The 57671-nt window shown below is 32.0% G+C and carries 63 protein-coding genes and 3 pseudogenes; 57 read left to right on the forward strand and 9 right to left on the reverse strand.

What is annotated here, in order from left to right; all coding sequences use genetic code 11:
- The 12 genes and pseudogenes from B7R65_RS21415 to B7R65_RS18165 form a co-directional block, all read left to right on the forward strand.
- Positions 1 to 193, forward strand: a pseudogene (locus B7R65_RS21415) (DoxX family protein); the annotation flags it as partial.
- A 204-nt stretch (positions 194 to 397) separates the two neighbouring features.
- Complete coding sequence (locus tag B7R65_RS18115) at positions 398 to 682, forward strand: hypothetical protein (protein ID WP_088044251.1); 285 nt, start codon at positions 398 to 400, stop codon at positions 680 to 682.
- A 611-nt stretch (positions 683 to 1293) separates the two neighbouring features.
- Positions 1294 to 1617, forward strand: coding sequence for a hypothetical protein (locus B7R65_RS18120; protein ID WP_088044252.1), 324 nt, complete (start codon positions 1294 to 1296; stop codon positions 1615 to 1617).
- A 150-nt stretch (positions 1618 to 1767) separates the two neighbouring features.
- Positions 1768 to 2174: pseudogene (locus B7R65_RS18125) on the forward strand (NUDIX hydrolase).
- Between the two features lie 561 nt (positions 2175 to 2735).
- Positions 2736 to 3239: a hypothetical protein gene (locus B7R65_RS18130; RefSeq protein ID WP_088044253.1), complete on the forward strand. Its 504-nt coding sequence runs from the start codon at positions 2736 to 2738 to the stop codon at positions 3237 to 3239.
- A gap of 116 nt (positions 3240 to 3355) precedes the next feature.
- Positions 3356 to 3925 (forward strand): beta-class carbonic anhydrase, encoded by a 570-nt coding sequence (locus B7R65_RS18135; RefSeq protein WP_088044254.1) that lies wholly within the window; start codon positions 3356 to 3358, stop codon positions 3923 to 3925.
- Between the two features lie 53 nt (positions 3926 to 3978).
- Positions 3979 to 4347, forward strand: coding sequence for a hypothetical protein (locus B7R65_RS18140; protein WP_179194920.1), 369 nt, complete (start codon positions 3979 to 3981; stop codon positions 4345 to 4347).
- Between the two features lie 203 nt (positions 4348 to 4550).
- The gene (locus B7R65_RS18145) at positions 4551 to 5042 is read left to right on the forward strand and encodes a YhfM domain-containing protein (RefSeq protein ID WP_088044255.1); all 492 of its coding nucleotides are present in this window, start codon (positions 4551 to 4553) and stop codon (positions 5040 to 5042) included.
- 543 nt (positions 5043 to 5585) lie between these two features.
- Positions 5586 to 5966, forward strand: coding sequence for a hypothetical protein (locus tag B7R65_RS18150; RefSeq protein WP_088044256.1), 381 nt, complete (start codon positions 5586 to 5588; stop codon positions 5964 to 5966).
- Between the two features lie 225 nt (positions 5967 to 6191).
- Complete coding sequence (locus tag B7R65_RS18155) at positions 6192 to 6686, forward strand: hypothetical protein (protein ID WP_088044257.1); 495 nt, start codon at positions 6192 to 6194, stop codon at positions 6684 to 6686.
- Between the two features lie 46 nt (positions 6687 to 6732).
- Positions 6733 to 7608, forward strand: a complete 876-nt coding sequence (locus B7R65_RS18160; RefSeq protein ID WP_218780450.1) for an ABC transporter permease subunit — start codon at positions 6733 to 6735, stop codon at positions 7606 to 7608.
- Positions 7605 to 8597 carry a peptide ABC transporter permease gene (locus B7R65_RS18165; protein ID WP_088044259.1) on the forward strand — a complete coding sequence of 331 codons (993 nt, stop codon included), beginning with the start codon at positions 7605 to 7607 and terminating at the stop codon, positions 8595 to 8597. The genes B7R65_RS18160 and B7R65_RS18165 overlap by 4 nt, the downstream gene beginning before the upstream one ends.
- A 237-nt stretch (positions 8598 to 8834) precedes the next feature.
- On the opposite strand, the gene B7R65_RS22060 is transcribed toward B7R65_RS18165, so the two are convergent.
- Together B7R65_RS22060 and B7R65_RS22065 are read right to left on the reverse strand one after the other, a co-directional pair.
- A complete protein-coding gene (locus B7R65_RS22060; RefSeq protein WP_483861142.1) occupies positions 8835 to 9782 on the reverse strand; it encodes a methyl-accepting chemotaxis protein in 948 nt (315 codons plus the stop codon).
- A pseudogene (locus B7R65_RS22065) lies at positions 9777 to 10577 on the reverse strand (MCP four helix bundle domain-containing protein); the annotation flags it as partial. The gene B7R65_RS22060 and the pseudogene B7R65_RS22065, both read right to left, overlap by 6 nt.
- A gap of 369 nt (positions 10578 to 10946) precedes the next feature.
- Between B7R65_RS22065 and B7R65_RS18175 the strand changes: the two are divergent.
- The 7 genes from B7R65_RS18175 to B7R65_RS18205 all read left to right on the forward strand — a co-directional run bounded on the left by B7R65_RS18175 (position 10947) and on the right by B7R65_RS18205 (position 15529).
- Complete coding sequence (locus B7R65_RS18175; protein ID WP_088044261.1) at positions 10947 to 11108, forward strand: DUF3953 domain-containing protein; 162 nt, start codon at positions 10947 to 10949, stop codon at positions 11106 to 11108.
- A 404-nt stretch (positions 11109 to 11512) separates the two neighbouring features.
- A complete protein-coding gene (locus B7R65_RS18180) occupies positions 11513 to 12253 on the forward strand; it encodes a hypothetical protein (RefSeq protein ID WP_088044262.1) in 741 nt (246 codons plus the stop codon).
- Positions 12254 to 12607: 354 nt separating this feature from the next.
- Positions 12608 to 13063: a cell wall hydrolase gene (locus tag B7R65_RS18185; protein WP_088044263.1), complete on the forward strand. Its 456-nt coding sequence runs from the start codon at positions 12608 to 12610 to the stop codon at positions 13061 to 13063.
- 326 nt (positions 13064 to 13389) lie between these two features.
- Complete coding sequence (locus B7R65_RS18190; RefSeq protein ID WP_088044264.1) at positions 13390 to 13791, forward strand: DUF4279 domain-containing protein; 402 nt, start codon at positions 13390 to 13392, stop codon at positions 13789 to 13791.
- Between the two features lie 124 nt (positions 13792 to 13915).
- Positions 13916 to 14344 (forward strand): hypothetical protein, encoded by a 429-nt coding sequence (locus tag B7R65_RS18195; RefSeq protein ID WP_088044265.1) that lies wholly within the window; start codon positions 13916 to 13918, stop codon positions 14342 to 14344.
- A gap of 63 nt (positions 14345 to 14407) precedes the next feature.
- Positions 14408 to 14746, forward strand: coding sequence for a hypothetical protein (locus tag B7R65_RS18200; RefSeq protein WP_088044266.1), 339 nt, complete (start codon positions 14408 to 14410; stop codon positions 14744 to 14746).
- A 189-nt stretch (positions 14747 to 14935) separates the two neighbouring features.
- Entirely contained in the window at positions 14936 to 15529 is a 594-nt protein-coding gene (locus B7R65_RS18205) for a YrrS family protein (protein ID WP_179194922.1), read from the forward strand.
- A gap of 623 nt (positions 15530 to 16152) precedes the next feature.
- Here B7R65_RS18205 and B7R65_RS21850 read toward each other — a convergent pair.
- Complete coding sequence (locus B7R65_RS21850) at positions 16153 to 16485, reverse strand: WGxxGxxG family protein (protein ID WP_088044268.1); 333 nt, start codon at positions 16483 to 16485, stop codon at positions 16153 to 16155.
- Between the two features lie 199 nt (positions 16486 to 16684).
- Between B7R65_RS21850 and B7R65_RS18215 the strand changes: the two genes are divergently transcribed.
- From B7R65_RS18215 to B7R65_RS18310, 21 genes are all read left to right on the forward strand, one after another.
- Positions 16685 to 17197 (forward strand): DUF3231 family protein, encoded by a 513-nt coding sequence (locus B7R65_RS18215; protein ID WP_088044323.1) that lies wholly within the window; start codon positions 16685 to 16687, stop codon positions 17195 to 17197.
- 101 nt (positions 17198 to 17298) lie between these two features.
- Positions 17299 to 18153, forward strand: coding sequence for a manganese catalase family protein (locus B7R65_RS18220; RefSeq protein WP_088044269.1), 855 nt, complete (start codon positions 17299 to 17301; stop codon positions 18151 to 18153).
- 274 nt (positions 18154 to 18427) lie between these two features.
- The gene (locus B7R65_RS18225; protein ID WP_142288278.1) at positions 18428 to 18637 is read left to right on the forward strand and encodes a hypothetical protein; all 210 of its coding nucleotides are present in this window, start codon (positions 18428 to 18430) and stop codon (positions 18635 to 18637) included.
- A gap of 398 nt (positions 18638 to 19035) precedes the next feature.
- Positions 19036 to 20265, forward strand: a complete 1230-nt coding sequence (locus B7R65_RS18230) for an MFS transporter (protein WP_088044271.1) — start codon at positions 19036 to 19038, stop codon at positions 20263 to 20265.
- Between the two features lie 273 nt (positions 20266 to 20538).
- Positions 20539 to 21003, forward strand: a complete 465-nt coding sequence (locus tag B7R65_RS18235) for an NUDIX hydrolase (protein ID WP_088044272.1) — start codon at positions 20539 to 20541, stop codon at positions 21001 to 21003.
- Positions 21004 to 21255: 252 nt separating this feature from the next.
- Entirely contained in the window at positions 21256 to 22227 is a 972-nt protein-coding gene (locus B7R65_RS18240) for a phosphotransferase enzyme family protein (protein ID WP_088044273.1), read from the forward strand.
- 337 nt (positions 22228 to 22564) lie between these two features.
- Positions 22565 to 23611, forward strand: a complete 1047-nt coding sequence (locus B7R65_RS18245; RefSeq protein WP_088044274.1) for a serine hydrolase domain-containing protein — start codon at positions 22565 to 22567, stop codon at positions 23609 to 23611.
- Between the two features lie 64 nt (positions 23612 to 23675).
- Positions 23676 to 24203 carry a MepB family protein gene (locus tag B7R65_RS18250; RefSeq protein ID WP_088044275.1) on the forward strand — a complete coding sequence of 176 codons (528 nt, stop codon included), beginning with the start codon at positions 23676 to 23678 and terminating at the stop codon, positions 24201 to 24203.
- 42 nt (positions 24204 to 24245) lie between these two features.
- Complete coding sequence (locus tag B7R65_RS18255) at positions 24246 to 24764, forward strand: GerAB/ArcD/ProY family transporter (RefSeq protein ID WP_088044276.1); 519 nt, start codon at positions 24246 to 24248, stop codon at positions 24762 to 24764.
- 287 nt (positions 24765 to 25051) lie between these two features.
- A complete protein-coding gene (locus B7R65_RS18260; protein ID WP_088044277.1) occupies positions 25052 to 25630 on the forward strand; it encodes a hypothetical protein in 579 nt (192 codons plus the stop codon).
- Positions 25631 to 25835: 205 nt separating this feature from the next.
- Positions 25836 to 26237: a hypothetical protein gene (locus B7R65_RS18265; protein WP_088044278.1), complete on the forward strand. Its 402-nt coding sequence runs from the start codon at positions 25836 to 25838 to the stop codon at positions 26235 to 26237.
- 172 nt (positions 26238 to 26409) lie between these two features.
- Complete coding sequence (locus B7R65_RS18270; RefSeq protein ID WP_088044279.1) at positions 26410 to 26661, forward strand: hypothetical protein; 252 nt, start codon at positions 26410 to 26412, stop codon at positions 26659 to 26661.
- Positions 26662 to 26742: 81 nt separating this feature from the next.
- On the forward strand, positions 26743 to 26913 hold the full coding sequence (locus B7R65_RS21425; RefSeq protein WP_179194923.1) for a hypothetical protein: 171 nt from the start codon (positions 26743 to 26745) through the stop codon (positions 26911 to 26913).
- Positions 26914 to 27524: 611 nt separating this feature from the next.
- The gene (locus tag B7R65_RS18275) at positions 27525 to 27914 is read left to right on the forward strand and encodes a hypothetical protein (protein ID WP_088044280.1); all 390 of its coding nucleotides are present in this window, start codon (positions 27525 to 27527) and stop codon (positions 27912 to 27914) included.
- A gap of 293 nt (positions 27915 to 28207) precedes the next feature.
- Positions 28208 to 29362, forward strand: a complete 1155-nt coding sequence (locus B7R65_RS18280; protein ID WP_088044281.1) for a HesA/MoeB/ThiF family protein — start codon at positions 28208 to 28210, stop codon at positions 29360 to 29362.
- A gap of 13 nt (positions 29363 to 29375) precedes the next feature.
- Positions 29376 to 30605 (forward strand): hypothetical protein, encoded by a 1230-nt coding sequence (locus B7R65_RS18285; RefSeq protein ID WP_088044282.1) that lies wholly within the window; start codon positions 29376 to 29378, stop codon positions 30603 to 30605.
- A gap of 428 nt (positions 30606 to 31033) precedes the next feature.
- Complete coding sequence (locus tag B7R65_RS18290; protein WP_088044283.1) at positions 31034 to 32062, forward strand: right-handed parallel beta-helix repeat-containing protein; 1029 nt, start codon at positions 31034 to 31036, stop codon at positions 32060 to 32062.
- A 490-nt stretch (positions 32063 to 32552) separates the two neighbouring features.
- Complete coding sequence (locus tag B7R65_RS21560; RefSeq protein WP_088044284.1) at positions 32553 to 32951, forward strand: hypothetical protein; 399 nt, start codon at positions 32553 to 32555, stop codon at positions 32949 to 32951.
- 154 nt (positions 32952 to 33105) lie between these two features.
- Positions 33106 to 33663 carry a hypothetical protein gene (locus B7R65_RS18300; RefSeq protein ID WP_088044285.1) on the forward strand — a complete coding sequence of 186 codons (558 nt, stop codon included), beginning with the start codon at positions 33106 to 33108 and terminating at the stop codon, positions 33661 to 33663.
- A 150-nt stretch (positions 33664 to 33813) separates the two neighbouring features.
- Complete coding sequence (locus tag B7R65_RS18305; RefSeq protein WP_088044286.1) at positions 33814 to 34242, forward strand: hypothetical protein; 429 nt, start codon at positions 33814 to 33816, stop codon at positions 34240 to 34242.
- 168 nt (positions 34243 to 34410) lie between these two features.
- Entirely contained in the window at positions 34411 to 34854 is a 444-nt protein-coding gene (locus B7R65_RS18310) for a DoxX family protein (RefSeq protein ID WP_088044287.1), read from the forward strand.
- Positions 34855 to 34996: 142 nt separating this feature from the next.
- On the opposite strand, the gene B7R65_RS18315 is transcribed toward B7R65_RS18310, so the two are convergent.
- Complete coding sequence (locus B7R65_RS18315) at positions 34997 to 35284, reverse strand: hypothetical protein (protein ID WP_088044324.1); 288 nt, start codon at positions 35282 to 35284, stop codon at positions 34997 to 34999.
- Positions 35285 to 35592: 308 nt separating this feature from the next.
- Between B7R65_RS18315 and B7R65_RS18320 the strand changes: the two genes are divergently transcribed.
- Positions 35593 to 35982: a cupredoxin domain-containing protein gene (locus B7R65_RS18320; RefSeq protein WP_088044288.1), complete on the forward strand. Its 390-nt coding sequence runs from the start codon at positions 35593 to 35595 to the stop codon at positions 35980 to 35982.
- Between the two features lie 60 nt (positions 35983 to 36042).
- On the opposite strand, the gene B7R65_RS18325 is transcribed toward B7R65_RS18320, so the two are convergent.
- Positions 36043 to 38274 (reverse strand): alpha-galactosidase, encoded by a 2232-nt coding sequence (locus B7R65_RS18325; protein ID WP_088044289.1) that lies wholly within the window; start codon positions 38272 to 38274, stop codon positions 36043 to 36045.
- 459 nt (positions 38275 to 38733) lie between these two features.
- On the opposite strand from B7R65_RS18325, the gene galU reads away from it, so the two are divergent.
- The 10 genes from galU to B7R65_RS18375 all read left to right on the forward strand — a co-directional run bounded on the left by galU (position 38734) and on the right by B7R65_RS18375 (position 49001).
- Positions 38734 to 39627: a UTP--glucose-1-phosphate uridylyltransferase GalU gene (gene galU, locus B7R65_RS18330; RefSeq protein WP_088044290.1), complete on the forward strand. Its 894-nt coding sequence runs from the start codon at positions 38734 to 38736 to the stop codon at positions 39625 to 39627.
- Positions 39628 to 40107: 480 nt separating this feature from the next.
- Positions 40108 to 41793, forward strand: a complete 1686-nt coding sequence (locus B7R65_RS18335; protein ID WP_373419596.1) for a DUF6044 family protein — start codon at positions 40108 to 40110, stop codon at positions 41791 to 41793.
- A 24-nt stretch (positions 41794 to 41817) separates the two neighbouring features.
- Positions 41818 to 42813: a glycosyltransferase family 2 protein gene (locus B7R65_RS18340; protein WP_088044291.1), complete on the forward strand. Its 996-nt coding sequence runs from the start codon at positions 41818 to 41820 to the stop codon at positions 42811 to 42813.
- 2 nt (positions 42814 to 42815) lie between these two features.
- The gene (locus B7R65_RS18345; RefSeq protein ID WP_088044292.1) at positions 42816 to 43247 is read left to right on the forward strand and encodes a GtrA family protein; all 432 of its coding nucleotides are present in this window, start codon (positions 42816 to 42818) and stop codon (positions 43245 to 43247) included.
- A 4-nt stretch (positions 43248 to 43251) separates the two neighbouring features.
- A complete protein-coding gene (galE, locus tag B7R65_RS18350) occupies positions 43252 to 44271 on the forward strand; it encodes a UDP-glucose 4-epimerase GalE (protein WP_088044326.1) in 1020 nt (339 codons plus the stop codon).
- Positions 44272 to 44509: 238 nt separating this feature from the next.
- On the forward strand, positions 44510 to 45271 hold the full coding sequence (locus B7R65_RS18355) for a metallophosphoesterase (RefSeq protein ID WP_088044293.1): 762 nt from the start codon (positions 44510 to 44512) through the stop codon (positions 45269 to 45271).
- Between the two features lie 323 nt (positions 45272 to 45594).
- Entirely contained in the window at positions 45595 to 46128 is a 534-nt protein-coding gene (locus tag B7R65_RS18360; protein WP_088044294.1) for a hypothetical protein, read from the forward strand.
- 6 nt (positions 46129 to 46134) lie between these two features.
- Positions 46135 to 46518 carry a DUF5412 family protein gene (locus B7R65_RS18365; protein WP_088044295.1) on the forward strand — a complete coding sequence of 128 codons (384 nt, stop codon included), beginning with the start codon at positions 46135 to 46137 and terminating at the stop codon, positions 46516 to 46518.
- A gap of 356 nt (positions 46519 to 46874) precedes the next feature.
- Positions 46875 to 48242 carry an alkaline phosphatase gene (locus B7R65_RS18370; protein ID WP_373419597.1) on the forward strand — a complete coding sequence of 456 codons (1368 nt, stop codon included), beginning with the start codon at positions 46875 to 46877 and terminating at the stop codon, positions 48240 to 48242.
- 93 nt (positions 48243 to 48335) lie between these two features.
- Positions 48336 to 49001 (forward strand): DUF4352 domain-containing protein, encoded by a 666-nt coding sequence (locus tag B7R65_RS18375; protein ID WP_256941408.1) that lies wholly within the window; start codon positions 48336 to 48338, stop codon positions 48999 to 49001.
- A gap of 92 nt (positions 49002 to 49093) precedes the next feature.
- Here B7R65_RS18375 and B7R65_RS18380 read toward each other — a convergent pair whose 3' ends face one another.
- Positions 49094 to 49459 carry a winged helix-turn-helix transcriptional regulator gene (locus B7R65_RS18380; protein WP_088044297.1) on the reverse strand — a complete coding sequence of 122 codons (366 nt, stop codon included), beginning with the start codon at positions 49457 to 49459 and terminating at the stop codon, positions 49094 to 49096.
- Between the two features lie 452 nt (positions 49460 to 49911).
- On the opposite strand from B7R65_RS18380, the gene B7R65_RS18385 reads away from it, so the two are divergent.
- From B7R65_RS18385 to B7R65_RS18395, 3 genes are all read left to right on the forward strand, one after another.
- Positions 49912 to 51126 carry an MFS transporter gene (locus tag B7R65_RS18385; protein ID WP_088044298.1) on the forward strand — a complete coding sequence of 405 codons (1215 nt, stop codon included), beginning with the start codon at positions 49912 to 49914 and terminating at the stop codon, positions 51124 to 51126.
- A 278-nt stretch (positions 51127 to 51404) separates the two neighbouring features.
- Complete coding sequence (locus tag B7R65_RS18390) at positions 51405 to 52247, forward strand: aldo/keto reductase (RefSeq protein ID WP_088044299.1); 843 nt, start codon at positions 51405 to 51407, stop codon at positions 52245 to 52247.
- Positions 52248 to 52674: 427 nt separating this feature from the next.
- Positions 52675 to 53553 carry a TVP38/TMEM64 family protein gene (locus B7R65_RS18395; RefSeq protein WP_256941405.1) on the forward strand — a complete coding sequence of 293 codons (879 nt, stop codon included), beginning with the start codon at positions 52675 to 52677 and terminating at the stop codon, positions 53551 to 53553.
- 118 nt (positions 53554 to 53671) lie between these two features.
- Here B7R65_RS18395 and B7R65_RS18400 read toward each other — a convergent pair whose 3' ends face one another.
- Together B7R65_RS18400 and B7R65_RS18405 are read right to left on the reverse strand one after the other, a co-directional pair.
- Positions 53672 to 53983, reverse strand: a complete 312-nt coding sequence (locus tag B7R65_RS18400; RefSeq protein WP_088044300.1) for a magnetosome magnetite crystal formation protein family — start codon at positions 53981 to 53983, stop codon at positions 53672 to 53674.
- A 149-nt stretch (positions 53984 to 54132) separates the two neighbouring features.
- Positions 54133 to 54777: a TVP38/TMEM64 family protein gene (locus tag B7R65_RS18405; RefSeq protein ID WP_088044301.1), complete on the reverse strand. Its 645-nt coding sequence runs from the start codon at positions 54775 to 54777 to the stop codon at positions 54133 to 54135.
- A 177-nt stretch (positions 54778 to 54954) separates the two neighbouring features.
- Between B7R65_RS18405 and B7R65_RS18410 the strand changes: the two genes are divergently transcribed.
- The 3 genes from B7R65_RS18410 to B7R65_RS18420 all read left to right on the forward strand — a co-directional run bounded on the left by B7R65_RS18410 (position 54955) and on the right by B7R65_RS18420 (position 56662).
- Complete coding sequence (locus tag B7R65_RS18410) at positions 54955 to 55341, forward strand: DoxX family protein (protein WP_088044302.1); 387 nt, start codon at positions 54955 to 54957, stop codon at positions 55339 to 55341.
- Between the two features lie 106 nt (positions 55342 to 55447).
- A complete protein-coding gene (locus B7R65_RS18415) occupies positions 55448 to 55915 on the forward strand; it encodes a DinB family protein (protein ID WP_088044303.1) in 468 nt (155 codons plus the stop codon).
- A 93-nt stretch (positions 55916 to 56008) separates the two neighbouring features.
- Positions 56009 to 56662 carry a VC0807 family protein gene (locus B7R65_RS18420; RefSeq protein WP_088044304.1) on the forward strand — a complete coding sequence of 218 codons (654 nt, stop codon included), beginning with the start codon at positions 56009 to 56011 and terminating at the stop codon, positions 56660 to 56662.
- 98 nt (positions 56663 to 56760) lie between these two features.
- On the opposite strand, the gene B7R65_RS18425 is transcribed toward B7R65_RS18420, so the two are convergent.
- The gene (locus B7R65_RS18425; RefSeq protein WP_088044305.1) at positions 56761 to 57633 is read right to left on the reverse strand and encodes a cation diffusion facilitator family transporter; all 873 of its coding nucleotides are present in this window, start codon (positions 57631 to 57633) and stop codon (positions 56761 to 56763) included.
- Positions 57634 to 57671: the final 38 nt, after the last annotated feature.

The following is a 57671-nucleotide window of genomic DNA, read 5'->3' on the forward strand; positions in this document are numbered from 1 at the left end:
ACTGATTCCATTTACTTCTAATATCGCTTCAATTGGTTTGGCATTACTACTTATTATTTTGTTTCCAGCTAATATTAATGCTAGTAGAAAACGACTCACGATTGCTGGAAAGCCTACTACACCTTTATTTCTGCGAACTATCTTACAAATCATTTTTTTAGTAGTTGTTATATTAGTTGGTGAAATCTTTTAAAAGTTAGAAAATTTAATGCTTTTACTTCCATTTCGTTCTTCAACTAACTGGCGCTTTAGTTGAACAACATGATCGGCTGTATAGTCGATTTTTTTTAATGCTCTAGGCAGTTTAGTTGAACAAGAAAATCAACGATATGGAAATATATGTTAAAATATTAAATAACTAACCTAAAAACTAATTATTGTTAAGAGAGGGGTTTTTATGAAAAGTTTCAGTACAATTTCGATTTTATTATTAATTATTGGATTGGCTTTGTTTGGGATACTTTATGTGATTCCAGGCTTCAACGAACTTATTGCTTTAGTTGGTTTTTTATCTTTATTATTCGGTGCAATTTGTAGCTTTATAGCAATTTCTAAAAGAGAAGGAGGGAATACCAAGTTTTTTGCAGTGCCTTCCTTTTTTATTATCTTTTTATTGATTACATGGTTTGAACCTTTTCGTATTGTATGGATGTTTACTTGGATGAAAAATTTACTTTCATAACTTTTGCATATCGAAAACGTAAAAACTGCTTATGTAACTAACTGGCGCGTTAGTTGTAGATCTTGGGTTGCCCTTGGCAGCTCATTTTTTATGAAGAAAGAGACAAAATTCCCCCAAGTTACAAATCTAAATATTAAGGTATAATTAAAATTAAATTATAAAAAAATGTAATTTTTAATCTTTATATTAGTATCTTGTAAATATTTGGATTTAAAATTATTGGAGAGTCATATGGGTTATATTGCCTTTTTATTGGTTGCAATTGTAATTAATGCTTTAGCCATTTTTTGTTTATTTATTTTAGACAAACAAAATAATAAGAAAACAAAAATAAACAGATAGGACATACATAATTGAAATAGAAAAATTTAACTAGAATTCTTTTAAAGCTTACGATAGTTGGATAGTGGAGTTGCAAGTTTAATCATAAATAAATCTTTACTGAACTAACTGGCGCGTTAGTTGAACAAAAAAAAAAGAGGATGATCCTTAATAGATCATCCTCTTTTTCACATTATGACTGCATAGTTACACAAAGAAAGGATATTTTTGTTTTCTTATTGAATAGGTATATTATCGTAATCGCAATATTTTCAAAGAAGGAGAAATACATGGATATAAATACGAATCCAAAAATAATAATTTCACGAACTTCACAATATGTTAATAAATTAAGAAGTTACAAAGTTTTTATTGATAGTAAAGTGGTAGGTAAAATAAAAGACGGTGAACGTTTGACCTTAGAAGTAGCACCAGGAAAACACTCTATCTATTTAGAAATTGATTGGTGTAAAAGTAACAATATAAAGTTCAATAGTAAGCAAAATGAAATTACGCAGTTTAACTGTGGAAGTAATATAAAAGGGGTTAAAATCTTATTCACATGGTGCTTTTTATTTTCAAAAAACAAGTGGGTATATTTACAAAAAAGATAATACTGTTGAACTAACTGGCGCTTTACTTCAATAATGAAGTAGAGCTTTTTTAATGCAATAATGGCAGTTTAGTTGATGAAGGATTTTATATAAGAACAAAGAAGAATATTAATAAAATCGTTTTTTTATAAAAAAGGAGTTTATATAAATATGCAAAATTGGTTTGGTTCGTCAGGTATATGTATAAATGAAAATAATGAATTGCTAATGGTTTTACAAGGAAGGCCTGAAGAGAAAAAAACGTGGTCTTTCCCAACAGGAGGAAAAGAAAACAACGAAACTTTTGAAGAATGTTGCGTTAGAGAAATTGAGGAAGAAAAGGGATATATTGTTGAAGTAATTAAAGAGATAAAGGTGAAAAGGGGTATTTATGAAGGACTTAATATATCTTTTGAAGCTCATTATTTTTTAGTTAAGATAATCGGCGAGAGAGAAAAATACAAGACCCTGATAACTTAATTTATGATATTGCTTGGAAAACCTCAGATGAAATAAAGACCTTAGATTTAACATTTCCTGAAGATAGAGATTTTTTAATAAACTATATAAAAAAATAATATAGTTCCAATTCTTATTTAAACTAACGCATGCGTTAGTTTATTGCAATTCCTATATTGACTGAAAGGAGCTGATTTCGTTGCAAAAAAAAGTGAGAGATATCGTGAAATTTCGAAAAATCTCGTTAACGTGTTTATTAATTGGAATGTTTATCAATATTCTTAACTACGTGTTTGTCCAATCATCATTAATGTATATTACAGGTGTGCTATTTTTCATTTTTTTCACTATAACACTCTTCTTTTGGAAGTGTCCAAAATGCAAAGAAAGACTTCCATTTCGGTTGAATATCGATACGGATGTTCATGATTATTACCGTTGTCCTTATTGCGAGACAAAGTTTTTAGACGGTTACATTGTCGAGTAAGTGTAATGTTACTAGTATTAGAAAAATAAAATCTTATCGAACTAACTGGAGCGTTAGTTATAAAAAACTAGTTGCTATGGCAACTAGTTTTTTTATTGAAATGAATGTCAGAAGTTGAATAAGTCAGAAGGTAATATTCAAAAACAATACGAATAGTTTAAAGGATAGTAAATTAATTCTGGGAGGCTTTTATTTGTTTAAGCAATTATTGTTAAGTTGCATAATAATACTAGTAATTACTGGTTGTTCGAATAATGTATCTATGAATGATGTTTTTATAGAGTCTATGAAATCTGATAAGAATGTTCAAAACTACACTGTTTTAGATGAAAAGGTAGAATCCAAAAATGGTTATATTTTCTATCAATCGAAATTGATATTACCTGGAGATGATAGGAATCAATTCATTTCACTCCGAATATACGATAAACAAAATGGGGGTTGGATACTAAAAGATACTGCTAGCTGTAGTGAAAAATGGAATATTACGACAGAAGATGATGGTATGAATATTTATTGTGGAACAATTACAAATCCAAATTATACAAATGTATTAATAGATGAAAAACAAGCAAAGATAATTAATTTGAAAAATAATCAATCAAAAGCATGGTTTTCAATAAATAACAACCCTAACTCAAGTATTATCGTAACTAGTCAAGATGGGGACAAAGTAACTTGGCATCAAAGTAAGTAGTTAGTAATCTTATGTAATTAACGAGCGCGTTAGTTAGGAAGAATATATATCACTTGATTATTTTCATAAAAAAGAGAAAAATGATAGATAATGATTCATCATTAGGGAGGATTTTTATGAAACAGTTAGAAGAAATTTTATATTATAATGAGCACTTTGTGGAAAATAGAGAATATGAAAAATATCAAACCGATAAGTTTCCGCATAAACGGCTCGTAATTCTTTCTTGTATGGATACTCGTTTAGTAGAATTGCTACCAAAAGCGATGAATGTAAACAATGGTGACGTAAAACTTATTAAAACTGCCGGTGCCCTTGTGTCACATCCATTTGGAAGCATTATGAGAAGTATTCTGGTTGCAGTCTATGAGCTAGGGGCGGAAGAAGTATGTGTTGTAGGTCACTATGATTGTGGAATGGCAAGCTTAAAAGCAGGGAGTACTTTAAATAAAATGAAAGAACGAGGTGTAAGTCAAGATAAATTAGAGACACTTACTTACTCTGGGGTAGATTTTGAAAAGTTTTTACATGGCTTTGACTGCGTAGAAGACAGTGTGAAGCATAGTGTGGAAACCATTCGTAACCACCCATTAATGCCAAATGATGTACCTGTGCACGGGTTAGTCATAGATCCGAAAACAGGAAAGTTAGACGTCATGGTCAACGGCTATCAAGAGCAGCTATAGGCTGTTCTTTTTTAATGAAGTAACTGGTAGGATTATTTTAAGGGGTGGGATTATTGGCAAAAAATCCTAGAATAAATACTTGGATTGAGGCGGAACAATGGAATCAAGATGAATGGAATTTTGAAGATGGTAACACGGATGTCATTGTTACATTTTCTGACCGTTCTAAATGGATCGCAACTTTTTTTACATATAAAAATATCCAGACCTTAAGAGAGAAAAATATTAAAACAGGCGAATGTATGAATGGATCATATTTTCGGGCTAGTGATATGGTATTGATTGATTTTGTTAGTAGAGAACGCATTTTAGAAGTTATTGAATACCTAATCGATAATAACGAGTTTGAGTATACTTTTACTCGCTACCCTGATGTTGAACTTGAAGAAGACTACTTATATCCAGAAGGTTTCTTTTCATAAAAACTGCTATTAAAAAATTTGAACCTTATTGAACTAACTGGCGCGTTAGTTAGATAAAAGAATAGAAAAGCTTTCAAATTAGACAGTTTTTTTAGTTTGAATATCAACAAATTACTTTAACAGAGCCAAAATTTATAACGAGGGAATTTTAGGATCGAAATAGAATAGTGCATTAAAAGGAAAATCTGGTGAGGAGGTTTTAAATGAGAGTTACTAAGTTGAGACAATTATATCTTACAATTTTATTAATATTAACATTTTCATTAATTGGGTGTAGTGATAATCAAGTTACACATGCAAAATGCGGAGAGAAGAAGGACGTTCATGCAAAATGTGTAGGAAATTTCCTATTAGAAGGGAAAACTGTTAATAGTGTTACAATTTCAAGAGTTGGAGAGAGTGCGTTAGACTTAAAAGAACCACATGCTACATACCATAAAGATGCATCAATTGAACTTCAGACTTTTATTGACGCAATCAAAAAAGCAAATAAAATTGATGGAATAGTAGATGTTGCAAAAGCTGGCTACTATTTAACAATTTCGTTTGAAAATAAAACAAGTTCACACTATTTTTTGTGGTTGAGTGATGATGGAGGTTCAATTATGAATGAAAACGATTCAAATACAATGTATACGATACATTCAGATTTAATAAGTGATTTAAATAAATATGTTAATGGTAATAAGGAATAATTCAATTTGCATTATAATTGGATTCCTTGGTTTCAAAATCATTAAGTAATCATTTGATATAGTTGTTCAACTAACGAGCGACTTAGTTACATAAGATCACGAGTCGCAAATGCGACTCTTTTTTGTGTTGAAATCGGTCTTTAATTGGATGATATTTAAAAAAAGGTGAATATAAGACTTATGTCGAATAGTTGAAGAAATTAAAATATTTGGAGGTAAATATGTCATTATATGTTCTTGGACAACTAGAAATTTATGTCTTACCACTAGTTGCATTGTATTGGTTCGCACGATTTGTTAAAGCATATGAGTCAAAAAACTAATAAAATATTATTTCTTCTAAGTTGAAATCTGTAATTGTGATAAAAATTTCTTATTCAACTAACTGGCGCGTTAGTTCAATATCACGAGTTGCCAGTTGCAGCTCTTTTTTTATTCAAGTAACTGGCAGTATAGGTGAACAAGGTTTTTATCTATTAACGGAGAATTGATTATTTAGATTAGGTATTTTGAGGTGAAGAAAATGTTAACGGAGGTGTAGTTTTGAAAAAGTTTTTTCTAATCCTATCTACTGTTCCCTTATTTTTTGTTTTTAATGGTTGTCAAAAATCTTCAAACGAAATAGAACAGTATCAAATAAATGAAGCCAAAAGTAATGAAAAACAAACATTAGATGTAAGGGAAAGTATTTGGAATCAACTAACAAAAGAGGATAAAAAGCATACCCAGGGGAACTGGAAATATGCAAGTGTTCAGAAAATAAACCTTCGAGAATCAATGGGAATAATAAATGACAAAAATTTTATTGGAAAAGAAGTATACATTGTAGACTATTCTTCAAATGATAATCCCACAATAGGTGGGTTCGTGGTTTACGCAGATATAAAATCACATAAATTAATAGGGTATGGATATAGAGATTAAATAAAGGTGATACAACAAAACTATCCATTTCTGAATATCAAACGCTTATTGAACTAACTGGCGCGATAGTTACATTACCTGAGTCACAGAAGTGACTCTTTTTTTGTTTTGTATACCAAGATAGTTAATCACCTTTTAAAGTACAAAGGAATATTTACATTTTATGTAGAAGTAATTATTAATCATGTTTTTCAGATATTGCTTATTTATAAAGGGGATCTAATCATGAAAAAAGATGTAGCTTTATTTATAGTTTTAATTACATTAATCACAGCGTTAATGGGGTGTGCCATCAAAAAACCACCACAAAAAATCGAACTCAATGCGAATGGACAATATACTAAAACTAGTTTCAGTTTAGGTGGTAACGCAAGCCTCCCAAAAGGCAGTATCCTGGAGTTGCAATTTAGCGAAATCGGTAAGAGTGAATTAATATATGACAAGAAAATACAAGTTGAAGAAAAAGGGATCTTCAGTTGGAGTGATACAAATTTAGATACTTCGAAGGATTACAGCATCGATTTAGTGTTTAATCCAAGAAAGCAATCCGAAGAAATTCAAAAAAAATATGGTAAAAACGGTGAATATATAAAAGATGGAGATTTTTCTGGTCTTATCAAAAACAAAGACGGTGTACAAGTTGTTAAAAAATCAACATCAACTGAAAAGTTAGTTGGGGTTAAAAAAGGTGGTATTTTTTACTTCCAGAGTCCTAAATAAGAATGGAGGAGACTCAAGATGTTCGACTCTTGAGTCATTTTTAATTATGAAAATGATTAGCATTACTTTTGAAAAACTTTTTCAATTACTCTTAACAATTGTCATGATTGGCTTAATCGTTGCATTCTCAGTTTCCTTACAAGTACCTAGAAGTGAGCTGTTTCATACATTTTGGGATCAAATTCAGCTATATCTCGGTAGTTTATTTTACATAAACACGATTACGATTCAAGATAATCAAGCACAGTTTGATCTATTAACAAACCTAATACAAGAACCATATGTTTATTCCTTAATCATACTAGCTGCTTCGTTTTTAACATCATTGATGGTTGCCCTCATCCTTTCATTTGGCTTGTTTTTATTACCAATAAGAATCCGAAAAATTGTACAAGAATGCTTATATTTTCTACAAAGTATCCCAGATGTAATGTTTATCTTTGCAACCCAGTTAATTTTTATTTGGATTTATCATAAAACAGGTGTGATCATCCTTGACCCAATCGCTGGTTTTGACAAAGTTTATATTCTGCCAATCCTAGTCGTGTCTATCCTTCCAGGAATGATGTTATCACAAATGACTTTACTGGCAATTGAAGAGGAGAGACAAAAAACATATGTGGAATATGCGATAACAAAAGGATTAACAATGAAATGGATTTTATTTAAGCAAATTTTTCGAAATGTATTAGTGACAGTTTTCTCCAATATTCAATATTTGTTTTGGTTTTTGATTTCAAATTTACTCGTTTTAGAGTATTTATTTAATATGAATGGCTACTTTAAACTGTTATATCAACTTAAGGATACACCTGAAGCATTTTTTGTTTGTTTGGTCTTTTTGTTTATACCATTCTATCTTTTCGATGTTGTTTCTAAACTGCTCATTTTTAAATTAACAGGTGAGGAGCAATTGATATGAAGAAGTATTTAAAGAACAGCTCCTTTCTGATTGGCTCTCTATTTATTTTATTATTATTGAGTTTTAGTTTCATCTACTCACTTTATCTTAAAGATATCATTCAACCACCACCTACTTTTCTATATAACCAAGAAGGAAGAGTAGTCGATACTTTTCCATTTCCACCAAGTTTACATTATTTGTTTGGAGTAGACCGGCATGGAAGAGATGTCTTTTGGTCAGTGATCGATGGTGCAAAATATACTATTCTTTTTGCGATTTTAATTGGATTCTTTCGTGTACTATTTGGAATGATTTTTGGAGTGATATACGGCGTCTATTTACAAAGATTTCGATTTCTTTTTCAAGCATTTGAACGAGCATTCCGATTTGTTCCAGCAGTTTTTCTAGTATTCTTGTTTTTTAAAGTGAATTTTATAAATCCAACAAGTGATGGATTTACATTGTTAATTTCACAACTAATGTTAATAACGATTGTTGCACTACCACCTTTGACAAGTGTGGTTGGAAATGAAGTGAATTTTTATCAAAAAAATGAGTTCATCACCTCTTCTAGGATCATGGGAGGAAGTAAACTTTGGGTCATTCGTAAACATATCATTCCGTTTTTACGATCAAGATTGCTCCTCATGTTTGTGCAACAAATTATCCAAGTCCTTCTGTTAATGGTTCATTTAGGAGTTTTTAGTTTGGTAATTGGAGGTAGTCAAATCGTTAATACAGGTGAAAGAGAAGTTACCGTTTCATTGTCAAATGAATGGTCGGGTTTGATTGGCTTATCATACGCTGAATTAATGTTAGATAAATGGATCGTAATTGGGCCAAGTATCGGGTTTGTTTTGACAATACTCGCATTTACATTGATTAAAAAAGGAATCGAAAATCCAACAGTGAGATTAAAGGATACAAATTCGATTCGTAAACGTTTGTCGAAGAAAGCAATTCATGAATTAGTGATGGACTTTTCATTCGTCAACGAAAAGAGTTAAAAATTTAAAACGGCTCCTAGTATGTTTTTCTATAACCTAGAATTGGTAGAATCCTTTTTGAACTAACGCATGCTTTAGTTACATAATCAGAAGACATGAGGGTGTATATAGTATTGAAGTTATTTTAGATGTTAGCTCTAAAATAGAAACAATTTTAATCCTTACTCAAGAAGTAAAAATATATAAAAAATAAAAGCCACTTATACCTATTCAAATAAGTATGTGTGGCTTTTTATTTTAAATGCTAAAACCTTTAACTGTATCTTGTAATTCAACGGCCATTTTACTTAATACTTCTGCTGAAGCAGACATTTCTTCAATAGAGGCATTTTGTTGCTCGGCTGCTGCCGCTACAGTCTGTGATTGTCCAGATGCCTCCATAGAAATTGCAGAGTTCTTTTCAACGATATGCATGATATTTAAGGAACTTGCATTGATTTCTTCAAAGATAGCAGAAACTTCTTGTGTTTGTGAAGATACCTCTTCAATCATTTTTACTATATGAGTAAAGTTTTCTCCCGATTCACTTACAAGGTGAATACCATTTTTTATTTCTTCTGAACCTTCATCCATTGATGTGATTACTTTTTTTACTTCATTTTGAATTAAGATAACTAGTTCAGATATTTGTTTTGATGCAGTTCGTGATTGTTCTGCAAGTTTCTTTACTTCATCAGCAACAACAGCAAAACCTTTTCCTTGTTCACCGGCTCTTGCAGCCTCAATTGCAGCATTTAGTGCTAATAGATTCGTTTGTTCTGAGATTTCAGTAATGATTGTGACAATGTTTCCGATTTCGTTTGATTTTTCACCTAGTCCATTAACAATAATCGAAGTATTGTTAACTGTGTCATTGATCATATTCATTTGTTCCACTGTTTTTACCAATACTTTATTTCCATGAATCGCTTTTTCAGTTGTTGAAAGTGAGTTTTCGGCTACTGTTTGAATAGAAGAGGCTGCTTGCTCCATACCCGAAGAAATTTCCTTTACTACGATATATGCCTCTTTACTACTATTCTCTTGTTGTTCTGAGCCCTCAGCAATTCCAATGATTGAATCAGTAATTTGTTCAGATGCACGACTTGTTTCTTCTGCACTAGCCGATAGTTCTTCAGAAGTTGATGCTACTAATTGAGAGTTCTCAATTACTTTTACTATGATCTCTTTTAAATTTATCGTCATTGTATTAAAGTCTTTTGCCAACTCACCAATTTCATCTTTATTCTTAATCGTAACTGGTTCAAGAGAAAGATTTCCATTTGATACTTCCCTTACTTGATTAGTTAGAAGGGTAAGTGGATTTTTTATATTTCTAATCATTACGATAGCAATTGTAATTAAAGCAATAATAGAAAAACTTACAATAATAATTGTTACATCGAGCACGCTCTTAAATTGTTTTTCAGAATCACTTGTAATTGTTTTTGCCTCTTTTTTATGCAACTTTACTAGGGCATCTAAGTCAGTTTGCATTAGATCAAACAATTTAATACCATCATACGAAGTTAGGATAGCATTCTCTGTATCATAATTGTTACTTAATGTAAGAACCTCATTGTTTTTTTTAAGATAGTTTTGCCATTTGATTTTTAAAGAATTGAAATGTTCTCTTTCACTATTTGTAGTTAATAGTTTTTGATAATTAGAGAAAGTTGTATCTAATAATGAGACAGTATTATCTATACTCTGTTCATATTGTGTCTTATAAGGTTTGTCTTTCGAAATAATGTGATTTTGAGTTAGTGTCATAATATGTTCAGTAAAATAATTAATATCACCGATATCAGCAATTTTAGGCGAAACACTCTTACTTAAATTACTAGTATTATTATTTAATGAATAAGCACTATAAATTGAGAACCCACTTAAAGCGATTATGATTAATAATATTGATACAAAAGTCAGTATTAGTTTCTTTCCAATGGTCCAGTTCATAAAAAAATCCTCTCTTTTAAAAAAAGTAAAATTGTAATACATAGAATAATATCGACCGATGTGTCGAAGGTTTGAAGATAATGTCGAAAATTGTAAGGAATAAGTGTTGATAAGTTATTTTCACGGATAGATAATTGATTGTGTTTTATAACAATCTTAAGATAAATATAGAAGTTAGAGGATGGAACAGGCGGTCATCGCTCTCGTTGGAGATGTGGGAGTGTCAACATCGCTTCATTTGTTTTAAGTTGCTCTCGTGGGTACCTTATATAATAGAACTTATGTCACTAACTGGCGCGTTAGTTGGATAACATGATCGACTATTTAGTCGATTTTTTTATTGTGCTAACGCTATAATAAAAGGGATATATTGCTTTAGGAAAGTGACTTGTTTTATTGGTGGTGATTTAAATGGTGAAATTTTTGGGAATGATATTTGGTTTAACCGCTTTAGTTTTAAGTATTTTTGGCTTTATAACTAATAAGACGATATTAATGCCTTATATGATCTTTTTCTTAGGAGCAATGTTATTGGTGCTGGGTATATCAGAATTTCAATTAAAACGAAAATGAACTGGTTATATTATTTTTATTGTATCTCTGTTTGTATTCTTTGAATTAATACAAGGATTCTTATTGAACTAACTGGCGCGCTAGTTGAACAACGATGGACTACTTTGGTAGTCCATTTTTTTGGGCATTATACTGTAATTAGAAATGTGAGATGTTCTAACAAATGTTTAACAAAATATCACCCTTATAGGTAATTCAATACAAATAATTGAATTATATATTTGTAAAGATTTGGGTGGTAAATAAATGACGAAGATGAAAGTTCAGGTTAAACAAGAAAATCTTCTTTAAAAATATATTTCTTAAACTGCTCCTATTTCCGTTTATCCACGTCGGAAATATCTATATACATAGAAGTATTTATTGCTGTTATATTGTTATTAAGATAAAAGGAGTACGAAATTATGTTTAATTTATTAAAGAAATATAGAAAAATTGTTTTGATTATATCACTTACAGTTTTATCATGTTTTACATATTACTTTGCTTTTATATTAATTGATCAAAAATTTTCAATATATAACTTTGCAATATCAAAACAAGAGAATCCGCAATATTTTAATAATAAGTATTATGAACTTGGATTAAATCGTGGGGGTTATAGTAACCAGAAATATAGCTTTCTTTCTGAAATAATTCTTGAAAAAAATGAAATTATTGAAATTGAGCATGGTGTTCAAGTTAGTAAAAACGACATTAAAAAAATACCAGAGTTAAAAGGGTATAATTATATATTCTCTGGAATAGAGATTGAGAATGGTAAAAATATGGATAAAATCAGTATTCGAAATTATTATAAAAATAAAGAACTAGAATCATTTGGAACTTATGTTTTTCAATATGAAAAAGATGAGGAAGGTCTAACTTTATATAATAAACCAAAAGTTAAAAATATTAGTGAACATCCAGACCAAATAAAAGAAAAAGGTCACTTTTTATATGTGAAAATTTATAAATTTCCAACAAATGTGCAACATTTCAAATGGATTAAAAATAAACAATCTTGGTTCAAAAATGAAATAACACAAAAAATAGATATTAATTATAAAGATGCTAATGGCAAATCTAGGAGTGAAGAGTTTACCTTCCAACTTCATTGGATAAGATGGATGATATTTTTGGATCGATTCTTCTTTTCACAATAACAATTCTTATGTAACTATCTGGCGCTTTAGTTGGATAACACCAATGGCTGTTATTGCGCCTTTTTTGCTCTAAATGTCAGGATAGTTTTTAGAGTGATGAATAAATAGGATAATTTGCTTTGGATATTTGAATACTTTAATTTATTTTTTTCCTTTTTATTAGTTTTTCCTGTGAGATTACCTTTGTATATTGTAACAAGAATGGGGTCGGGGGATCTTACCCTTGAAGCCTTGCTTTTTGGACATTGATTAATCACTTTCTTTCCTTGAGAATGTAATTATCATTTCTAAAAGCGAGGTTTTTTAACGTAAAAAGTTGTGAAAAATCATATCTTTAATAAAGGGGGTTTTTCTATGACTCGAATAAAATATAATCTAAGTGATGTTGAATTATTGGCAAGATTAATCCGAACCGAAGCGGAAGCGGAAGGACAAAGGGGGATGTTATCTGTTGGTGCTGTCGTGATAAATCGAGCCTTGGTCAAGTGTTCAGATTTCAAAAATGTTGATACAATTCGAGAGGTCATTTATCAATATCATGGGAGCGACGCTTCCTTCGACGCGATTCAATCGCCATCTTTTTATCAAAGAGCAACCGAGCCTCATTTGAAGCTTGCTAGACAATGTTTACAGAATTGGAGACTATATCCTGCTGTGTATTCTTTGTGGTATTTCAATCCATCGGGTGCTGGAGTTCAAAATACCAAGTGTCCGCCTACATGGTATGGTCAGCCTTATGCGGGAGTTTGGAAGAATCATTGCTTTTATGAGCCGACTGGGGCGGAATGTGCAGAAATTTACAAAATATAAAATAAAAAAAGAGCCGAAAATGAAGTGGACCCAAAAAGTTAGACAAATAGATTTATGCAGCCACTATTACAATCATGAGCGTATTAAGATAAAACTAAAAGGATTTCTTTTTTGGATTAGGTACGTATTTCTCTAGAGAATTGAAAAGATGGTGGGTTAAATAAATAGAGTTATAATTTTACTAATTGACTAACTGGCGCATTAGTTGAACAACAAGAGTTGCCGATGGCAGCTTTTTTTTTGTTGTATTAACTGACAGTATAGTTGTAAAAGAAATTAAAGTTTATAATTGAAAACGATGATAAAAAAATATAAGGATTTGATGCATGAAGGAAGGCTTTTTTAGTTTATATATAAGAGATGAACAGTTAGATTTTGACTACATTACAGCAAACTTGAATATAATGCCTACTGACATTAAGAAAAAAGGTAGTTTCATTGGTTCTTCAAGAAAAATGAAAGATGATTTATGGTCTTATGAAGTTGACTATGATGGTTATGAACATTTATATGAGGTATTAGAAGATTTTTTATTAAAGCTGTTAAAATCTAAGGATTTTATTCGGGAACTTTCTAACATTCATAATGTATATATTTTCTTTAGTGCTCGTTCAAACTTGGGACAAATGGGATTTGAACTTACCCCTAAAGTACTACATTTGTTAGGAGAATTGAAAATAAGATTTGAAGTTCATATCTTATCTTTTGGGGAAGTAGAAAGCGAATAATTCCTTATGTAACGAACAAACGAGTTTGTCGAAGAACATTCGAGTTGCTAAAGCAATTGACTTCAATAGATTGTTCGACCAAATGCGACTCCGTAAAAGGATAGATTAGGATAGAGGTTTATTAATGAAAAAAAGATTAAAGAAAAAACTGAAGACGTCAATAGTTTATACATACAATGTTTTACAAGACATAATAGAGCTTAAGAAGAGAAATAAACGGAAAGAAAAAGGAAAAAAAACTTTTGTCCTTTATTATGAGTTTCTGCCGATAGAAAAGGGGGACTATAAAAACTTGTGTAATGATGAAATGATAGGTGGTAACGAGTACGCATATGCTTCACATTGGTTAGTTGCGTTACTCTTTACTAAAACTCCTCGAATTTTGATATTTCCAACTGCGTTTGACGGTAGTAGTCATACACCTTCACCTATTTTAATTACACTTTTTAATAGAGAATCACAAGAAAGTGATGAAGAGCTTTTAGATCAGGCAAAAATAAAATTTGATCAGAAAATTATAGATATAAAGAATGATGTTTTTTGGGAAACGTAATAACTTTAAAATATTCAACTGGCGCTTTAGTTACTGTTAAACTTATAAGTGATGGGGGATTAGATGGTAGGTATTACATTTGTACTTGCAAAAACTAAAAAAAGAAAAGACATGTTGGATACATATGTGACATTTGAAGAACGGTTACATGTCCGTTTACGTAATAAGGAACGAAATAATACTAATCTAAGTTTACTTATTAATTTAGATCCATATGGAGATAAGCTTTTCAAAGAATTCCAAATTAAAGACTTACATACAATCTGTGAAGTTATTTTAGACAAATACCAAGATGAGAATAACGATTTGGAAGAAAAAATAAGAGAATTTGCGACAAACTTAAAAATGATGTGCATAGAAGCTATAGACCAAAGGTATGTTATTTGGGCACTTGGCGATTAACAAAATAATTTAGATGGTTTATTTTCTTATTAAACTAACTGGCGCGTTAGTTACATAAGGTTGTGACTGGCAATGAAAAAGGAACTTATCAGTTGTATTACGGAATGGTTAATTTTGTGATAGAACAATTCAAGTTTTTACCTCGCATGGTAGAATGTTGACATTCGCAGTATTGGGAGAGTGGTTAGATTGAATAATTTTCAAGGCAATTCACGTGCAACGTCCAGAACAAGAAGAAAAAAAGCCAAACTCATTTTAAGCGGATCTATTGTAATCGTAATTGTACTTATTGCGATTGTATCGATTTCGATTCTTTCGTCGAATGATAACAAGGCTGCATCCAAAAAAGATGCTCAAGCCTCATCCAAAAAAAAATCGGTTCACAGTATAAAGAAGGATGAGACAGCTGTTAAAGAGACTTCAATAAACATTCAAATAATTGAGGACTCATCGTCCCAAGATCAAACGAATGTTAATACGTTGGATAACTCGCAGTCAAATTCAACAATAGCTTCGGAAACACCGGAACAAACAGGTGTGCTTCATAATACAAGCTATGATTCAAGTTCTCAAGATTGGCAGGAGATGCTGCAGACAATCTCTTCTGCTACTGGAATAGATCAAAGCTATATGACTGTTTGGTTTTTAGGGAGCGACAAAAGCAACCCAGGCGGCTCAGTAGGGACAGTATCAGCAAAAGCAAAAGGTTCACAAAAATATCGTGTGTATCTCCAATGGGATGGCTCAAGATATATAGCAACAAAAGTTGAACCTGCTACATAAAAAGGTAAAATAGGATGTATCTAAGGGACATCAACAGGCTGTCGAGAAACAATCGACAGCCTATTTTAAGTAATTTATTCATTGGGATAATCGTGTCATTGCTTGTATATTTGCTTATTAATCACACTTGTAGGGGAGATTTTGCGCCACATTCATCATTAAAAATGACTAATACTTATGCAACTAACTGGCGCGTTAGTTGAACAGCATGGACTTCTTCAGCAGTCTTTTTTTTAGTTATCTGGCAAAATAGATTAATAAGAAACCAAGATTAAATTAGGATAGAATAAATGAAAGGGCGGTAAAAAGCTAAGCTATACCCAACAAGAATAAAATAATTCTTCAACTAACGAGCGCGTTAGTTGAAAATCATAAAGTTGCTTCAGTAGCTCTTTTCTGGATTGTTGAACATGAAAGGGAAAGGATTGAAGTTAAGTCCTTGAAAAATAAAATATAAATAAAAATAAAGTTAGCTTAAAAATAGGCTGATTGTTCATTGAGACAAATAATTCACATTTTCAAAAGTAAAAATCCTCCTTTAAATTAAAGAGGATTTTACTTTTGGGATTTAACCAATACAGGGAAAGTTTAAAATAAAGTTATACTAAATCATCTCACTATTATTACCTTCTGTCGTCACGATCTTTTCTTCGTAATCCTAACAAACCAAGTAATCCTAATAGTCCAAGCCAACCCCAATCAGTATCATCATCGTTTGTATCTGTAGTGTTAGTAACGTTCATTGGATTATATCGATTATTAGTCATATTACTTGGATTATAACGACTATTAGTCATATTACTTGGATTGTATCGGTCATTATTCATATTATCGTTTAAATTGTATCGATTATTAGTCTTATATTCGTCAGAATTGGCATTTACAGCTGATGCATTATTAGTTAAAAATGATAGCGATAATAAGAAAGAGAATAAAACTAAACACAATCTTTTCATTTAGTTCACCACCTTTTTTTAGGATAAGAGCATTAATATTTTGAGTAGTAATGAATGAAAACAATCATGGCAATTTAAACCATTATTTTAAATATTGTTTTTCGCATACTTTCTATTTTTTGATAAAGAATAGCTTTTGTACCTATTCCGTGAAAAGGAGAATAGTATGAATTTAATAACGAAGGGAAGTAAGATTATTATGGGTATTTTAAGTGGAAATCCACAAGATGAGCCTTTACATTATGGAGAAGTATTTGGATTATGGAGCGCTGTATCAGTCGCAAAAGCTGCACTAGATGGATATCAGGTCTATATAAACCATACTGGTGATCAAGAGTTGAAAGCATTTTTAAAACAAGTAATTGAATCATCAATCAAGCCCTCAATAAAGGAAATAGAAGAAATATTACTACATAACGATATCGCGGTTCCGCCTACACCAGCAGAACGACCTGAAGCAGATCTTGAACAAATTCCTGTTGGAGCAAGATTCCTTGATGCTCAAATAGCTTATATGGTAGCTGCTGATATTGCAGCAGGTGTTGTAGCATGTAGTCAAGGGATGAGCCAATCAATTCGTGTTGATGTTGGGTTAATGTATGGACAAATGGGTGCAAAAAAAGCAAAAGACGGTGCTCTATTACTTCAGATGATGAAAGATAAAGGTTGGTTGGTTCCGCCACCACTTCATCATGAAACAAAACAACAATAAAACATATAAAGTCCACTGAATAATCAGTGGACTTTATTGATAGTTATATTATTTTATTTCATTGAAATCATTTGATTAATTGAAGAAATGAGGTAGTTACAGTGTATTCTTATAAAGAAGAATTGATTAATATGATAAAGCCAGATAAGCCAGATCCTGCTGCTGCGAAGGTATTACAAGAAGCATTAGGTGGGCAATTTGGTGAAATGAGAACAATGATGCAATACTTTTTTCAAAGCTCAAATTTCAGAGGGAAAGCGAAACAATACCGTGACTTAATTAGAGGTGTTTTTTTAGAAGAAATAAGTCATGTCGAGCTCGTTCAAAGTACAATTAACCAACTTTTAACAGGTGCAGGTGAATCTACACCAGGTAATGCTGGAGTAAATGGAGCACCACTTGATGAAGAAGTTAAACATGCTAATCCACACCACTTTATTGTAGGTGCGCAATCATCATTACCTGTAGATGCTGGTGGAAATCCATGGAATGGTTCATGGGTATATAACCACGGGAATTTAATAGCTGATTTATTAAACAACTTAATTTTAGAATCCACAGGTGTTTTACAAAAAACTAGGATTTATGAAATGAGCTCTAATCAAACTTTAAGAGAAACGTTGGGATTTCTAATAGTACGAGATAATGCCCATCAGAATGCATTTGCAAAGGCATTAGAAACATTAGGTGTAGAATGGGGTAAATTATTGCCTGTCCCTAACTATGATATAAATAAGTATCCCGAATGCAGAAAGTTTGTTGAAATGGGTTACCATAATGCTCAATTTAATTTTAGGCTTGATCAGTCACTTATTGGGGAAGTTTTCAAAGGAAAATCTCCAAGTAGAAATGGAGAAGAGTTAAAGGTAATTGAACCTCCAAAAGGCTTTCCAGTACCAGACCTACCTGAAATGCCAAATGAGCATAGTCCAGGTTTGTATGATTTGAATAATTAAATATAAAATAATAAGCTTCCTTTAATTAATAATTAGGAAGGTTTTTTATTTGATTTAAACATAAATTATAACTTGTTATTCAACTAACGCATGTGTTAGTTGCATTAGCAAAAAAAGGAACTTCACACAGATGAACTGCCCCCGACACGACTAACAATCGGGGTGCAGTTCAAGAAAATTCATTTTTTATAAAAATTAAACACTTGTCCATTTCTTTTTACTTGTCCAATCATAGGATGTTGAGATGAAATTAAAAGGAAAAGGTGTTGTTATAATGGGTTGCAACTGTAACAATGAAAGAAATAACGATAGAAATAATGATAGAAACAGAAGAAGAGATAGAGATTTTACGTTTAATGCGAAAATCACGATTGATAAAGATGACTTCTGTCGTGCAGTAGAACGATGCGACGATGACAGACGTGATGAAAGACGCGATATTTTCGGTCGCAGTATTAGTGACAGAGGCGGTTGGAATTGGTAAGTTGAAAAAGCAGTTAAAAAGGAACTTCAATCATAGAAGATCCTTTTTTTTTGCCGATAAACATATTTATGTAAATTAGATTCACATACAATTTCATGAGAAATAGGCTAGTTCTTTTACAACTAACTGGCGCGTTAGTTCATTAAGAGTCAGGAGTCGATAATGATCGACTCCTTTTTAAGTTTTTAGAAAGATAGTTAAAAGATGTTTAATAGTAAAAAAAGGTAAAAAATATGATTTTGTTGAATGTAAGAGGCTATGAGTATGTCAAAATGTAAAAATTAAGGGGAAATGGAGTGGTTAAACAAATTATTGAAAGTCAAATAACCTGTACATAATATCCCCTTTCAGTTCTTAGTGCATAAAGTGGCTAAATTGGCAAAAGAGGTGAACCACCGATGAAATTAAGGGAGCATAAAAGCTTCGTTCGTTTTTGGACTGCATCCACAACTTCAAACTTTGGCACAAATATTACGACTATTGCTCTGCAAGTATTAGTGGTGGTTAATATGGGAGGCAGTGCTGTTGATGTTGGCTGGGTTTCAGCATCTAGATGGCTTCCATATGTACTGTTGGGATTAATAGCGGGGGTTTTGGTTGATCGTTTTCACCGAAAGACTGTACTGGTTATAACAGATATGGGGCGTGGCATTATATTTGCTATTATTTGCTTTTTGGCTGTCGCAGGAGTACTAAGTATTGGCTGGCTAATGGTCCTGCTCATGCTCTTTGGCGCATTGTCTCTTTTTAATGATGTTGCCCACCGATCCTTTGTGCCACATTTAGTCCCTCGTCCTTTATTAACTCGTGCATATGCACGATTAGAACAAAGCGCAGCTGTTGCGGAAACGAGCGGACCAGCCATTGGAGGCGGGCTTGTCTCATGGATCGGTGCACCTTTTGCCCTTCTTGTAGATGCCGTATCGTATCTGTTTTCAGGTATTTTAATGGCCTCTGTTAAACACCTGCCAACAGAGAAAGTGAAGGCTGGGCCACTTGGTCAGCAAATCAAGGAAGGTTTGCAATGGGTCTACCAACACCAATACCTTCGTACACTCGCTTTAAACACGCACGTATGGTTTTTCTTCCATAGCATGACGATGACGGTACTTGTATCCTTTTTTTTGATTGAACTTGACTTCGATGCCTCGCACCTTGGGTTTGCCCTCGCCGCTGCAGGTGTCGGTGCAGTCGCTGGAACCTCTCTATCTACTCGGGCCGGTGATCGCTTGGGTATCGGCCGTGCAATTGCTTTTTCTCGAATTCTCTATGCTCCAGCAGTGATTGTGATGGTTTTAGCTCCAGCAGCTAACAACTCCGACCCACTTAACATAGCTCTCATTTTTGTTGTTGTAGGGCAGCTATTGTACGGCTTTGCCATGGGAATCGAGGGTCCTCTCGAAACGGGTTATCAGCAGTATGTCACGCCATCTCATCTACAAGGACGCATGAATGCAACGATGCGATCCATTAACCGTAGTGTGGTCGTTATCGGCGCCCCACTAGGTGGTGCCATCGCCGATGGACTAGGGTTCCTAACGGCCTTATGGATTTCGATAGCTGGTCTAGCTTTATGCGGACTATGGTTCAGTCTTTCATCGATGAGAAAAGCTCAAATAAAAGAATAAAAGAATACGAAATCTAAAAATGCATTAAAATAATTAGACACTGACTGAGTATCTATTAAAATTATAATTAAATGTAGAATCTAGCGCAGGAAGAAGTAGTGTTTTGTCTGTGAAATAATGTACTTAAAGCAACGCATGCGTTAGTTACACAACAAGAGTTGCCAATGGCAGCTTTTTTTGTTGTAGTAACTGACAGGTTAATTGAAAAAAAAAGGAAAAAATTATCTAATTTGTCGAAATAAAAGAGAAAAGGTTTTAAGGAAGGAGAAGTCTATGAATTACAAAGCAGAAATGAGAAAATTTATTGGTCACGAAACCCTATTAACTGTTGGTTGTGGGATAATTATAGAGGATAATGAACAGATATTGTTGCAACATCGGACTGATGAGGACAATTGGTGTATTCCTGGCGGACTTATGGAAATTGGAGAAACTTTTGAAGAGACTGCAAAGAGGGAATCTTTTGAAGAAACGGGGCTAACGGTAACGGATTTAGAGCTGTTTGGTATTTATTCAGGAGAAAGATGTTTTGTTCAATATCCCAATGGAGATAAGGTCTTCAGTGTTCAAATAATTTTTAAATCCAAACATTTTACAGGGGAATTAAAACAAAAGGATGTTGAGAGCAGAGAACATCGTTTTTTCAGAAAGACGGAACTTCCTGCTAACTTAAATCCCCGTCAAAAACCATTTATAATTGATTGGGCAGAAGAAAATAGTCATCCAATTATAAAATAATCTGATTAACTAACTGGCGCGTTAGTTCTACAGACTGATCGACTATTTAGTCGATATTTTTTGCACTAAATGGCAGTTTAGATTGCAATCTAATAATATGAATAATTAACCAGTACCTGTTCACTTAATTTTGTGTGAAATACTAAATGAATAAAGGAAAGTCAATTCGAAAATGAAGGACTTAAACGGAATGTAAAGAAATAGAATTAAGTATTGATGGAAAATGTTATTAACTATACGGAGGATAATATTATGGAGCAAGCCGTTGAACGAGTTTTTAAGAAAGAGATTTTACTAAATGCAGCTTCACAATTTGGGATAACCGTCGATGAAAAGCCACTCGGTGATTTTGAAAACTATATATTTAAAGGATATACAAAGGACGGAATTCCGAAAGTATTACGTTTAACTCATTCTTCTCATCGTTTAAAGGAAGAAATTGAAGCAGAGTTAATGTTTGTAAAATTTGTAAGTGAAAACGATGCGAACGTGGCTGGGTCATTAGTTTCATTACATGGGAATTTGGTTGAAGAGCACATTGCTAGTGATGGGACGAGCTTCTTTGCTTCAATGTTTGAATTTGCAGAAGGAAAATTAGTAGACCGCATGAATCCAAATGAGTGGAATGATGATTTGATGTATGCTTGGGGGAAGACAATTGGAAAGTTACACGCTTTAACAGTTAATTACCCTAAAACAACAAACAGAGAACATTTGTCTGAAAATGCGTACGTAAATGGAATGCTAAAACATGAAGAGCTTGGTCTATATACAAAAAGACTTATGGAAGAAATACAAAGCTACGAGAGAAAAGATGATTCATATGGTTTGATTCATAGTGATTTACATTTTCAAAACTTCTTCATAAATGAAGAGTGCAAAATTACGGCTTTTGATTTTGATGATCTGCATTATAATTATTTTATTTCCGATATCGCAATTGTATTGTATTATTCTGCTTGGGTAAGTAAGGATTCAATTGAAGAAAAGTCACAATTTGCACGAAAACAACTAGAAGTATTTAAAAAAGGATATGAAACGGAATTTCTACTAGAGGATGAATGGTATAATAGAATACCTGCGTTTTTAAAGTTAAGAGATCATACAGTGTTTTATGTATTAACAATGAAATATGAAGGGGAAGACAAAACTCAAAGAATAATTGAACTATGTGAAGAAATTCGTCAAAGAATTATTAGTGATAAAGCAATCATTGAAATATAATTTGAAAAATATTCATAAAAAACCTCGGAAAACCTATTGAGTTTCCGAGGTTTTATTTATTTCAATTTGCAGGGGATGATTTTATTACTAAATAAATATATTCGATATTGAACTAACGAGTGCGTTAGTTCAACAACAATGGCTGCTTAGGCAGTCTTTTTTTTATTGCACTATCTGGCAGGATAGTTTAATAAGAATATGACCGCTTTTTTTATTGAAGCAAGCAAATGGCGGCATTGGTAAATTAAAAAGGTTTCTATCATTTATTGTGGAATATAATAATTATACAAATGGAAATTAATACCATTAATAAAAAATTTAAAGGAATTAGATAAAAATGAACATAAATATTTCACAAAGAATTTCAAATATCCAAAATAATAATCATTTCTCAGGTACAGCATTCGTTAAAGATGATGAAGAAAGAGTTTTGTTAGATCTAAGCTTCGGTTATGCCAATCGATCCGAAGGTTTAAAAAACCTTACATCGACCAGATATGGCATAGCCTCGGGATGTAAGCTCTTCACTTCAATAGCTATATGTCAGCTTGTGGAAAAAGGAATACTTTCGTTTGATTCTACTTTAAGTGAATGTATTGATATAAATTTTCCGAATTGGGATGAAAAGATAACCATCCATCATTTACTGACACATACTTCTGGAATACCAGATTATTTTGATGAAGAAGTCATGGATGATTTTGAGGAACTATGGATCAACCACCCTATGTATCACATTAGGCGTTCGAGAGACTTTTTACCACTTTTTCAAAATGAGCACATGAAATCAAAATTGGGAGAGCGGTTTCACTATAATAATGCAGGTTATATATTGTTAGGTTTAGTTGTAGAACAATTAAGTGGGGTTTCCTTTACTGACTACATTGATGTACATATCTTTAATAAAGCTGGCATGATGGATTCAGGGTACTTTGCGTTTGACTCTCTTCCTGAAAGGACAGCAATAGGTTATATTGATAATTCAGATGGTACATGGAAAACAAATATTTATTCATTACCAGCTAAAGGTGGCCCGGATGGTGGAGCATATGTAACAGCTAAAGATATGATGAAATTTTGGTATGCCCTTATGAACTACAAACTATTAGACGAGGCATTAACCAATCAGTTATTAACAGCTCACACCCAAGTTAAAGAAGATAGTTTTTATGGTTATGGTATATGGATTAAGAAAATTGAAAATAACATCATTAAGTACCATGTAATGGGATATGATCCTGGGGTTAGCTTTCATTCTGCTTATTTTCCTAACTCATCTTTCAAAATTGTTGTATGCTCCAATAAGTCATCAGGAGCATTTGACATTACGAACGGAATTGAAGAAGAATTGACGAAGATTAAAAACCCTTATAATCATATGTGATTCTGAAAAGTAAAATATTAGTTTAAATTAATAATACATATTGATAGCAAAAGGGGTGGTTTTAATGGAATGGATAGCTACAGACACACTACATTGCGACCTACTTACCATTAAGGATATTGTCTATAATCCATGCAGATTTGATTGCTCTCTGCCACGTATAGAATCACAAAATGCTGAATATGGGGCATATGTATTTAATTTGAATTCCTTATCCATAAGATTTCGTGTCGCTAAAATTACCCCTAAAAAGGTTGGACAATTTGTGACTTTATGGGAAAGAATTGGGGATAGTCCAATCCAACCATATGACATATCAGATCCAGTCGATCTATTCGTTATTAGTACCCGTAATGATGATAAATTTGGTCAGTTTATATTTCCTAAAACTGTTCTTTGTGATCAGGGGATATTATCAAATAAAGGTAAAGGCGGTAAACGTGCAATAAGAGTTTATCCACCTTGGGACAAGCCCTCTAGCCGTCAGGCAAAAAAAACTCAGACATGGCAACTGGAATATTTCCTTGAGACACCTTTAAGTAGACCGATAGATTGTGTTCGTGCACATAATCTTTATAATACCCAATCATAATTTCATGTTTTAGGAAATTTAGTTTACAAAAAAGGACTTTCTATGTATGAAGATACATTTATTCTTATTCAACTAACTGGCGCGTTAGTTCAAGATCATGAGTCACAGCTGCGGCTTGGCAGTATATTCACTATGGTTTCATATGCTGTTATTATGGTCATATCTTATATGTACTTTAATGAAGAACAAATGCTACATGCTATTTGGGCTACTTTAAATATGACAAAGATTATTTCGTTCCCGATTTTAGAACGTTTTGAGTATGTTGTAATATTCTCTTGGTTTTTAGTTGTCCTTCCTACAGTTTGTTTACCAGTTTGGAGTGTTGGACGAAGTCTAGAGATTTTATTTAATGTTAAACCAAAAAATTCACTTCTTATTGTTTCTATTATTATATATTCTTCCGTTTTTTTTATAAAAGGAAGAATAAGCATAAATATGTTAAATAAATTAGTAGGTACACTAGGGTTATATTTTATTTATATTTATATTCCTTTCCTATTTGTTATAAATTACATAATATCAAAAATACAGCGCCACTTTAGTAGCAAAGCTTTATAATTTGTATAATTCTATATGATATGGATTGTTTATATTACATCAATTTATACGAAAACCACCACATTAAATATTTTTACTTATTCAACTAACGAGCGCATTATTTATACTACGAGGGACTACTTAGGTAGTCTATTTTTTATTTCATTAACTGGCAATTAAAATAATAAGTTAAAGGGTTTAATAGCTTTTAATGGAATATAGTTATTAACATATTATGGAAATTAGATACTATTTAAAAGGAATTTTAACATTTAGAGTACGAGAGTTTATAAATAGGAGTTGATTAAATGAAAAAACTCGGGATTTTATTAGTATTAATTTTATTGACTAGCGCTTCAACATTATTCTTAAAACCACGAGCAACTTTTGCTTGTTCATGCGTAAAAGAGCAAACCGTACAGAAGGAATTCTCTCAATCGAAGGCTGTATTTAGTGGTAAAGTAATTGATATTAAAACTACTAAATTTTCAAATCCTAACTATAAAAAAGTTCTTTTTGAAGTTTCTAAAACGTGGAAAGGCATTACTAGTTCACAAGTAATTATTCAAACAGGATTGAGTGGCGGAGACTGTGGATTTAACTTCAATAAAGGAGAAATATATATTGTTTACGCCAGAAATTCTACAATGTATGGTGAAAACTACAAATCGCTAACAACTACTATTTGCGATCGAACAAAAGAATTAAGCTTATCTCACGAAGATTTAACAATATTAGGTGAGGGAAAGAAACCAACAAATAACGTAAATTATGAAGATAATTTTCAAAGAAATAAATTCGAAATTGTAATAGTAATTTTTTTAGTAGGATGTATACTGACATTATTAATTACTATATTTAGAAAAAGTATGAAAAAAAGGAATTAAAATGTGCTGAGTGATTTGGTTCTAAAGATTTTAATCGAAACTAAACATTCTACATGATTTCTTTTTCTTATGTAACTAACTGGCGTGTTAGTTCAAAAACTAGAGTCGCTAATGCGGCTCTTTTTTTATTTATGTAAATGGCAGTAAAGTTAAAAACAAGAGGTTGTGATAACATTAGGTTGATTAATTATTTGGAGGAAATTAAATGGCAAGTAAGATAAGGAAAATAAGAAATATTTTTATCGCAATAGTTATACTGTTTTCTTTATTTGTAGGTGGAAAATATGTATTGAATCTATTTTTGGAATTCGGCGATATGTGTGGTAATGAAATTATTCAAAAAGTCCCCTCACCAAGTCTTGAAAAAGATGCTTACATTTTTATTAGAAATTGTGGAGCTACAACTGCGGAATCATATCAGTTATCAATTTTAAATAAAGATGATAAACTTCCAAATGATTCCGGAAATACATTCGTTTCAGATAATAAATTCAAAATTGATTGGCTTAATGAAAGAGGATTGAGAGTAAATTATGATGAAAACTCTGAAACTTATAAAAAGGATGAAAGCGTAAATGGTATTAAAATTAGGTATATAGGAAAATGAAAGATTTAGGATTTTTGAATTTCCTTATTGAACTAACTGGCGCGTTAGTTGAAGTTTAAGAGTAGCCAATGGCTGCTTTTTTTTATGAACAAATTAGTTGGATAGATGAACAAGGAATTAATATATAAATCTAGAAATAAATCATTAAATGGTATAGGCATGAGGGAAAGAAATGAATGGTTCAATTGGGGTAAGTTACTCTACTAGTTTATATGAAATTATTGGAACGCTATTAGCAGGAATAATTTTAGGAGTGTTATTATTAATCTATAGCAATAAAAGGGGAGTAAGAAAGGTAGGGTTCTTAGGACTTGGTGCATGTGTAGCAAGCAGTTTTATCCTCGGACTGTATGTGCAAATTCCAGTTTTTATAATCTTTTTATTTTTAATTAAAGTCTCTTCTAGAAAACAAATAAATACGTAAGTTTTTGAAATAGATTTTTATCCTTATTGTACTAACGAGCGCGTTAGTTCGGCAACAAAGAACAAAAATCGGGAGGTTGAAATGAGTTTTTTTGAGATACTAGGATGTTTTACTGCTTTTTTCGTATTAAGATATTTTTTGGACCTCAATTATAAAAAAACAGAAAAGAAAATGATTGTTATTGAATTCGTAATTACTACTGTTTTAGCGTTTATTATTGCATCTGGAATACGTTATTTATTCAACTTATGAGCGTGTTAGTTGAATATCCGAACAAGAGTTAACTTTGGTAACTCTTGTTTCAATTAATGGGAAAATTAGTTTAAAGGTTGAGCCTAACCAATGGGTTTATTATAGAAAACAGCTAATTGTGAACCACCAAAATCAAGGTGGAAAAGTATAAAAAAAGAAAAAAAGGTGCTTTTAATGTTTTTTTTAAATAAATGTAGTCATGAAGTATATTAAGTAGAAGCAGATTTTGCTGATCCTATTTGGTGTGCTAAGTGTAATTGGAATTTTGATGTCGATGACCTTCCATTATCTGAAGAGTTAGACATTGAATTAACATCATGGGTACTTGAATATCAAAATTCGGTAGATTTATTTTAGTCACCTTCACTTCCAGAGGATAACAAAATTAAACATAATGAAACAGGAGCATTATTAGCAAAAAAAGTTCAAAATGAATTGGGTATTCCTGTAATTTTTAATCCTTTAACATAGAAGTTATTAATAGTTTCTTTGTTCAACTAACGAGAGCGTTAGTTGAAGATTAAGAGCAGCCATTGGCTGTTCTTTTTTAATGCAGTAACTGGTAGATTATTGAACAAGGAATGTTGTAACTTACTAAAGGAGTGGGGTTATTGAAAAAAAATCTTAGAATAACTATTTGGATTGAGGTGGAACAATGGCATCAAGATGAATGGAATTTTGAAGATGTTAACACGGATGTTACCGTAACATACTCTTACCGTTCTAGATGGATTGCAACTTTTTTTACATATAAAAATATCCAGACCTTGAGGGAGAAAAATATTAAAACAGGTGAATGTATGAATGGGTCATATTTTCGTGCAAGTGATATGGTATTGATTGATCTTGTTAGTAGAGGACGTATTTTAGAAGTTATTGACTACTTAATCGAAAAAGAGGAGTTTGATTATACTTTTACACGCTACCCTGATGTTGAACCTGAAGAAGACTATACATATCCAGAAGGTTTTTTTCATAAAAACTGCTGTGAAAAAATTTGAAACTTATTGAACTAACGCATGAGTTAATTTAGCTATATATTATTTTGAAATTATAAATTAACTAAATATTCATAATATAAATAATATATTGACAATTATTATAGATTAAAGCAATAATAATATGTACTACCATATTTTGGTAAAGGAGGTATTATTTGTGAAAATTCAAGTTAAAAAAGTTGAAAAAGTTCGTACAACTATGGACCAAGTTAATGTTTAATTAGTAATTAATTTTTTATAGAGTAAAGGGCAGATAATCTGCTCTTTTTCTTTATGACTGGGGGAACTACTTAATGAAACCTTGTTTTAAGCATATACATCCTGTTTATGAAGTAGAAAAAGGGATTTTACGCGTTGGAGAAACATTGGATATTGCTGTAGAAATGGAAGACGAAGATGGATCTATTCGGTTTCTTATAAGCCTAATGGATGGAACTAGGACATTGGAGAATATTTATAAGGAAATATTAATCCAATATCCTCACATTCAGTTTAATGAAATTATTGATGCTATTAATGAATTTAATAATATAGGAATGTTGTACGATTACGAACAAGAAGAATCAACAAAACTTACAGAGAGAGAGTTAGAGCGTTACAAGGTGAACCTCAATTACTTTTCTTTGTTTTCTAATTTAGATTTAAGTCCTCGCATGATACAAGAAAAACTAAATGACGCTAAAGTTACAATTATAGGTGTAGGTGCATTTGGATGTAGTTTGTTACTTTACTTATCAGCTTTAGGTGTAAAACAAATCCAAATTATTGATGATGATACAATAGAATTGAGCAATCTTAACCGTCAACTTATATTTAATGAATCGGATATTGGAAGATATAAGGTAGACGTGGCAAAAGAGTATATCGCAAAATTTCATTCTAGTACAAGAATTGAAGCAATATCAAAACGAATTCTATCAAAAAGTGATGTAGAAGCTTATGTTACTGGTAGTGATTGTGTATTGCTTGCAGCTGACTATCCGAAATTCATTTTGCAAGGTTGGGTTAATTCTGTGTGCGTTCAGCATAATATTCCTGCAATTTATGGCGGAGTAAATCTAGATAAAGGATTTGTATACTCTGTTATACCTGGGAAAACTGGCTGTATTGATTGTATGATGTTAAATCGAGCAGAACAAGCAATTGACTTTGTTTCAATTTTGGAAAAGTATTTATTACTTAAATTCCAAAATCCATCAAGTGTTACTGCTCCTAATCTAATGATGGTGACAGGTATAATGGCAACTGAATTTCAAAGAATGGTAACTGGTGTAGGCGAAAAACTCTCTGCGGGACGTATACTAGCTGTTGATTTTGTGACTTATTCAACTTCAACAATTGAGGAATGGGAACAAAACCATGAAAAATGTCCAACTTGTGGTATAGGTTCACATGATCAGCCCATTTTTAAGGTTCTGGCACAGGCAGAAGAATATTTACTTTGTTAGTGAGGCTAAATATATGGAGTTAAATAAATCAAGTCGTTTAACTATGCATTCACTTGGTAGAAGAACTGTTAATGAAGATGAAACTTTAATTGGTAGGTATGATTTAGGTGATTTTCTAATCATGCCTAATATTGCTGTGGACATTATTGATATGTTTTGTCTTGGGAAATCAATTGCAGAGGTAGAAGTAATAACAAGAGAACAGTTAGGTCAAGACGTTGATGTCTTAGATTTTGCTCAAGATCTAGTTTATGAATATAAGTTTGTTTTTACTGTGGATGATACGATTGTAAATCCTAGTTTAAATAGAAAAGACCACTTTAGGTGGCTTTCAGAACCAATTTCAAAGTTCTTCTTTCGTAAGAGTCTCTACTTTTTTTACACACTTTTAATCCTTTCTAGTATGGTAATTATGGGATTTAATAAGAAGTACTTTCCTGTTTATTCAGATATATTTTTCACAAAATCAACAACAATAATTATTCTTACATTGGTTATTTCCGGTTGGCTTCTTACATTATTTCATGAGACTGCTCATTTAATTGCTGCTCGTTCATTAGGGATAGGTAGTAGGTTTGGTCTAAGTCATCGACTAGTTTTTGCAGTAGCAGAAACAGATATGTCTAATATTGTCCTTGTTGAACCAGCAAAACGTTATAGAGCATATTTTGCAGGTATGGTTTGTGATGGAATTATCATGAGTATGGGAATTTGGTTACAGTTTCTACTAGATACTTCTTTTCCCTCAATACCTAGTTTTCTAATTTCTGTATACAAGTTAATCAATTTCATACTTCTGATGCGGTTAGCTTTTCAATTTATGTTTTTCATGAAAACAGATATGTACTATGTATTCGCAACTTTATTTAAGTGTAACAATTTAATTGATAATACGAAGTTGTATCTCAAAGGACTTATATTTAATTTGAACAACACTGAAAAAAATGAATGGGAAAACATAGAAGACAATGAAAAATTGGTAATAAGTCGTATGTATGCTTGGTTTTATATAGCTGGTAGTATATGGGGAATTTGGTATTTTTATCAATTCAATATAAAGCCACTATTGGAAGTAATAATACGTGTATGGAACGAAATGAAACATCACTCTATATTATCAATCGAATACTTTGATGGTATTGGTGTAATAATTTTGTTATTGATTCCTTTTGCAATAGTGATCTTCTCTATTAGACGTAGTCTAAAAGTAAATCGAGAACAATTAATTCAACAATCTAATTAAATTTATGACTCTCAAAAGCACCTATAGGTGCTTTTTTATTTTTAACTATTTGACGGTAGGTAGTAATCTGAATTTAATATTATCGATATTGATTATTAATATTTATTTTTAACCATTCAAGATTCTTTGTCTACTCTTTAAAAATATAAGACTGACATAAATACATCTTATGCAACTAACGCATGCGTTAGTTGATCAAAACTTAGGAGCTGAAGGTCAGCTCCTATTTCACTATTTGGCAGTAACCTTCAAATAAGAAAAAGGAATACTTTATTAGCGATTTTATTTGATGACTTGATTTGGATTTAATTAATAGAAAAATAATAGTATACGACATTTTCATACTGAGTTTGATGAGTAGTCCAAGCTCTTTTTTGGGTCTAACATATAATATTTTAATTTATTAAATAAAAAAGGGTGATTTAATTTTGAAAAAGAAGCCTCTACAGAGGTGCTGTCCACCTGTTCCTGTTCCAAGATTACCAAAGCATAAATCCCCTGGGCCACATGAGCCAGGTTTTCCTAGTGATTTAGATTGTCCAGATCCTACTGATAATACTATAACTGTTGGCCCAGCTGGACCTCCGACGTTCGATTTCTCGACAATACAGGCAGCTATAGACGCTGCAAATAACGGGGATACAATATCGGTATCCGCAGGAACTTATCTAGAACAGATTACAATTCCCGCTGGTAAGGACAACCTCATTATTGTTTCTTCGAGACAAACAAGAGCAATTATTAAACCCCCACCAGGAGGCTTGACAGGTAATCTTTCTATTCTCACAATAAATGCAAAGTGTACTAGGTTTGCAAACTTCAACATCTCAGGACCATCCACTACCCCTGGAAATTTAAAAAACGGAATACTTGTAACGAAAGATGCTTCTGCAATAATAACAAACACTGTGATTTCCGAAATTAGAGATAATCCCTTATCAGATCTTCATCAAGGGACAGGAATTAATGTAGATGGTGGGGCTGCAAAAATAATTAGTAATACCGTTTCTAACTATCAATTAACAGGAATTCGAGTAAATGGTCAAAATAAAAGTGAGAGTACTATTTTTAACACGGTTGTTACAGGTGTTGGGCCAACTAATGTCATTGTCCAAAATGGAATACAAATTTCTCGTGGTGCTCGTGCTTGGATTCAATCCAATTTAATAAGAAAGAATTTCTATACAGGTCAAGGTTTTGTTTCCACTGGAATTTTATTATACCAAATAGAAGATCGAGTGGTTGTTGTAGAAAACGGAGCTTCAAATAATAATGCTGGGACATATTTAGCAACAACAACAAGATCTAATTTTGGAAAAAATATTTTCACTAATAATCAATTTGGAATATTTGTGACGCCTGACTCTGTAAGTAACATATTTTCTCGTGGTCAAGCTAGTCGAAATACAATTTTTGATGTTGGATTTACAAACGACTTATCTATTTCAGTCGATTAAATTTTAATTTAAAAAAAGATAATATTTTTTATTTTAATTTGAGAACTCTATCAAGGTTAACAATGTCTGAGGTATTTAGGTTCCCTATCCATTCAAAAGGTTTTGATGGTTATAATGATTGGATTCGTGATTTAGACTGGCTTGATAAAGATGGCTATGTTTAGCAATTTATAACTTTAGAAAATTTCTAAGGTCAGTTTAAATATCTAAAATCGAGTTATTGAGAATATTACTGATACAATCTTTCCTTTTTGGAAAAAAGAGGTAACGAGAGTAGTAGTAGAAGGAAAAGTAAAGCCTTTTACAGTGTTTTTAGTGGATTAATTTCTAAAGAATGTTAAGTTTCCTTATTCAACTAACGAGCGCGTTAGTTGAACAACCTGATCGACTGTTTAGTCGATTTTTTTATTGCACTAACTGGCAGTTTAGTTTTAAAAAAAATGATAGAATTATCTTATATTAAATAAATGAGTTGAGGTAGTTTGAAAATATGTTAAAGGAAAAATGTATAATTTGTGACCATATTTATAAGGATTTTCACAAGAAAGATTACTTTAAAAGTTATGATCTTATGAAAAAACTTGTTGAAACAAATGAATTTACTTTTGTTGCGGGTAGTTGTCCTCTGAATGATCTATATAAACACTTAGATATTGAAGATTTATATACCATTGAGCACTATTTTAAGTGTAAATGTGGGAGATACTTTTATACTGGATGCTGTATTAGAGGAACACCTATTTTGAAAGTTATGAATACATTGCCAAAAAAAATTGAAAAAACAATTTCTGGACGATACGGTACATATTTTAACGTTAATAAGAATTTTACCTCAAAGTTTAAGAACTTTATAAATTTTATTTTTAAGGAAAAAAATCAAAGGAGATAATAAGTTTTTTTCTCTTCTTATGCAACTAACTGGCGCATTAGTTGAATAAGGATAGGCTGCTACGGCAGTCTATTTTTTATTGTGCTAACTGGCAGTATAGTTCATTAAGAGTGATATAATTAATAGCAAAATAGTCTAAAAGGATGTTTGAAAAATGAAGTTTGAATATAAGTTAATAAGTACTGGTTGGGCAATTTTTAATATAGAAATTAATTCACAAAGTTTTAGTTTTAGTCCAGGATATCTCACAGATGCATTAGGTGGTGTTTTAAATGCAATAAAAGATATCCATCCTTTATTTGATACTAGAGGCGATTATAAAGAAGATGGCTCAAATTATAGTTGGGATGCAGAACCTGATATTTTAAAATGGAACTTTAAATACTTAGATAACGAGAATTTACTCATCGTTCTTACTCATTTTGTCGATGATGAAGGAGATTGGGAAGTAGTATTAAACGAAGTATGTCCTTATGATGTTTTTCTAAAAGAATTTCTAAGAGAAGTCGAACTTATTCTTGTAGAGTATGGAATTGTTGGATATAAGGAAATGTGGCATGAAAATGAATTTCCATTAAGTACATTTTTAGAACTAAAATTTTACTTAGAAAATAAGAAACGCTTTCCGATTGCTACAAATGTAGAAGGATATGAAAAAACGAAAAAGAGTGATTTGAAATTTGAAATGGATTTCATTAATAAATTAATCTAATTCAACTAACTGGCGCGATAGTTGAAGATAAAGAGTTGCCAATGGTGACTCTTTTTTTGTGCTAACTGGTAGTTTGGTTGAATAAGAAAGGAATTGTATTGGTGTTTCTTGAATAAAGAAAATTAGATTAATTACAACTAAGGAGGGTTTATGAAAAAACGATACTTTCTAACATTAATTCTATCATTTTGTATATTTATTTCCGCATGTTCAACAATGAATGCCAGCAATGAAACGGAACAACCTAAAACATTGGACGTTAAACAAACCAGGGTACTTAAGGATTGGGATATTAAAGTAATTCCAAGGTTAGACCATAAAAAATGGGTTTATGACACGTCGATTACATATTTGGGAGAAAAAAACGTACTTCATTTAACTGTAACAGATTACGCAAAAACTGAAGTAGAATATGAAAATGTAAAACCTCATTCACCACTTAAAACCTTTGGAAGTTATGATTATGAAGGTAGTGTCTATTCAAACAAAAAGAATCAGTTATCGTTTACATTAACATGGAGTGAAGGTAACAACAATTACTCTAAAATTGCTACATTTAAAATAAAACCCAAATATTAAAGTCATCTTAAGATTGATAAAAATACTTAATTAAACTAAATGCTTATTCAACTAACTGGCGCGTTAGTTGAAAACATTTTCACTTTAAAAGTATTTATGTAATCTATAGGTGAATAGTTTATAAAGTAGTATCAATAGATTATAAATTGTTAAGGGGAGGAAATTTAGTTGGCACCGTTTATTATCCTAATCTTTTCATTTTCTATTTTTCGTATAACCGGTGTATTAGGTATAGATTATTTTGACGGGTGGGAATCTTCTTTGCGAGTTGCTGTTGCTCTGATGTTTTTATTTACGGCTTCTGCTCACTGGGGAAAGAGACGTCCCGATCTTATTAAAATGGTACCCTCGAGGGTACCAAACGCTGGACTTATGGTGACGATTACTGGGATACTTGAGGTTATAGGCGCTATATGTTTACTGATTCCATTTACTTCTAATATCGCTTCAATTGGTTTGGCATTACTACTTATTATTTTGTTTCCAGCTAATATTAATGCTAGTAGAAAACGACTCACGATTGCTGGAAAGCCTACTACGCCTTTATTTCTGCGAACTATCTTACAAATCATTTTTTTAGTAGTTGTTATATTAGTTGGTGAAATCTTTTAAAAGTTAGAAAATTTAATGCTTTTACTTCCATTTCGTTCTTCAACTAACTGGCGCGTTACTTGAACAACAAATTGAGTGAAATAAAGTATGATCAAATAATGATCATACTCTTTCGCATGAATGTAAGTGATAAATAGTTAACTTACTCTACGCCATCAGGAAAGTGCTTTTTGTGATTCTTGTCTCCACGGTGTTCCAAGTCATCCAGTGTAATTTCTAATGTGTGAATAATTTCTTTTTTTACTTGTAAGAGCGTTTCATGAAACACTTTTTCTACTATACCTACAGGAGAGACGCCGGCAGTAGCCTGCATGCTAACAAGTTTGCGATGTTTTTCAATTAATTCGTCAATTGCATCAAGTGTATGTTTTGTTTGCAAGAATAAATCTTTGTGTTGTTGAGTAATGAGGCGTCTTTCGAGTTCGTGCATTTTCAATTGTCATTTCATTCCTTTCAGATTAAGTTGTTCGTTTCAGATTTAGGATACTACGTTTGTAAAGTTCCATGCATTGTTCAGAAGCTTTCAGAAAAATTTATGGGAAATGATTACTATGTTAAATGTAATAAATCGTATGATTTTGAATTGGAATTGAAAATAAAAGACCAAAGCTATAAGAGTGTAACTTTGTAACGGTTACAGTTAAAAGAGTAACTATTTGAAGCACGTTGAAACACAAATTTAGTGATAATATTTTATGAATTGGAAAACAATAGTGCGTAGGAAAGGAGGGATTGCGCATGTCTATGAAAAAGTGGTTAACTAGATTTGTCGTTTTACTGGCGATGATTGTGGTTGTGACATCTTCTAGCCCATTCTCTGCTTTCGCCGAATCCGTCGACTTAACGCAGCCTACTGAGACAGCGAAAGCGATTAAGGTCGAGTTGGACGATGATTACTTTAATCCGAAAGTCATCACTATTCCGAATGGAAAAACGACAACGTTGAGATTGAGAAATGAAGGTTTGAAAGTACACACCTTCACAGTAGAAAAGCTCGGTATTGATGTTGAAGTTCAGCCGAGAAAAGAAAAAACCATTACCGTGGAACCGAAAATGTCCGGTACATATGAACTGATTTGTCGGTACCATTTCAATGAAGGAATGGCGGGTAAGGTAATAGTCAAATAAAAGCAGGGCCAATAGGGTCTTGCCTTTTTAATGTCTAAAAGTTGTATGCTAATATGTCGTCTAAAAATCGGATCGAACAAGATAATAGACTTCAGATTGGAAATCCCCCATACGTCGCGCTATTTTTTTGTTTGCCCCATTAAATTCAAGAGGGAGTGGAATACCGTTATACATCAGTTCATCACCTTTGAAAGTTCGATTAACCCCGCTAAGATAATAGTTGCTATAAGGGTTTAATCCAGCCAATTTTATCGTCTTATACGCTTTTGGGTTTGGAGTTGCCAATACTTTATACCAGCCAAAGATCGCTTCTCTTTTATCTTTGCTAACAATCATCCAAGCTGTTTCATTTCCTTTAAATGGGTCAAGTAAGCGGTGAAAATCTCCGGTCCGAATCAGGGTTCGATGTTGCTTGAAAAAATTGATCTGAGATGTAATTTGTGACTTTTCTTCATCTGATAGAATTGACGGATCTAGTTCATAACCAAACGTCCCAAAATAAGCGACATTTGCTCTCGTTGATAACGGGGTAATACGTCCCGTTTGATGATTAGGGGAAGTAGATACATGTGATCCGATGCTATAAATTGGATAAGCGAGTGATGTGCCATATTGTATTTTTAACCGTTCAATAGGATCTGTATCATCGCTTGCCCAAGCTTGTGGGGCGTAAAATAATAAGCCGGCATCAAAACGGCCACCACCACCAGCACAGGATTCAAATAAAACGTGAGGAAATTCCGTTAACAGCTTTTCATATAAATCATACACTCCTAAAATATATCGATGATAAAACTCATCCTGCATATCGTTCTCTAATGCAGGGGAATAAGCCTCTGTAATATATCGATTCATATCCCATTTTATATACGATAAATTTGTCTCTTTAATGATAGCTGCCATCCTATTATATATTTCTTCCACTACTTCTTTTCTAGAAAAGTCTAAAACAAGTTGATTTCTGCCGAGTGAAATAAGTCGATTAGGTGTGCTAACAATCCAATCGGGATGTTCTTTAAATAAATGACTATTTGGACTTACCATTTCGGGCTCAAACCAGAGACCAAATTTTAAACCTAATTGATTTATTTTTTGAGAAAAAGTCTTGATGCCGTTAGGGAATTTCTCTAAATTCGTGTACCAATCACCGAGGGATGAATAAGAATTGTTTCTTTTACCGAACCATCCATCATCTAAAACAAATAACTCACATCCAAGTTCCTTTGCTTGTGTTGCTATATTTAATAGCATTTCTTCATTGAAATTAAAATAAGTGGCCTCCCAATTATTTATTAAAATAGGGCGGTCTGCATTTTTCCAATTTCCTCTGATTAAATGGTTTCGATATAAGTCGTGATAAGTCTGACTCATTCCATTTAATCCTGAATTAGAATAAACCATTACTACTTCAGGTGATTGAAAATGTTCATTTTTGGCTAATTTCCAAGTAAAACGAAAAGGATGAATTCCCATCGTAATTCTAGTTGTATCATAATGATCGACCTCAGCTTGGGCGATGAAATTTGAGCTATAAACAAAATTAAAACTATAAACCTCTCCCTGACTTTCTGTTGTATCTTTCCTTTTAAAAGCTAGAAATGGGTTATGTTGATGGGAGCTTGCACCTCGAATACTTGAAATCGACTGAATACCAGACTCTAAAGGTCGCTCCTTTATATATCTTTCTCTCGACCATGCACCACTTAGCTGAATCATAATGTAATCCTTATCAGGCAAATCGATAGATGCACTCATAAATCGTTCTAAATAGAAGGGATGCGTTCCTTCGTTACAAATATATGCGCTTCGTGTAATCACAGGTAAATCCTTGAAAATCGTATAACATAAAACAAGTTCTGCTTGAAGTAATGAATCTTCAAGGACTATCTGTATTGTTTCAGCATCGTCTTCATTTTCTGTGTAAGTTGCAGGTAGGCCTTCTAGAATAGGTTTTCCTTTTGTAATTGAATAATATTTATAAATAAAATTCGAAATATGGCTACCATTTAATTGTCGGATGCTTAGGGCTGGTTCACGATAATCCGTTGAACCATAGACTGGATATTCCTGTCTAATCGTATCAAGACTGAATGATCGGTCATCATAATAATGAGAGGTGTATGTTGTAGGACGATTTCCATCAAGAAATGGAGATACATCTTCAAATTGATGAATCGCTTTTCCGAAGTAAAATGAGCCAAGATGTCCATTTCTCAACACATAAAATATATAACTAACTTTTCCATTTGTTAGATGGAACTGTTTCAGTTTTTCATTTACAAAAATAAACATACGATCACTCCTAATTAAAATGAGCGGGTTCTATTAGACATGTAACTTACATTTTTATTGGAATAAACATAGTCATCACTTCGGTTTATGTTATCTTGAAATACCTTTAATCGAAGAATCTTTCTAAAAGCTTCTTCTTGTACATTAAAAGGTATTTTTATAGTTAGTCGGTAGATAAAAAAATGATTGGAGTGAAATTTGAGAGATTCCTGGGGGAGATAGCAACAAAATTTAAGCTTCATCCTAAAATTAGAATATTTAGTAGGAGTTAAATGTATTACATAAAAAGAATCAAATCAAAATAATGCGATAAATTATGATTTATTGAAAGTTTATTAAATTATATTTACATAAAATTATAATCCTTTAGTCGGTTTTTTCATGAGAATTTCATAAAACAATTCTATAATCTTCACTGGATAATAAATTTAGAATATGCAAGAAAAGGAGCTAGATTTTATGAGAAAGGTCAAAAAAGCAATTATACCCGCTGCTGGATACGGAACACGCTTTTTACCAGCTACAAAAGCATTACCAAAAGAAATGCTCCCAATCGTAAACAAACCCACGATTCAATATATTGTAGAAGAAGCTATTGAAGCAGGAATTGAAGATATTATTATAGTTACAGGTAAAGGGAAACGTGCAATTGAGGACCATTTTGATCATGTATATGAGTTAGAACGAAAACTATATGAAAATGGTAAGGACATATTACTTGAACAGGTTCTGAAAGCATCCAAATTGGCAGATATCCATTTTATTCGTCAAAAGGAACCAAAAGGTTTAGGACATGCAGTTTGGTGTGCGAGAAAGTTTATTGGAGATGAACCATTTGCAGTCCTATTAGGTGATGATATCGTAGATGCACCAACTCCCTGTATAAAACAACTAATGAATCAATTTGAACAATTAGATACATCAATCATTGGAGTAAAGTCAGTTCCTGAATCAGAAACAGATCGGTACGGAATAGTTGATTCTCTCTCTTTAATTCAGAAGGAAAATTTATATAAAATTTTCAATTTAGTTGAAAAACCTTTGCTAGGGGAAGCCCCTTCAAATTTGGCAATAATGGGAAGATATTTATTAACTCCTGAGATATTTGGTTTTCTGGAAAATTTAAAACCAGATTTAAAAGGTGAAATACAATTAACGGATGCTTTGCAGCAATTAAATAAAATTCAAAACATTTATGGATATGAATTTGAAGGCACAAGATATGATGTAGGTGATTTGAGTGGGTTTATTACAACTAATATTGAATATGCATTACGAAATAAAGAACTTAGAGCACCACTTTTAAAGTATATAGAAAGTATTATGGCGAATACCTCTATTCAGGGCGTGTAAACTTTTATCTTTCAGGCTCATTACTAGATCATTAGTGTTTAATAAATAGGCTTTTGTTAAAGCAAAATGATTGTAAAGAAACTAGTTGGAGATTAAAGGCGTGATACTCCTGTGGCAGTGGTGGTCAGGTAAGTCTCCACAGGCACAATTGCGCTTAGGAGTCCCATCTCCAGACGAATGAAAAAGAAGCATTTAGTAGCAGAAACAATCTCCTTATTAAATTGGAACAATGATTTTGAAAACAGCTTTCCTTAAATTTTTACAAAATAAAATTTATTTGGTTCTGAAATGAGATTTCCCTAGTTTTGAAGGGCAGAATTGCATAGTATTCTCGCAAATTTCTACCTCCGGCCATCTCGCAGCAAATTTTTATAGCAGGAGTTGGAGGATTCTCTGTCTAATTAGTATCTTGGAAAAACAGCATAATAATAGAACAGAGCCCGTTATTAAAAAAAGGAATTATAGTGTGGTGTATCAATTATGAAATTTATGACAGTTTGGAGTAAGGAAAAGAAGCACTTATTTATAGCAACAATTTTAATACTCATCTATGTTTCTCCACTTTTTATCTTAGGAGAAAACGCACATATAAGAGTTCATGATAATTTAGATTCGAACATCGCTTGGTATAAGACACTGAAAAACTCCGGAGAATTATTTAGTAGTATTAATTCAGTCGTTCCACAAGTTATTAATGGATTACCTAGGAATGCATATGGTACGGAGTTTAGTGGTATTCAGTGGCTGAATAATATTTTCCCTTCAATGCTTGCTTATTCAATTTCCCAAATGATTACTAGATTAATCGCGTTTTTAGGGATGTATTTGTTATTAAAAAACCATTTTATTTTTTCTAAAGAAAATTATCTGATTAGAGTATGGGTTTCACTTGCATTTGCGCTTACACCGTTTTGGCCATCCGGTATGCTAAGTACTTTAGGCATGCCCTTAGCTCTATGGGCATTCTTGAATATTAGAAGCGGTAAATATTCATGGAAAGAATGGGTGACCTTAATCTTAATACCTTTCTATTCTAGCTTTGTATTAGGATTTTTCTTTTTTCTAGTTTTTATGGGTTTTCTCTGGTTAAGAGACTTACTCGTTAAAAAGAAAATGAATTGGGTATTCTTTTTAAGTATTGTACTAATGACAGTAATTTACCTAGGAATTGAATATCGACTTGTATATTCCTTAGTATTTCCTTCAGAGCCAACAAGTAGAAATGAATTCCAAAGTTCTAAATTGAGTTTTTGGCATACGATTCGTTTAGTATTTAAAAATTATCTTTTGGGACATACGCATGTACTTACGTTACACACGCTCGTCATTGTACCCCTTTCTTTTATGGCTTTTTGGATGATACGTAATCAAAAAAAAGAGAATATCGAAAAACGATATATCTATCTATTTATTTTCAATTTTTTATTATCAGTTTGGTATGCTTTTTGGTTTTATAAAGGTTGGAAGCCATTAAAGGATCATTATCAATTACTAAATACGTTTAATTTTGCTAGATTTCATTTCTTAAGACCTTTAATAATCTATATTATGTTTGCAGTTGGCAGCTATATATTATGGGTTAAGGGTAAAGGATGGCAAAAGTTTGTGAAAATATGCCTTGCTATTCAAATAATAGTTATGTTTGGTGCAAATGATGAAATTGTATACAGAGTAGCTGCTAAACCTTCCTTTAAACAATTTTATGCGGTCGATCAATTTAAAGAAATTGCACAATATATTGGGAAACCAAAAAAGAGTTATCGTGTAGCAAGTATAGGAATTCATCCAGCAATTGCACAATATAATGGGTTCTATACTCTTGACACATATAATAATTTTTATTCACTTAAATACAAACACCAATTTAGAAAAATTATTTCTCCTGAATTAGATAAAAGTCTATTGCTTAAGAAGTATTTTGATGAATGGGGTGGTAGATGCTACATCTTCGTGGCTGAGTTAGGTAAAAACTATGAATTTAAAAAAGATTCGAAAGTGAAAATTCATCATTTGAAACTTAATATCGAAGCGTTTAAGAAAATGGGTGGCGAATATATTTTTTCTGCCGTACCAATAGAAAATGCAAAAAGTAATGGACTGTTACTGAAGAAAGTATTTGATGAAAAAGATTCTGCATGGAGAATTTATCTTTACGAAGTAAAATAACAGCTAAAATGGAAGTGAAATATAATGAAAAAGCCTATTCTGACAATTGTTGTACCTTGTTACAACGAACAAGAAGTATTTGGGGAAACAGCGTTACAGCTTACAATCGTTTTAGAAGATATGATCGCAGATTATCTTATTTCTGAAGAAAGTAAAATTCTTTTCGTAAACGATGGAAGTAAGGACAGAACTTGGGAATTAATCGAAAATGAATGTGAAAGAAATCATTTAGTAAAAGGATTAAAACTTGCGAAAAATGTAGGACATCAGAATGCTCTAATTGCCGGTCTTGAGGTAGCAAGTAAGCAATCTGATTGTGTAATTTCCATCGATGCAGACTTACAGGATGATATTAATGTCATTCGAACATTTGTAGAAAAATATTTGGATGGTTTCGATATTGTCTATGGTGTGAGAGATAGTAGGGATACGGATACGTTTTTTAAACGTACAACTGCAATTGGATTTTATCGTTTTATGGAGAAAATCGGGATCAACTTAGTACCTAATCATGCGGATTTTCGGCTGATGAGTAAACGTGCACTAGATGAATTGTTTAATTATACAGAAACTAACTTATTCCTTAGAGGACTTGTACCTCTAGTAGGTTTCGCTTCAACAAAAGTTTATTATGATCGAAAAGAAAGACTCGCTGGAGAATCGAAATATCCATTAAAAAAGATGATTGCATTTGCGTTTGATGGAATTACTTCGTTTAGTATCGCTCCAATTAGATTAGTAACATTTCTTGGATTCTTATCTTTAATATTGAGTACGATAGCTGGAGGTTATGCATTTATCCAAGAGATTTTAGGCAATACGGAATCAGGGTGGTCTTCATTAATGATTTCGATTTGGTTTGTAGGTGGTCTGCAATTGATGGGTATTGGAATCATTGGTGAGTATATAGGGAAAATTTATCAAGAAGTTAAAAGACGTCCTAGATATGCAATTGAATGTGATTTATATTCTTTAAACAAAACGCAACAACTAGCTAAAGTGATTCATAAAAAGGGTTAATTATGAAAAATACTTTTGTTCGTTTTATTCTAGTTGGAATTGCCAATACGATTGTAGGCTTAAGTGTAATATATGTACTGTTACATGTAGCTGGTCTATCGTATTGGACGGCCACATTTTTGGGGAATTCAGTTGGGGCATGTGTAAGCTTTCTATTAAATCGGAATTTCACATTTCAAAGTAAAGGATCTGTTAGAAAAAGTATGATCCGATTTATTCTTGTTATCCTATCTTGTTATCTAATTGCATATAATCTGGGAACTAAAATAATCGATTTATTACTTAGTAAGAGCACTTTTATTCCATCACATTATAAAACCGATGTTGCTGTTTTAATAAGTACTTGTTTATACACTATATTAAATTATTATTGCCAGAAACTATTTGTTTTTTCACGTGGAAAAGCACTAGTAATTGAAAAAGAAAGAATGTGATGATTTGAGTATACTAGTCCTAGGTGGAGCAGGGTATATAGGATCTCATGCTGTATATCAACTCATTGATAATGGTTATAAAGTAGTAATCATAGATAATTTTCAAACTGGTCATGAAGAAGCCATTCACTCTGAGGCAAAATTCTATAAAGGTGATATTCGAGATAAAGAATTTTTGCGGACCGTATTTCAAAACGAGAGAATTGACGGAGTAATACATTTTGCAGCAAACAGCTTAGTAGGCGAATCAATGGAGAAGCCTTTGGACTATTTTAGTAATAATGTAGTTGGAACTCAAATGATTTTAGAAGTTATGAATGAGTTTCACGTTAAAAATATTGTATTTTCTTCATCAGCGGCGGTATATGGTGAACCTGAACTAGTGCCTATTTCAGAGGATTTTAGTACTAACCCTACAAACACCTATGGTGAAACAAAGTTAATGATGGAAAAAATGATGAAATGGTGCAGTAGAGCATATGGAATTAAGTATATTTCACTTAGATACTTTAATGTCGCTGGGGCTAGGTGTACTGCCGAAATTGGAGAAGATCATACGCCTGAGACTCACCTAATTCCATTAATTTTAAAAGTTGCTTTAAACCAAAGAGAAGAGATCACAATTTTTGGAGATGATTATGTAACTCCGGATGGAACTTGCATAAGAGACTATATTCATGTGGAAGACTTAGTCGATGCTCATCTATTAGCACTTAACTATCTGTCCAATGGAGGAGAAAGTGATATTTTTAATCTCGGAAATAACAAGGGATATTCAGTATTAGAAGTTGTTGATGCCGTTAGAAAGATAACAAATCATCCCATTCCTTTGAAAATAGGAAAGAGAAGAACTGGTGATCCAAGTATATTAATCGCTTCTTCAGAGAAAGCGAAGAAAATATTAGGTTGGACAATTAGACATGAAGATATCACTTCAATAATTAGTGATGCATGGAATTGGCATAAGTCCAATCCAAATGGTTATTCTGATCACAAAAAGAGACTTCAATTAAAGTACAATTAATATACTATTTAAAAAGAGGTTTTAGAGTAATTAATAACTCCAATGCCTCTTTTTTTGTCATAGAATGTCGATATCTGATCCAAAGAAAGTATTTTATATTAAATCTGTATTAATCAGCTTAAATTTAGAGAATGGGCAAAAATGATATGCAACGAAAGAAAGGAAATTACATGTAATTTCTGTATTGAGTTTCGACTATTGTCCGTAATTAGCAAAGAAGGAATGGTAGGAGGATTACATGATCTATATACTTTTCGCCTTAGTCTTAATAGGTGGTTTACTCTTGATATATATGTACAAACAGGCACATTTAAATATAGTGAGAAAACATGAATTTTCTTTCTCACATTTGAAACTTAATAAGCCTATACGATTATTTTTTATATCTGATATTCATAGAAGAACGATTCATCCTTCAATTATTGATGAAGTAATTGGTCAAGTAGATGTTGTTATTATAGGCGGAGACTTACTAGAAAAAGGTGTTCCATTAAAAAGAGTACATAATAATCTGGAAAAGCTACGCAGATTAGGTCCAATTTATTTTGTTTGGGGTAATAATGACAAAGAGGTTTTACAGGTGCCAATCATGTCTTTATTTCGGAAGAATGGTGTACAAGTGTTGAAAAATACATCTGCAACAATCTTTCATGATAATAAAGGCTTTTCTTTAATCGGAGTAGACGATATGAATACGGGGCTTGTAGATTTAGAAACAGCGCTAAGCGGAGTAAATGAAAGCTCATTTAAAATATTAGTAAGTCATGATCCAAGAGTTTTGAGTTTAATTGAACCTCAACATAAAATTTCGCTTGTTTTGAGTGGGCATACCCATGGAGGTCAAATACGAATCTTCGGTTTTGGACCATATGAAATGGGGAAAACCCATATTTCTAAAGAAGTAATACAAATTGTTAGTAATGGTTATGGTACGACTGCTCTACCGCTAAGATTACAGGCAAAACCGGAAGCGCATCATATCATTATTGAGAGTTATTAAACGTAAGTTAGTAAGTAGAACTATTTATCAAACTAAATTAGTGTTAGAAAAGCCCGTGTTCTTATTCAGTCATGGGTTTTCTTATGTCCACGTAACTTGATTAGGCAATTATTAAAGCTTGTTTACAGATCGGCTGCAATAGACCTGTAAATTGAGATGAGTAAGTTGACTTGGAAGTTTTCATCTAAAAGGGGCGGATTTAGAATAAAAGTAATCTAGTTAACTGGGTTATTATTTAAAATAGCTAATTAATAAATGTAAAATAATGGTAAAATATAGTTGTGCTTATTGTGAAGGACTTTACTTACTGAAGGGGGGATAAAATGAGGAATACATTCCTTGTTTTTTTCATTTGCTTATTTTGTTTAGTAGCCTGCAGTACTCAAAATACAATTGCACCGCCATATAATGGAAATCGTTTAATAATAGGAATCATAGGGAATCCCCCTGAGATCAGAGAAAACAATATAAAGTTTCATAAAATTTCATTCAAAGAATTAGAGGATAGTAGGCTGCTTTCTTCTTTTGATGCGGTCATGATCATGAAAGAGCACCTGTCAGAAGCAGCGGAGAGTAAATATGCAAAAGTTTATAAGCAAGCAAGTATTCCATTCTTTTTTGTACAGTCAACAAAAGCTTTTTTACCTTTTACTGAAGAAGATTTGTCATATGAAGATACTCCTGAATTAGATGCATGGAGTTATGCTGCAGGATATAGGCGAACTCCAGAAGGAATCGATAATTCATGGTCTTTTGGCTTATATGACGATAAGGTAACAAAAGAGAATATATGGGATGTTTATTCAAGGATATTTACTGTCATAGAGACTGAGTCAAAAAAGTATGGGAGATTCTAAACTAATATGAAAATTTCGGGTAGGCTATTTTTTACCTTTTATTTTATCTTAATCGTAATCGTTTTAGGAATTTTTTGTTTGTTTCATTCAAAGCAGTCCAATTCGATCGCCATTTTGGACCACGTAAATACGAATAAATTAGATGTCATTGAGGAGCTTCCTTCCCCGAATGGACATCAAAAGTTGACCATTTATTTATATGGTGGCGTTTTTTTGAAATCAGATTATAGCTATATCGGACAGTTAACTTCCAAAGGCCATAAAAAAGGAAAGTTCATATTGTGGTTATCTCCAGACAAGTATAATGTGAGTTGGGTAAATAATCATGAAATACTTATAAATCATAAAAAGATAAATGTTCAAAAAGAAAAGTATGATTTTAGATATTAACTTAACTAACAGAGGGATAATCAGTGTTAGATCCAGTAAAAATGGTTTTAAAGAACGAAATCGGAGATCCAAATTAAATTGAACGAAGATGATTTTGTACAAATTTCAAAAGCACTTTTTGATGAAATGGAAGTTGAGTTATTAGAAGTTAGCAATAATTAATTTAACTTTAAAAGGTAAAGAACCTCACTAGTCTTAAACTGGAGAGGTTCTTTATTTATTTCTATATATAAAATTTACTCATTCAATACATTCTTTAATATCAATTTACAGCGGCTCCATAGCAGATTAATAATTCTATTTTATAGTTAAAAAGTAATTAGAAAATAATTAAAAACGTTAAGGGGGATATTCATTTGTTAAATAACACACTAAAAAAGAAATTAATTCCTGTAGCAGTGCTTTCAACTATGGTAGTAGGTACATTTATTGGTTCATTTGCGAATAATGAAGTTCAAGCGAAAGAAGTTTCAAAAAAAGATGAAATCAGAAACGTCATTTTCTTCATTGGTGATGGTATGGGAGTATCTTATACAACTGCTCTTCGCTACTTAAAAGATGATCCAGCAACTAAAGAAGTTGAGCAAACTGAATTAGATAAATATCTTGTAGGCCAACAAATGACTTATCCTGAAGATCCAAAACAAAACATCACAGATTCTGCTGCAGCGGCTACCGCAATGTCGGCTGGTATAAAAACATACAATGCAGCGATTGGCGTAGATAATGATGGATCCTCTGTTAAAACAGTTCTAGAAGCTGCTAAAGAAAAAGGTAAATCAACAGGTTTGGTTGCAACTTCTGAAATCACACATGCTACACCTGCTTCTTACGGTGCACACGACGTTAACCGTAAAAACATGAATGCAATAGCAGATGACTATTATGATGAAATGATTAAAGGTGGTCACAAAATTGATGTCATGTTAGGTGGCGGATTAAGTAATTTTGTACGAGAAGACCGTGATTTAACAAAACAATTTAAAAAAGATGGTTACTCTTATGTAACAAATAAAAATGAGATGTTAAATGATAAAAACTCTAAAATATTAGGACTGTTTTCCCCAGGTGGAATGCCAAAAATGATTGATCGCGATTCAACTATGCCTTCATTAAGAGATATGACAAATACTGCGATTAATAAGTTAAATAAAAATAAAGATGGTTTCTTTTTAATGGTAGAAGGTAGCCAAATTGACTGGGCTGGTCATGATAATGATATTGTTGCATCTATGAGTGAAATGGAAGATTTCGAAAACGCATTTAAGTCGGCAATCGCTTTTGCTAAAAAGGACAAACATACATTAGTAGTAGCTACAGCTGACCACTCAACAGGTGGCTTTTCAATTGGTGCAAAAGGTGATTACAACTGGTACGGTGCTCCAATTATGGCTGCAAAACGTACACCTGACTTTATGGCAGAGCAAATTTCAAAAGGTGCAGATGTAGAGCAAACACTAAAATCTTATATCGGCTTACAATTAAAACCAGAAGAAATCCAGTCTGTTAAAACTGCGGCGCAATCTAAAGATCTAGTTCAAATTGATAATTCTATTGAAGCGATATTTGATAATCGCTCAGTAACTGGATGGACAACAGGTGGTCATACAGGCGAAGATGTTAATGTATATGCTTATGGTCCTGGTAGTCAATTATTTGCTGGTAAAATCGATAATACTGATCAAGCGAAAAACATCTTTAACATCTTGAAAAATGGAAGATAAAATGAATGTTCCCGTTAGATGAGTTAATTTAACGGGAACTTTCTTTGAATTACTCATGACATAAGAAGATAGAGGGGGATTGACGTGAAAAAAATGATTCCAATGTTTTTAGCATTTACGATGTTAAGTGGATGTAACTTTGTGCAAGATACTGATAAACAACATGTTAATACCGATCATACTCAATCGGATAAAGCTTCAACTATCGAGCACAAAGCAAAATCACTATCAGATATTTATGTACCGAACCCTCAAGTAACAGATGATACAAAATTATTAAAAATAGGACAAATAATAAAAGATGATAAGGGTGAAGTGACTTTAAATGGATTAGCTGCTTTGAATAAATCATTTCATATTGGTCCAATCGAAATGAAAATTAAAAATGTGAAACTAATTCATAATTTACCGACATATTCCTTGATGGACTATTTTCATTATTACACCGAACATTATGAGGAGTTTGAATTTGTAAAAGTAGAGGTAGAATTGATTAATCATTCAAGTGAAAATGTACGATTTGGACCTGTTTCACATTTGATTACTAGTAATAGTGAAGAAAAAGTATTTAAAGATGATTTTTATATTGAATATTTAGGTGGAGAGATTGCTGCAAACAGCTCCAAGCAAGGTGCCTTAGGTTTTATAGTGGAAAAAACTTCACCTAGGCTCAATTGGTTAGAGATTACAACCAGTGATGTACTTGATGACAATCAAAAAGTTATACAAAAGGGTCAAAGAATAAAAGTAGATTTTTAACTGTTTAATAAAAAATAAATTAGATTTAATTTAGTAAATAAAAAACTCCTTTTCTTATAAAAAAGGAGTTTTTTTCATCCGATCATTTTACATTATAAAGTGACTTCGTCTTCTACAGGTGAAAGAAGCACTTCGTTTTTATCAGGATACATTTGTTCAATGTGGTGTTCACCCCAAGAACATAATAAATCTAATACTTCTTTAAGTGACCATCCATATTCAGTTAAAGAATATTCAACTTTTGGAGGAACTTGATTAAATACTTCTCTATTAACAATATTGTCTTCTTGTAGCTCTTTTAATTGTTGAGTAAGCATTTTTTGAGTGATGTTAGGCATCAACTTTTTTAATTCACTCGTTCGTCTCTTACCTTTTATTAAATGACAAAGGATTACAACCTTCCATTTGCCTCCAATAACATCTAACGAAGCTTCTACTGGAATGTTATATTTTTTCATCATAATGCCCCCATACAATATTTTTTTACTAGTACGATCCTTTTATACACTATCTTTCAAAATAGCCAGTACATGTTCATTTATGTGATTAAAATATCATACCACTCTTAGTCGATACTGTGTAGATTTCAGCGTTATTTATATTTTTTTCCAAAAAATTTCTATAAAAATTCCTTTATTTTCAAAAATGTTACTAAAAAGTAACTATATCACTTCAAAGTGCATACTTCTCATCGTTTCTAGAGTAGTTCATAATGACAACTAGTTGATGATCAATACAGGACATCAATATACAACATTAGTCAATTGTAGAGTTTCTTTTAATATGTATGAAAAAGTATCTACAATTTATGGTTCATATTTTCTGTTATTACTAAAAGGACATAATTTTTAGGCGCCATGTCCCTAAAGTAATTGAACAACAAAATATATTATACAAGGAGGATTCTTAAATGAGTTCGACTGCTCACGCGATAAATAGTCAAGAGAAAAAAACTGGGACTCCAGCTTTAATGGCTCTAGCAATTAGTGCTTTCGGAATTGGAACAACTGAATTTGTTCCTGTTGGATTACTTTCAACACTATCGGACGACCTTAGTATTTCGATTACTTTGGCAGGTTTATTGATTTCAGGGTATGCAATGGGTGTTGCTTTTGGGGCACCGATTTTAACAGCTTTAACAAACAAAATGAATCGAAAATCATTATTAATGCTTTTAATGATTATTTTTATAGTAGGAAACAGTGTCGCTGCAATTTCGACAAGTTTTGGATTACTTTTAGTTGCTCGAATTATAACAGCATTTTCTCATGGTGTTTTCTTTTCAATTGGTTCAACGATTGCAGCTGATTTAGTGCCAGAAAATAAAAGAGCTAGTGCAATAGCATTTATGTTTACTGGTTTAACCGTTGCTACTGTAACAGGTGTGCCATTAGGGACCTTTATCGGTCAACATTTTGGATGGAGATCAACCTTCTGGGCAGTTGCCATTTTAGGATTCATAGCAATCATTGCAATTTCAATACTAGTTCCTAAAAACATTAAACAAGCACCTGCTTCAAAGCTTAGTGATAACTTCAAAATACTAACGAATGGTCCATTATTATTAGCGTTTGCCATTACAGCATTGGGTTATGGTGGTACATTTGTTGCGTTCACGTATTTAACACCCATATTAGAAAAAATTACAGGTTTTGCACCAAGTGCTGTAAGTATCATTTTACTTGTATATGGTGTTGCTGTTGCATTAGGAAACACTTTCGGTGGAAAGGCTGCGAATAAAAATCCATTAAAAGCATTAACTTGGATGTTTCTAATTCAAGCAATTATACTCGTGATTTTAACGTTTACAGCTCCATATAAAGTAGTTGGGACTGTTACTATTTTCTTCTTAGGATTATTAGCATTTATGAATGTCCCAGGATTACAAATATACGTGGTTAAATTAGCTGAGAAATATGTTCCTTCAGCTGTTGATATTGCTTCAGCTTTAAACATCGCTGCATTTAACGTGGGGATTGCAATTGGTGCTTTCGTTGGTGGATTAATTGTTGATTCAATCGGATTAACTCATACACCATGGATTGGTGGATTAATGGTTTTTGGAGCAGTTCTTTTAAGTTTATGGAGTGCAGCACTAGAAAAAAGAAAATTAAAATCCCTCTAATTAAAAGGCTCTTTTCTAAAAGATTGTTGTTTTTAAAACAAACCGTAAATAAAGAAAATGATAAACGGATATGCGAGACTCCTGTGGGAGTAGCGGGAAAGATGAGACCTTAGCAGGCGCGCCGAGGAGGCTCATCGCCCGCCCCACGGAAAAGCGAGCATCCTGGAGTGGAAATCGACGAATTACTTTTTTAATAGCTACAAATTTTACTAAAACAACCAATTAAAAATATGTCAAATCATCAGTATTGAAATTGAATATAAAAGGAGATAGAAAAAATGACTAATAGAATTAAAAATCACGTTACATTAAATAATGGAATCGAAATGCCTACTATAGGATTAGGCGTTTTTCAAGTTGAAGATGGACAAATTGTTGTTGATTCAGTTAAAGCGGCAATCAGAAATGGATATCGTAGTATTGATACAGCAGCTATCTATCAAAACGAAGAAGGCGTTGGTCAAGGTATAAAAGAGGCTCTTGAAGAGAATGGATTAAGCAGAGAAGAGTTATTTATTACTTCAAAAGTATGGAATGCGGATCTAGGCTACGAATCAACTTTAGAAGCATTTGAACTTAGCTTAAAAAAATTAGGACTAGATTATTTAGACCTTTATCTAATACATTGGCCAGTTGAAGGCAAATACGTTGATACGTGGAAAGCACTTGAAACACTTTATAAAAATGGAAAAGTTAAGGCTATTGGTATGAGCAATTTCCAAATTCACCACTTAAAAGATGTAATGTCGAATGTAGAAATTATGCCAATGGTAAACCAAGTTGAACTACACCCTTTATTAAGCCAAGTAGAATTAAGAGAATTCTTAAAAGAAAATTCAATTCAAGTAGAAGCATGGGCACCATTAATGCAAGGACAATTATTTGAGAATGAAACGTTATTAAAAATTGCTAAATCACATAATAAATCAATTGCTCAAATTGTATTACGTTGGCATTTACAAAATGGAGTTGTTATTATCCCTAAATCAATTAAAGAACATCGAATCCAAGAAAATGCAGATCTATTTGATTTCGAATTATCTTTAGAGGAAATGAGCGAAATAAATGCTTTAAATCAAAATCATCGAGTAGGTCCTGATCCAGATAACTTTGATTTTTAATTAGGCTCATTTTGAAAAGAAAAACTTAGCCTATAAATATAATAGAAGAAAAAGAGTGGTAACAAATTGTTACTACTCTTTTTGTATTTTCATAGAGAACTTATTATTTTTTCAAGAAAGTATAAAAGAAAGTACTCTAAGTTAAATGTTCAATAGTCGTAAGTGAGTTTTGTAAAGAAATCGAGCGTATAATGCTCTACTTCAACCTCAGAGATGGGATGTAAGGTGTACTATTGGTCATTTTTTTAAAAATTTATTATAATATAGGTAAAATTTCCCTCACTCTCAGACTAAAGTCTTATTAAATTTAATACTTAGGTGCATATGAGAAATGGAAGTTGTTATTTACAATTAAAATGAGGTAGTTTACGAAATTGATAGATTGCTAAATAGAATCTCGGAGTAGTGGAGGGGGTTAATTAATCTGATGCAAAAAAAGAAAAATATGATGAAAGAACTCTCGATACATGTCTTACTGGCAGCAGTATCAATTTTCTTTTTACTTGAATTTTTACCTACGGTTGTTTCGATCTATAAAGGGCTATTTACCTTTGCCATAATGAGTATCTTATTACTTGATTTTTATCTTGTTCTATCAAATCACAAAAAGATATTAAAAGTAACGAAAATTGCATTAGTCTTGATATTGATTTGTATTTCAGTAGTCGGATTAATTTTTTATATTACAAAGTTTTTAGTTTTTGCTGATACGTATGGAGTTGAACGAATATTAATAGATCATATATCGATAGCTAAATTAATATTTTTTACAATTTGCTTTTTTCAACCTATCTTTTTACCAATACCAGAAGCAGTAACATTACCAGCAGGTAGTGCAGTGTTAGGTTCCTTCCAAGGAGCTTATATTGGATTTCTTGGGTCTATATCAGGGATAGTTGTCATGTATTTCTTAGCAAGAATAGGTGGTTTAAAACTTGTAGCCAAGTTTGTTAAAGAGAAACATTTAAAAAGGTATCAAGAGTATGTTTCTAAGAATGAAACCATTATTTTAACGTTGATGTTTATTATCCCAATTTTGCCAGATGAAATTATCTGTGTTGGAGCGGGAATCAGCAAGGTCTCTTTTAAGCGATTTATAATAATCGCCTCAATTTCAAAGTTGGTTACTTCATCATTGTTATCATATTCGGTCTACTTAGCTAAACTGTTTTCATTATCGGCGACTCAATTGATTTTTGGTAGCTCGATCATTATACTGTTCGTTTTTCTTCTATCTTTTATTATTAAAAAATCTATTAAAAAAGCGAATGCGAAAGAAGTATATATGACATCTCATGGAGAATAAGAGGAAATGAATAATATTCTTTTATTTGTCGAATAAGACAATTTCCTAAGAAATAATGTAGAAAAACATATAAAAAACACAAAAAAAAAACACAGTAAATGAACTGTGTTTTTTGTCGTTATGGATTCATTAAAACCTTTATGCCTTGAACAATATTCCAAATAAATACTACTAAATTAATGATGAATGCAAGTGCAAATCCTATTACAGTCAATCCGACGGCACCGTCGAAATTTCCAAATGAAAAGATTGAAATAATAATGAAAATGGCAATTGTTATGAATGGGAGCAAATGAGAAAAAAATGCTCGTTTCGAATGAGATTTAATTTGTAAATCTTTCGCCACAAAATAAACGATTATAGGGAATAAAAATGGCGCAAAGAACACGCTGAAATAACATAATGAGGACAATATCTTATTTGTTTCCAATTGTTTACCTCCAGAACTTTTATTAAATTTTACTAATAATCTTATTATAGTTCAAAATTAAGATGAAATCAGATTTTTTTAGTGAATCAATCCAAATGTTACCAGTAGCTGATTAAATGGATGATCAAATTTTAATAGTATCTAACAAATCAGGATGAATAATTAATATCCTTTTTTTGTTTCCTTCTAATAGAAAAATACAGAACTGTTAGGAGTAAAATTGGTAAAGAAATACACAGTGTAATCCATGGATATTCTAATAAAAAATTACCATATAGTGTGTAAAGGATTGCAATTGGAATATTTCCTGCTAAGACGATTAGAATGTATGACAAGTATTTCATATTCGTTGAAGCGGCAATAAAGCAAGCGCCATCGGTAGGGGCAAGAGGGGTCGCAACAGTAATAAATAAGTATTTTTTTCGATTTAATAGAATTTCTTTATTGAGAGAAGGATATTTTTCTTCCATGAATTGTTGAATACGATCACTTAAAATACTTCTACTAAGTGCATAAATGATAGACTCAGTTATTAACATGCCTGTAAGTGAAAGTACAATCGCTTCGAGTGGGTTGAAAAATAAACTCCCAACTACAATTAATATCGAGCTTGGAATAAATAAAAAGATTCGAGCACAGAAAATGATTAAAAATAAAACTGTAGGAGGAAGAGTTGAATGGATAATGAGCTGTTTTATTTCTTCTAATGATAAATGAAATAAATTATATCGAAAGGCTACTAGTAACAAAATGATCCAGGAACTGATGACAATGAATGGTAGGACTTTTTTCATGTTAAGGCTCCCCTTTTACTAGAGAAATCATATGTTATACTATTCTATTCTAATTAGTGAGGAAAACTGATTTATTTTTAAAAATTTATTATGAATATCTGACATATTCGTTTTAAATTATGAATATCCATTACTAAGCAATAAATATCTCAAATTAAAGAGAATTGAGGTGTAGATATGCTTGATGAAGGACTATTGATTCTAAGACTTGTTTTAGGAATTATTTTAGCGGCACATGGTGTACAGAAATTATTTGGATGGTTTGGTGGTTATGGTATTAAAGGGACTGGTCAATGGTTAGAATCAATTGGTGTTAAACCCGGTGCATTTTTTGCATTTTTAGCTGGTGCAGCTGAACTCGTAGGCGGATTTTTCGTTGCGGCTGGTGTCTATACGACAGTTGGAGCATGGTTAATCATATTGGTGATGTTAGTGGCCGTCTTAAAAGTTCATTTGAAAAACGGATTTTGGAATGGTTCAAATGGATTTGAATTTAATTTGTTAATCATTGCCGCAGCTGTTAGTGTATTATTAACTGGACCTGGTTCATATACATTATTTTAAATTTTTCAAAGAGGACATTCAGAAAATGAATGTTCTTTTTTATGCTGAAAAATAACAATATTTTCTGTTAAGATAATATAAGCATATCGAAAATGGAGGGGACAGAATGAAAGATTCGATTTTTGAACAACTTAAATTTACGAGATCTTATACTTTAAGATTATTAAGTTCAGTTTCAACAGACGTGGTAGAGAAAGTACCCGCAGGATTTAATAATAATATTCTTTGGAATGCTGGTCACATTTTAGCAGCATATGAACAATTACTTTATGCAAATACAGGTGATGAACTTAACCTTTCTGAAGATGTTATTAGTTTCTTTAAAGGCGGTACAAAACCTAGTGATTGGAATAGTGAGCCTCCTAGTTTTGAAGAAATTATTGCTTTATTAGAAAAGCAAATCGAACAAATTATTTCTACATATGAAGGTCGTTTAGATGAAGAAATGAAAAAAGAAATAAAGTTAGGTGGATTTGAAATTAAAACTGTTCGTGACATGATTAGTTTTAATATTTTCCATGAAGGTTTACATTCAGGTTTGATAAATGGATTAAAAAGAACATTTGGTCAATAATTGATAAAATCTAAGAGTATCTGCTCTTAGATTTTTTTGTTATAATCAATTTTAACTATTGCAAAGTAGAATATGAAAAATGAGGTTATTAAAATGAAAAAAGAAAGTAATTTAATTATTTACGATCTAATTTTGTATTTAGTATTTCCGCTTGTTTTATATAAATTTTTAAAGCCTGTTATTGGAGATTATTGGGCAATGATCGTTCCAACAATTCCAGGGATTTTATATACGTTGTTTCGCTTTTGGTATACTAAACAGTTTAATGTAACGGGTATTTTTCTTATTTCTACGATGACGGTTAGTACAGCTGTGGATTTGTATGCGGGGTCGGCATCAAACTTAATCTTATACAATGTGTATTATCACTTTGCACTTGTCGCAGTATTTTTTCTGTTACTAGTACTTAAAAAGCCATTACCGTATTATTTTATGATCGATATTGCAGCTATTCAAGGTCAAGATAGGGAAGAAAGTAAAAAGTTATATAAACATCCATCTCTATTTAAATTATTTAATTATTTAATGATCGCTTGGATTATAAAAGATATTTTGTTTGCGGCTGCCCAGTGGTGGATGTTAGAGAATTATGGAATTAAAGCATACTATTCTCGTACAATTATCTTTACTGTTGGGGGATATGTTTTTGGGATAATCATGGCAATTGGCTATGCGATGGTAACATTAAGAGCCCAAAAAATTAAAGAAAACGATGAAGACAAACCTTCAGATGAATTGATTATATAATAGAAAAGACGCATCTAATTTAGATGCGTCTTTTGTTTTGGATGCTTATAGTTTTTTAGCTGAGTTTATCAAAATCATTTCGAAGAACGATTCGAAAACTATGCGTTTCTCACTTTTTCATTTTCAGGTTCAACATGAATTAAAATATTCGGATTGATAAGAACTTTTTTGATATCATCTTCAATTTTATCGCACAATATATGGGCCTCTTCAATGCTCATGCTAGATGGTAATACTAAATGAAAATCGATATGTTCTTCTGCACCAGAACGTCTTGTGCGTAGATCATGATACTCTATAAACTGAGATTTATAAGATAGTAATACTTCTTCTATTTGCGTAAGTTCATCTGATGTAAGCCCAGTATCAAGTAAAGGAGTAAAAGATTTTCGACCAAGCTCTACGGATTCCTTCATTATATATAATGCGATTCCAATTCCTATAAGTGCATCAAGTACTTCCCATCCTGTTAAACTAACTAATAGTAAACTTATGGCAACACCAACTGATGAGTAAACATCTGTTAATAAATGTAATGCATTGGATTGCATAGCAACTGAATGTGTTTCATCACCGACCTTTTTAACTATTTTACCAACTCTCCAGTTAATCAGTGCCCCAATCAACATAACGATAACGCCTATAAAAGGTAGTTTAATAGGTGTCGGATGAAGAAGTTTTTGAACTGATTCAACAATAATCCAAATACCTGCAATGAAGATAAGGATTGTTTCAACTGTTCCAGAAATATTTTCAAATTTCCCATGCCCATACGGATGTTCTTTATCTGGTGGTCTATTTGAAATTTTGACTGAGAAAAACGCGATAACTGACGCAATTAAATCCAATAATGAATGAATTGCTTCTGAGATAATTGCAACTGAACCAGTAATGATTCCTACAACTAATTTTAATAATACGATGAATGAATTACTGAAAATCGAAAGGATTGCTATTTTGGTTGAACGCAATCTTATCACCCCTGACCAATTTTTTCTACTTAAGTTAA

The organism is Bacillus sp. EAC (assembly GCF_002156875.1).
In the GTDB taxonomy this organism is placed as follows: domain Bacteria; phylum Bacillota; class Bacilli; order Bacillales; family Bacillaceae_G; genus Gottfriedia.

Coding starts and splice junctions, on each gene's coding strand:
- B7R65_RS18285 (WP_088044282.1), top strand. CDS start 29,376: ATGGAGTTAAATAAATCAAGTCGTTTAACTATGCATTCACTTGGTAGA.
- B7R65_RS18200 (WP_088044266.1), top strand. CDS start 14,408: ATGGTAGGTATTACATTTGTACTTGCAAAAACTAAAAAAAGAAAAGAC.
- B7R65_RS18255 (WP_088044276.1), top strand. CDS start 24,246: ATGTATGAAGATACATTTATTCTTATTCAACTAACTGGCGCGTTAGTT.
- B7R65_RS18315 (WP_088044324.1), bottom strand. CDS start 35,284: ATGCACGAACTCGAAAGACGCCTCATTACTCAACAACACAAAGATTTA.
- B7R65_RS18175 (WP_088044261.1), top strand. CDS start 10,947: ATGGTGAAATTTTTGGGAATGATATTTGGTTTAACCGCTTTAGTTTTA.
- B7R65_RS18160 (WP_218780450.1), top strand. CDS start 6,733: ATGAAAATGATTAGCATTACTTTTGAAAAACTTTTTCAATTACTCTTA.
- B7R65_RS18250 (WP_088044275.1), top strand. CDS start 23,676: ATGGAATGGATAGCTACAGACACACTACATTGCGACCTACTTACCATT.
- B7R65_RS18145 (WP_088044255.1), top strand. CDS start 4,551: ATGAGAGTTACTAAGTTGAGACAATTATATCTTACAATTTTATTAATA.
- B7R65_RS18335 (WP_373419596.1), top strand. CDS start 40,108: ATGAAATTTATGACAGTTTGGAGTAAGGAAAAGAAGCACTTATTTATA.
- B7R65_RS18305 (WP_088044286.1), top strand. CDS start 33,814: ATGAAAAAACGATACTTTCTAACATTAATTCTATCATTTTGTATATTT.
- B7R65_RS18405 (WP_088044301.1), bottom strand. CDS start 54,777: ATGAAAAAAGTCCTACCATTCATTGTCATCAGTTCCTGGATCATTTTG.
- B7R65_RS21850 (WP_088044268.1), bottom strand. CDS start 16,485: ATGAAAAGATTGTGTTTAGTTTTATTCTCTTTCTTATTATCGCTATCA.
- B7R65_RS18115 (WP_088044251.1), top strand. CDS start 398: ATGAAAAGTTTCAGTACAATTTCGATTTTATTATTAATTATTGGATTG.
- B7R65_RS18380 (WP_088044297.1), bottom strand. CDS start 49,459: ATGAAAAAATATAACATTCCAGTAGAAGCTTCGTTAGATGTTATTGGA.
- B7R65_RS18390 (WP_088044299.1), top strand. CDS start 51,405: ATGACTAATAGAATTAAAAATCACGTTACATTAAATAATGGAATCGAA.
- B7R65_RS18360 (WP_088044294.1), top strand. CDS start 45,595: ATGAGGAATACATTCCTTGTTTTTTTCATTTGCTTATTTTGTTTAGTA.
- B7R65_RS18270 (WP_088044279.1), top strand. CDS start 26,410: ATGAATGGTTCAATTGGGGTAAGTTACTCTACTAGTTTATATGAAATT.
- B7R65_RS18135 (WP_088044254.1), top strand. CDS start 3,356: ATGAAACAGTTAGAAGAAATTTTATATTATAATGAGCACTTTGTGGAA.
- galU (WP_088044290.1), top strand. CDS start 38,734: ATGAGAAAGGTCAAAAAAGCAATTATACCCGCTGCTGGATACGGAACA.
- B7R65_RS18225 (WP_142288278.1), top strand. CDS start 18,428: ATGGGTTGCAACTGTAACAATGAAAGAAATAACGATAGAAATAATGAT.
- B7R65_RS18280 (WP_088044281.1), top strand. CDS start 28,208: ATGAAACCTTGTTTTAAGCATATACATCCTGTTTATGAAGTAGAAAAA.
- B7R65_RS18165 (WP_088044259.1), top strand. CDS start 7,605: ATGAAGAAGTATTTAAAGAACAGCTCCTTTCTGATTGGCTCTCTATTT.
- B7R65_RS18265 (WP_088044278.1), top strand. CDS start 25,836: ATGGCAAGTAAGATAAGGAAAATAAGAAATATTTTTATCGCAATAGTT.
- B7R65_RS18185 (WP_088044263.1), top strand. CDS start 12,608: ATGACTCGAATAAAATATAATCTAAGTGATGTTGAATTATTGGCAAGA.
- B7R65_RS18230 (WP_088044271.1), top strand. CDS start 19,036: ATGAAATTAAGGGAGCATAAAAGCTTCGTTCGTTTTTGGACTGCATCC.
- B7R65_RS18190 (WP_088044264.1), top strand. CDS start 13,390: ATGAAGGAAGGCTTTTTTAGTTTATATATAAGAGATGAACAGTTAGAT.
- B7R65_RS18345 (WP_088044292.1), top strand. CDS start 42,816: ATGAAAAATACTTTTGTTCGTTTTATTCTAGTTGGAATTGCCAATACG.
- B7R65_RS18325 (WP_088044289.1), bottom strand. CDS start 38,274: ATGTTTATTTTTGTAAATGAAAAACTGAAACAGTTCCATCTAACAAAT.
- B7R65_RS18410 (WP_088044302.1), top strand. CDS start 54,955: ATGCTTGATGAAGGACTATTGATTCTAAGACTTGTTTTAGGAATTATT.
- B7R65_RS18420 (WP_088044304.1), top strand. CDS start 56,009: ATGAAAAAAGAAAGTAATTTAATTATTTACGATCTAATTTTGTATTTA.
- B7R65_RS18235 (WP_088044272.1), top strand. CDS start 20,539: ATGAATTACAAAGCAGAAATGAGAAAATTTATTGGTCACGAAACCCTA.
- B7R65_RS18395 (WP_256941405.1), top strand. CDS start 52,675: ATGCAAAAAAAGAAAAATATGATGAAAGAACTCTCGATACATGTCTTA.
- B7R65_RS18300 (WP_088044285.1), top strand. CDS start 33,106: ATGAAGTTTGAATATAAGTTAATAAGTACTGGTTGGGCAATTTTTAAT.
- B7R65_RS21560 (WP_088044284.1), top strand. CDS start 32,553: ATGTTAAAGGAAAAATGTATAATTTGTGACCATATTTATAAGGATTTT.
- B7R65_RS18260 (WP_088044277.1), top strand. CDS start 25,052: ATGAAAAAACTCGGGATTTTATTAGTATTAATTTTATTGACTAGCGCT.
- B7R65_RS18245 (WP_088044274.1), top strand. CDS start 22,565: ATGAACATAAATATTTCACAAAGAATTTCAAATATCCAAAATAATAAT.
- B7R65_RS18180 (WP_088044262.1), top strand. CDS start 11,513: ATGTTTAATTTATTAAAGAAATATAGAAAAATTGTTTTGATTATATCA.
- B7R65_RS22060 (WP_483861142.1), bottom strand. CDS start 9,782: ATGACGATAAATTTAAAAGAGATCATAGTAAAAGTAATTGAGAACTCT.
- B7R65_RS18385 (WP_088044298.1), top strand. CDS start 49,912: ATGAGTTCGACTGCTCACGCGATAAATAGTCAAGAGAAAAAAACTGGG.
- B7R65_RS18155 (WP_088044257.1), top strand. CDS start 6,192: ATGAAAAAAGATGTAGCTTTATTTATAGTTTTAATTACATTAATCACA.
- B7R65_RS18195 (WP_088044265.1), top strand. CDS start 13,916: ATGAAAAAAAGATTAAAGAAAAAACTGAAGACGTCAATAGTTTATACA.
- B7R65_RS18415 (WP_088044303.1), top strand. CDS start 55,448: ATGAAAGATTCGATTTTTGAACAACTTAAATTTACGAGATCTTATACT.
- B7R65_RS21425 (WP_179194923.1), top strand. CDS start 26,743: ATGAGTTTTTTTGAGATACTAGGATGTTTTACTGCTTTTTTCGTATTA.
- B7R65_RS18120 (WP_088044252.1), top strand. CDS start 1,294: ATGGATATAAATACGAATCCAAAAATAATAATTTCACGAACTTCACAA.
- B7R65_RS18375 (WP_256941408.1), top strand. CDS start 48,336: ATGATTCCAATGTTTTTAGCATTTACGATGTTAAGTGGATGTAACTTT.
- B7R65_RS18215 (WP_088044323.1), top strand. CDS start 16,685: ATGGGTATTTTAAGTGGAAATCCACAAGATGAGCCTTTACATTATGGA.
- B7R65_RS18340 (WP_088044291.1), top strand. CDS start 41,818: ATGAAAAAGCCTATTCTGACAATTGTTGTACCTTGTTACAACGAACAA.
- B7R65_RS18240 (WP_088044273.1), top strand. CDS start 21,256: ATGGAGCAAGCCGTTGAACGAGTTTTTAAGAAAGAGATTTTACTAAAT.
- B7R65_RS18320 (WP_088044288.1), top strand. CDS start 35,593: ATGTCTATGAAAAAGTGGTTAACTAGATTTGTCGTTTTACTGGCGATG.
- B7R65_RS18355 (WP_088044293.1), top strand. CDS start 44,510: ATGATCTATATACTTTTCGCCTTAGTCTTAATAGGTGGTTTACTCTTG.
- B7R65_RS18365 (WP_088044295.1), top strand. CDS start 46,135: ATGAAAATTTCGGGTAGGCTATTTTTTACCTTTTATTTTATCTTAATC.